The sequence below is a fragment of the Haloarcula mannanilytica genome, from assembly GCF_005406125.1.
Classification (GTDB): domain Archaea; phylum Halobacteriota; class Halobacteria; order Halobacteriales; family Haloarculaceae; genus Haloarcula; species Haloarcula mannanilytica.
The window spans coordinates 173,015-229,503 of sequence record NZ_BIXZ01000006.1; the positions used below are offsets into that span (position 1 = coordinate 173,015).

Annotated in this window: 46 protein-coding genes and 1 pseudogene (1 of these 47 cut by a window edge); 33 read left to right on the top strand and 14 right to left on the bottom strand. The window is 58.0% G+C overall.

Annotated features, from left to right (window positions below):
* Window positions 1-596: the 5' portion of a DUF1616 domain-containing protein gene (locus Harman_RS15735; protein WP_137684728.1), read on the bottom strand. 391 nt of this gene lie to the left of the window's left edge; 596 of the gene's 987 nt are visible here — the first part of the coding sequence; its start codon is at window positions 594-596; the stop codon falls past the left edge of the window.
* Window positions 597-919: 323 nt separating this feature from the next.
* On the opposite strand from Harman_RS15735, the gene Harman_RS15740 reads away from it, so the two are divergent.
* Window positions 920-2,377, top strand: a complete 1,458-nt coding sequence (locus Harman_RS15740) for an oligosaccharide flippase family protein (RefSeq protein ID WP_137684729.1) — start codon at window positions 920-922, stop codon at window positions 2,375-2,377.
* On the opposite strand, the gene Harman_RS22150 is transcribed toward Harman_RS15740, so the two are convergent.
* A complete protein-coding gene (locus tag Harman_RS22150) occupies window positions 2,352-2,960 on the bottom strand; it encodes a metal-dependent hydrolase (protein ID WP_394347825.1) in 609 nt (202 codons plus the stop codon). The genes Harman_RS15740 and Harman_RS22150 overlap by 26 nt on opposite strands.
* Window positions 2,961-3,109: 149 nt before the next feature.
* Here Harman_RS22150 and Harman_RS22155 point away from each other — a divergent pair, with 149 nt between their 5' ends.
* A complete protein-coding gene (locus Harman_RS22155) occupies window positions 3,110-3,652 on the top strand; it encodes an NUDIX hydrolase (protein WP_160140699.1) in 543 nt (180 codons plus the stop codon).
* A gap of 14 nt (window positions 3,653-3,666) precedes the next feature.
* On the opposite strand, the gene Harman_RS15750 is transcribed toward Harman_RS22155, so the two are convergent.
* Complete coding sequence (locus tag Harman_RS15750) at window positions 3,667-4,806, bottom strand: glycosyl hydrolase (protein ID WP_137684730.1); 1,140 nt, start codon at window positions 4,804-4,806, stop codon at window positions 3,667-3,669.
* A 163-nt stretch (window positions 4,807-4,969) separates the two neighbouring features.
* Here Harman_RS15750 and Harman_RS15755 point away from each other — a divergent pair, with 163 nt between their 5' ends.
* The 3 genes from Harman_RS15755 (at window position 4,970) to Harman_RS15765 (ending at window position 8,714) form a co-directional block, all read left to right on the top strand.
* Window positions 4,970-5,941, top strand: coding sequence for a glycosyltransferase family 2 protein (locus tag Harman_RS15755; RefSeq protein ID WP_137684731.1), 972 nt, complete (start codon window positions 4,970-4,972; stop codon window positions 5,939-5,941).
* A 122-nt stretch (window positions 5,942-6,063) separates the two neighbouring features.
* Window positions 6,064-6,645, top strand: coding sequence for an acyltransferase (locus tag Harman_RS15760; protein ID WP_137684732.1), 582 nt, complete (start codon window positions 6,064-6,066; stop codon window positions 6,643-6,645).
* Between the two features lie 92 nt (window positions 6,646-6,737).
* Window positions 6,738-8,714 (top strand): hypothetical protein, encoded by a 1,977-nt coding sequence (locus Harman_RS15765; protein ID WP_137684733.1) that lies wholly within the window; start codon window positions 6,738-6,740, stop codon window positions 8,712-8,714.
* Here Harman_RS15765 and Harman_RS15770 read toward each other — a convergent pair.
* The gene (locus tag Harman_RS15770; RefSeq protein ID WP_160140700.1) at window positions 8,692-9,840 is read right to left on the bottom strand and encodes a glycosyltransferase family 4 protein; all 1,149 of its coding nucleotides are present in this window, start codon (window positions 9,838-9,840) and stop codon (window positions 8,692-8,694) included. The two genes, Harman_RS15765 and Harman_RS15770, sit on opposite strands and share 23 nt — an antisense overlap.
* Window positions 9,841-10,160: 320 nt before the next feature.
* Between Harman_RS15770 and Harman_RS15775 the strand changes: the two genes are divergently transcribed.
* The 11 genes and pseudogenes from Harman_RS15775 (at window position 10,161) to Harman_RS15825 (ending at window position 24,262) form a co-directional block, all read left to right on the top strand.
* Window positions 10,161-11,624, top strand: a complete 1,464-nt coding sequence (locus Harman_RS15775) for a lipopolysaccharide biosynthesis protein (RefSeq protein WP_137684735.1) — start codon at window positions 10,161-10,163, stop codon at window positions 11,622-11,624.
* A 130-nt stretch (window positions 11,625-11,754) separates the two neighbouring features.
* Entirely contained in the window at window positions 11,755-13,008 is a 1,254-nt protein-coding gene (locus Harman_RS15780; protein ID WP_160140701.1) for a protoporphyrinogen/coproporphyrinogen oxidase, read from the top strand.
* A gap of 250 nt (window positions 13,009-13,258) precedes the next feature.
* Entirely contained in the window at window positions 13,259-14,287 is a 1,029-nt protein-coding gene (locus Harman_RS15785; protein ID WP_200830920.1) for an NAD-dependent epimerase/dehydratase family protein, read from the top strand.
* Between the two features lie 668 nt (window positions 14,288-14,955).
* Window positions 14,956-15,423, top strand: a complete 468-nt coding sequence (locus tag Harman_RS15790) for a hypothetical protein (RefSeq protein ID WP_137684737.1) — start codon at window positions 14,956-14,958, stop codon at window positions 15,421-15,423.
* A gap of 272 nt (window positions 15,424-15,695) precedes the next feature.
* Complete coding sequence (locus tag Harman_RS15795; protein WP_137684738.1) at window positions 15,696-16,247, top strand: gluconate 2-dehydrogenase subunit 3 family protein; 552 nt, start codon at window positions 15,696-15,698, stop codon at window positions 16,245-16,247.
* Window positions 16,240-17,898 (top strand): GMC family oxidoreductase, encoded by a 1,659-nt coding sequence (locus tag Harman_RS15800; RefSeq protein WP_137684739.1) that lies wholly within the window; start codon window positions 16,240-16,242, stop codon window positions 17,896-17,898. Before Harman_RS15795 ends, Harman_RS15800 begins: the two co-directional genes overlap by 8 nt.
* Window positions 17,899-18,369: 471 nt before the next feature.
* Window positions 18,370-19,002: pseudogene (locus tag Harman_RS15805) on the top strand (IS6 family transposase).
* A 65-nt stretch (window positions 19,003-19,067) separates the two neighbouring features.
* Window positions 19,068-20,138, top strand: coding sequence for a glycoside hydrolase family 88 protein (locus Harman_RS15810; RefSeq protein WP_137684740.1), 1,071 nt, complete (start codon window positions 19,068-19,070; stop codon window positions 20,136-20,138).
* Window positions 20,139-20,186: 48 nt separating this feature from the next.
* The gene (locus tag Harman_RS15815; protein WP_137684741.1) at window positions 20,187-21,521 is read left to right on the top strand and encodes a glycerate kinase type-2 family protein; all 1,335 of its coding nucleotides are present in this window, start codon (window positions 20,187-20,189) and stop codon (window positions 21,519-21,521) included.
* Window positions 21,522-21,625: 104 nt separating this feature from the next.
* Window positions 21,626-22,975 (top strand): DUF362 domain-containing protein, encoded by a 1,350-nt coding sequence (locus tag Harman_RS15820; protein WP_137684742.1) that lies wholly within the window; start codon window positions 21,626-21,628, stop codon window positions 22,973-22,975.
* Window positions 22,976-23,164: 189 nt separating this feature from the next.
* Entirely contained in the window at window positions 23,165-24,262 is a 1,098-nt protein-coding gene (locus tag Harman_RS15825; RefSeq protein WP_137684743.1) for a Gfo/Idh/MocA family protein, read from the top strand.
* A gap of 220 nt (window positions 24,263-24,482) precedes the next feature.
* Here the strand turns inward: Harman_RS15825 and Harman_RS15830 are convergent, their stop codons facing one another.
* The 6 genes from Harman_RS15830 to Harman_RS15850 all read right to left on the bottom strand — a co-directional run bounded on the left by Harman_RS15830 (window position 24,483) and on the right by Harman_RS15850 (window position 30,228).
* Window positions 24,483-25,292 carry an aldo/keto reductase gene (locus tag Harman_RS15830; RefSeq protein WP_137684744.1) on the bottom strand — a complete coding sequence of 270 codons (810 nt, stop codon included), beginning with the start codon at window positions 25,290-25,292 and terminating at the stop codon, window positions 24,483-24,485.
* A 153-nt stretch (window positions 25,293-25,445) separates the two neighbouring features.
* Window positions 25,446-25,610, bottom strand: a complete 165-nt coding sequence (locus Harman_RS21620) for a hypothetical protein (protein ID WP_200830922.1) — start codon at window positions 25,608-25,610, stop codon at window positions 25,446-25,448.
* A gap of 1 nt (window position 25,611) precedes the next feature.
* Entirely contained in the window at window positions 25,612-26,763 is a 1,152-nt protein-coding gene (locus tag Harman_RS15835; protein WP_137684745.1) for an ABC transporter ATP-binding protein, read from the bottom strand.
* Between the two features lie 4 nt (window positions 26,764-26,767).
* Window positions 26,768-27,679: a carbohydrate ABC transporter permease gene (locus Harman_RS15840; RefSeq protein ID WP_137684746.1), complete on the bottom strand. Its 912-nt coding sequence runs from the start codon at window positions 27,677-27,679 to the stop codon at window positions 26,768-26,770.
* Complete coding sequence (locus Harman_RS15845) at window positions 27,676-28,629, bottom strand: carbohydrate ABC transporter permease (RefSeq protein WP_137684747.1); 954 nt, start codon at window positions 28,627-28,629, stop codon at window positions 27,676-27,678. Before Harman_RS15845 ends, Harman_RS15840 begins: the two co-directional genes overlap by 4 nt.
* Before the next feature lie 75 nt (window positions 28,630-28,704).
* Window positions 28,705-30,228 carry a substrate-binding domain-containing protein gene (locus Harman_RS15850; RefSeq protein ID WP_235007234.1) on the bottom strand — a complete coding sequence of 508 codons (1,524 nt, stop codon included), beginning with the start codon at window positions 30,226-30,228 and terminating at the stop codon, window positions 28,705-28,707.
* 180 nt (window positions 30,229-30,408) lie between these two features.
* Here Harman_RS15850 and Harman_RS15855 point away from each other — a divergent pair, with 180 nt between their 5' ends.
* Both Harman_RS15855 and Harman_RS15860 read left to right on the top strand, forming a co-directional pair.
* On the top strand, window positions 30,409-32,460 hold the full coding sequence (locus tag Harman_RS15855) for a hypothetical protein (protein WP_137684748.1): 2,052 nt from the start codon (window positions 30,409-30,411) through the stop codon (window positions 32,458-32,460).
* A 163-nt stretch (window positions 32,461-32,623) separates the two neighbouring features.
* Window positions 32,624-33,391 carry an IclR family transcriptional regulator gene (locus Harman_RS15860; RefSeq protein ID WP_137684749.1) on the top strand — a complete coding sequence of 256 codons (768 nt, stop codon included), beginning with the start codon at window positions 32,624-32,626 and terminating at the stop codon, window positions 33,389-33,391.
* A gap of 941 nt (window positions 33,392-34,332) precedes the next feature.
* On the opposite strand, the gene Harman_RS15865 is transcribed toward Harman_RS15860, so the two are convergent.
* A complete protein-coding gene (locus Harman_RS15865) occupies window positions 34,333-34,635 on the bottom strand; it encodes an L-rhamnose mutarotase (RefSeq protein WP_137684750.1) in 303 nt (100 codons plus the stop codon).
* 76 nt (window positions 34,636-34,711) lie between these two features.
* On the opposite strand from Harman_RS15865, the gene rhcC reads away from it, so the two are divergent.
* A complete protein-coding gene (gene rhcC / locus Harman_RS15870) occupies window positions 34,712-35,581 on the top strand; it encodes an L-rhamnono-1,4-lactonase (protein WP_137684751.1) in 870 nt (289 codons plus the stop codon).
* 10 nt (window positions 35,582-35,591) lie between these two features.
* On the opposite strand, the gene Harman_RS15875 is transcribed toward rhcC, so the two are convergent.
* Window positions 35,592-37,772, bottom strand: coding sequence for an LUD domain-containing protein (locus tag Harman_RS15875; protein ID WP_137684752.1), 2,181 nt, complete (start codon window positions 37,770-37,772; stop codon window positions 35,592-35,594).
* Window positions 37,773-37,774: 2 nt separating this feature from the next.
* Window positions 37,775-38,293, bottom strand: a complete 519-nt coding sequence (locus Harman_RS15880; RefSeq protein ID WP_137684753.1) for an LUD domain-containing protein — start codon at window positions 38,291-38,293, stop codon at window positions 37,775-37,777.
* Between the two features lie 196 nt (window positions 38,294-38,489).
* Between Harman_RS15880 and Harman_RS15885 the strand changes: the two genes are divergently transcribed.
* The 10 genes from Harman_RS15885 to Harman_RS15930 all read left to right on the top strand — a co-directional run bounded on the left by Harman_RS15885 (window position 38,490) and on the right by Harman_RS15930 (window position 49,567).
* A complete protein-coding gene (locus Harman_RS15885; RefSeq protein WP_235007235.1) occupies window positions 38,490-39,944 on the top strand; it encodes an ABC transporter substrate-binding protein in 1,455 nt (484 codons plus the stop codon).
* 50 nt (window positions 39,945-39,994) lie between these two features.
* Complete coding sequence (locus tag Harman_RS15890; RefSeq protein WP_137684754.1) at window positions 39,995-40,921, top strand: carbohydrate ABC transporter permease; 927 nt, start codon at window positions 39,995-39,997, stop codon at window positions 40,919-40,921.
* Window positions 40,921-41,886, top strand: a complete 966-nt coding sequence (locus Harman_RS15895; RefSeq protein ID WP_137684755.1) for a carbohydrate ABC transporter permease — start codon at window positions 40,921-40,923, stop codon at window positions 41,884-41,886. Before Harman_RS15890 ends, Harman_RS15895 begins: the two co-directional genes overlap by 1 nt.
* Before the next feature lie 59 nt (window positions 41,887-41,945).
* Window positions 41,946-43,112 (top strand): ABC transporter ATP-binding protein, encoded by a 1,167-nt coding sequence (locus Harman_RS15900; RefSeq protein ID WP_137684756.1) that lies wholly within the window; start codon window positions 41,946-41,948, stop codon window positions 43,110-43,112.
* 26 nt (window positions 43,113-43,138) lie between these two features.
* Window positions 43,139-44,170, top strand: coding sequence for a 2-keto-3-deoxy-L-rhamnonate dehydrogenase (rhcE, locus tag Harman_RS15905; protein WP_137684757.1), 1,032 nt, complete (start codon window positions 43,139-43,141; stop codon window positions 44,168-44,170).
* Window positions 44,171-44,304: 134 nt separating this feature from the next.
* Complete coding sequence (rhcD, locus tag Harman_RS15910; RefSeq protein WP_137684758.1) at window positions 44,305-45,510, top strand: L-rhamnonate dehydratase; 1,206 nt, start codon at window positions 44,305-44,307, stop codon at window positions 45,508-45,510.
* 3 nt (window positions 45,511-45,513) lie between these two features.
* On the top strand, window positions 45,514-46,548 hold the full coding sequence (locus Harman_RS15915) for an LLM class flavin-dependent oxidoreductase (protein ID WP_137684759.1): 1,035 nt from the start codon (window positions 45,514-45,516) through the stop codon (window positions 46,546-46,548).
* A gap of 145 nt (window positions 46,549-46,693) precedes the next feature.
* Window positions 46,694-47,452, top strand: a complete 759-nt coding sequence (locus Harman_RS15920; protein ID WP_137684760.1) for an IclR family transcriptional regulator — start codon at window positions 46,694-46,696, stop codon at window positions 47,450-47,452.
* A gap of 46 nt (window positions 47,453-47,498) precedes the next feature.
* Window positions 47,499-48,341, top strand: a complete 843-nt coding sequence (gene rhcF, locus Harman_RS15925; protein WP_137684761.1) for a 2,4-diketo-3-deoxy-L-rhamnonate hydrolase — start codon at window positions 47,499-47,501, stop codon at window positions 48,339-48,341.
* 221 nt (window positions 48,342-48,562) lie between these two features.
* Entirely contained in the window at window positions 48,563-49,567 is a 1,005-nt protein-coding gene (locus Harman_RS15930) for a HEAT repeat domain-containing protein (protein ID WP_137684762.1), read from the top strand.
* Between the two features lie 224 nt (window positions 49,568-49,791).
* On the opposite strand, the gene Harman_RS15935 is transcribed toward Harman_RS15930, so the two are convergent.
* Complete coding sequence (locus Harman_RS15935; protein ID WP_137684763.1) at window positions 49,792-51,117, bottom strand: hypothetical protein; 1,326 nt, start codon at window positions 51,115-51,117, stop codon at window positions 49,792-49,794.
* Window positions 51,118-51,366: 249 nt separating this feature from the next.
* On the opposite strand from Harman_RS15935, the gene Harman_RS15940 reads away from it, so the two are divergent.
* The 4 genes from Harman_RS15940 to Harman_RS15955 all read left to right on the top strand — a co-directional run bounded on the left by Harman_RS15940 (window position 51,367) and on the right by Harman_RS15955 (window position 56,236).
* Window positions 51,367-52,116 carry an ABC transporter ATP-binding protein gene (locus Harman_RS15940; protein WP_137684764.1) on the top strand — a complete coding sequence of 250 codons (750 nt, stop codon included), beginning with the start codon at window positions 51,367-51,369 and terminating at the stop codon, window positions 52,114-52,116.
* Entirely contained in the window at window positions 52,109-53,542 is a 1,434-nt protein-coding gene (locus Harman_RS15945; protein WP_137684782.1) for a hypothetical protein, read from the top strand. The genes Harman_RS15940 and Harman_RS15945 overlap by 8 nt, the downstream gene beginning before the upstream one ends.
* Window positions 53,543-53,708: 166 nt before the next feature.
* Window positions 53,709-54,920, top strand: a complete 1,212-nt coding sequence (locus tag Harman_RS15950; protein ID WP_137684765.1) for an ABC transporter substrate-binding protein — start codon at window positions 53,709-53,711, stop codon at window positions 54,918-54,920.
* Window positions 54,917-56,236 (top strand): ABC transporter substrate-binding protein, encoded by a 1,320-nt coding sequence (locus Harman_RS15955; protein WP_137684766.1) that lies wholly within the window; start codon window positions 54,917-54,919, stop codon window positions 56,234-56,236. Before Harman_RS15950 ends, Harman_RS15955 begins: the two co-directional genes overlap by 4 nt.
* Window positions 56,237-56,489 lie beyond the last annotated feature (253 nt).

Consider the following 56,489-nt stretch of genomic DNA (forward strand, 5'->3'; position numbering starts at 1 on the left):
GTAAGATTGGCTTCGTTGGTCCCGTTGAAGCCAGCGCCAACTGAGACAACAGCGATGATAACTGTAACTACGACTGCAAGATTGATAACCAGCACGTGAGCCGGTTGCTCGGTAGAGAGTTTCGAACGGCTTCGGCGAATCATCGCCAAGAGCGGTGGGTAGAACCGATCTTCGGGCGGAACTGCGATCCGACGGAACGCTGCAATTGGTAGACAGACAACTGTAAGAAGTGCGAGTGTACTGTATAGCCGTGCCGAAGTGATACCTATGGAGGTAAATCCGAGTGCAAGCCCCCCCAGAATCGAAAGTGAAACACTAACCCCGAACGAAAAAACGACGTATTCGAGTAGCGTCTCGCTCAGGTCCGTCGTCTGGTCCCCAGTCCCGCGTCGTCTGCCCCGAGGGAGCAGTGACACAGTGAAGACGTATCCTGGGACAAAGAGGAGAAAGCCCAGCGCGAGTGCTGGGCGTAGTAGAGTCTGGTTCAGCGGCTGAACCAACACGAACACTCCAGTCAGAGCGGTGAGAACGGTGATAACAACGAGGTCAGCGAGGACGACCGATAGCCGGTCTTCCTGTTCGGCTGATTCTAACATGCATTGTCATTTATTCTCCTGTTGAATAATAGTATACTCTCCGTTCGCACCCGCTGATTTATGGGTAACATTCTCTGTGGGACGCCACATCTGTCTAGAGGGTGGCTTATGACTGGGAAACAGGACCTTTCTTAACACGCCGGGGAACATGTCGTTTCACATGCTTTTAGGCCATGTCCCCGGCAAGGTGACCGTGGCAAACACCTACGCCGAAAAATGGGTCTATCTCGCCACTGATCGGCGGGATAGAACTCACGGAGGGGATCGGACACGCCCCGTACATATATATTGAAATCAATTACTTTCGAGTGGATTTGTAATAAATGTACAACCTAGGTGATGTCTCCGAAACGGTCCAACAGTTTGTCCGAGACGTTGGCGCGTATTCGATAGCAGGCATTGCCCCGGCCATTTTTAGCGTTATTGCACTAACGGTTTTCACACGTCTGTTTTCACCGTCGGCGTTCGGCCGCTACTCGATTGCGATCTCGGTTGGCGGAATTGGGAGTACACTCCTGTTCGGCTGGCTCAATAAATCGATAATCAGATTCGGTTCGAAAGTGGACGAGAGAGAACTGATTGGGACTGCTTTCGCTGTTGTCATCGGTATTAGTCTCTGTCTTGTCGCAGTCGCAGGCGGCGTGTATGCACTTATCGGTAACACGCTCGGTCCGTATCAACCGTTTTACGCCGCTGCTCTGGCGTTTCTCCTGATGCAAGGGGCATTCCAGCCAATAATCGCGCTGTTCAGGGCCACGCTGAACTCGAAGCTCGTGACGGTGTTTATGTGTATCAAGGCCGTTTCGATGCTTGCGTTTTCAGTTTTTATCGTTCTATTCGTGTATAATCACATTTCGGGCTGGATTTGGGGAAATGTGATCGCTATTGCCATTAGTATTCTCACTGTCGCCGCGCTGTCGGATCTCCTTCGAACCGTCCCACAGATCAACCGCGACATGCTCGTCCGTATGGCGGGGTACGGACTACCGTTGATCGGGTGGATAATGGGTGACCCACTGTTGAACCAGGCAGATCGCTTTCTGATCGAGTTCCTTCGTGGGAGTGCTACGGTTGGCATCTATACCTCGAACTATAGCCTGGCCGACCGTGGGTTACGACTGGCGATGATCCCGCTACTAGACGCGATTCAACCAATCGTAATTGATCGATGGAACGGAGACAACCAGGAACGGATCGAAGAGCTGCTCAACCAGTTCACCAAGTACTTCCTCGTCCTCGCAGTTCCCGCACTGGTCCTCCTAGGCGCATTCAGCAGACCACTGAGTACACTTTTGCTTGGAAAAGCATATCACGAAGGATACGTCGTCATCCCGATAGTTGGCGCTGGAGTATTCATGTGGTCGCTTGGAAACCTCGGGCAAATCGGCCTGGAAATCAGAGAACGAACGGCGCTGATGTCGCGTGGGCTCATCGCTGCAGTTGTGTTCAATATCCTCGTCAACATCCCACTGATCATGAGCTTCGGATACGTGGGAGCAGCATTCGGAACACTGCTCAGCTATTCGGCGTACGCCGCGTTCGTCTTCTGGTACTCTCGGGATCGGATAGTTTGGCACCTACCAACGGAGACCATCGGCAATGTCTTATTGGCTGGCACTGCTATGGCAGCGCTTCCGGCACTGCTGTACGTGTCTGATTGGTACACACACGGGCTGGTAGTAGTGGCAGGGGTCGTGTCGACCGTCGTTTACGTCGCTATTCTCTATGTGTCGGGAGAAATAACAGACGAGAATATCACACGGATTCGAGAATTGACCTAATACGCTCCAGGCCCGGTGCTCCATCGCGATACCATTTCAACCCAGCTACAACCGCCACGCAGACCTCTAAGATCCGTATCCAGAACCGGAGGTCCTCACCCTTCGGGAGTGTGCGAGCGGTCCATGCAGGCTTTTTTCGTATGACTGGCTCTACATACGCAATATTGGAAACCGCATTGACGATACCATCAGCAGGTAGGGTAACCGGCCACACGAGAAACGATATCTCGAGCAGATCCCGCGCAACTGTCCCCTGTAGAACGAACAGCGAGGCATCAGCGAAGGGTTGTACGGCCCAGCTTAGACCGAAAGCAATAACCGTCCTCCGAATTCCAGCATCGTTTCGACTGACAAACAGTAAACACAAAAAAGCCGGTAGCACAACTAGCATCGAGTGAGCAACGGTCCGACCGCTAACGAACGGTTCCCCAAGCAGTACCAACGGCTTATCGATGAGATCTGCAAACTGGGAACCGATCAGGATGGCACCGAGTTCACGCTGGCCAGGTGCACGACGGAGGGCTCCGGTAGTGTACGCTGATACGGTGAGGTACCCAAGCGCGAGATGTGCGTGCGGGAGCATTTCTCACTGATGGGAATTCGCCAGAGATATCCATCAATGATGGGGATGGTGTCATGCTCATGCAACTGGCTGAGAATCGTATCGTGATACTTTAACCGAGCACACATGAGCCCGACTTATTATTACACTCTAGTAATTCACCTATCATAGTGGCACCCGACCCAGCGTATTGTTCGACTTGTGGGACCGAACTAGACGACCGGGAAATCGAGGGCCGGACGAGACGCTACTGTCACAATTGCGCGAAACCGATTTACAGAAATCCGAAGCCGTGTGCTGGCGTCCTCGTAGTTGACGAGCAGAAGCACGTATTGCTAGTCAAACGGACACAGCCACCTGCGGCTGGTTCTTGGAGTCTCCCCGCAGGGTATCTAGAAGCCGATGAACCCCCGCAGGAAGCAGCGAGTCGAGAATTGCACGAGGAGACCGGACTCTCCGTTTCGACGAGCGACATCACACTTCACGATACAAATTTCGTTCAACACCCTAGCGGTCAGCACATTCTTGTCGTAATCTATCTCACGACACGAGCATCGACGACAGGTTCGCCAACTCCCGGGTCCGATGCCGGCGCAGCACGGTTCTGGGATCTCGAAGAGATAATTTCGAGTGCTCAGCGGATCGAACCGGGGTATGAAGGGATTTTCGAGGCGGCAGTACGCGTTACAAATACCACCACATCGGACCGCTGAAGTAACGCTTCCAGTCAGCTAAACCGCGATTTGAACTCGCTAGAGGCGGTTGGATGGGGCGGATACTGTTCGGAGGCGTGGAGAGATGTCGGACCTACAAAATGGGGGCCGGCGGTGAAACTCCAGACGTTGTGCCACTTCACGATATCGCTGTTCTCTGCGATCCACTGTGCGAAATTTTCAATGAACAGGGGGTTATCACCTCCCCCAGCGTCGTTCCGGTTTCGAGCGACCACTCCATATTCCGGGAATGCAAGTGGTTTCTCGTGTTGTCTCGCGAACTCTGCCCAATCGTTCAGCCCAAATTCCTGGCTAACGAGCCGGTTCCAGGTCCGCTTACGACGCTCACGGACACACGAGTCGCCACACTGGTCCGGGTAGTATAGTTCCCCTTTGTCGTAAACTGTCAATCCGATGATGTCTACCCACTGATCTCCTGGGTATGCAGTTGTTGGGTCCATGTGGACTCGTCCGATATGTGGGGCCCACATGTAGCTGAAATCCGCGTCGTCAACTGAATTTATCGCCGTAACTACCTCTTTCCATGCCTTGATGAATAGTTCGGGCCTATCTACCGCCCCGTCTGAAGACCATCGCCCGTTCAGTTCGTGTCCGAGCCGTAACGTCGCATCTGACATTCCGTTCCGAATCAAACTACGAGCAAATTGCTGATGTTGAGTCGTGTGTTCCCCCTCAGCTACGGCGGACAAAGTCGACTCCCCCGGAGGGAACATTTTCGCTGTGACCGCTATCTCACGCTCTGATGCGATTGGCTCAATGGGGACTTCGAACGGCATATTGTCGATACGATACCTGTCCCAGCCGCTGTGTGGGACGTTGAATGAGTAGTAATCAACAGTCCGTCCGAACCACTCCTCCCAGGGCTCTAACGCGGAGTCGTCGCCCAGATAGACCCCCACGCCAATGCCCGCCTCCTGTTCTGTCGTTTCCTCGGTTGTGGGACGCTCTGTAGAAGGATCCACCGAAGTATCAGCCCACGTGCTACAGCCAGCGAGCAAACTCAAACCCATTGCCGTGCTAGTAGAAAGTGTTTTGATAAAACCACGCCGACTCTTCTCTAATGTTTGTGGAGGGCCATGGTTCCCAGTCTCCGAGTCTTTTTCAGGAGGGATTTCTGACTCAGGCTTGTGCATTCACACCGTTTCTTATCCGAACAAATTTAGTTAGAAGCTCATTATTTATCCGAAATGTCGGTCTGATAATTACGGTCGGTAAGATTAGATCTGTGATACATCGTAGATCTGGAGTTTGGATACACCTTACTATAACACATATCTAGCATACTGCGGACGTAGGATGAATGACGTTCCCACGAGTTATTCACCGGCAGAGAACGCTTCGGGTGTTCGAAACGATACTGTATCGGGCACCGATACCGCCCCATCCGTGGCTATCGTAATTCTCACCTGGGAAAACTACGATGAGATCGTCGAATGTTTAAATTCGATACAATCGATTACGTATCCTAACTATCGCGTTATTATCGTCGACAACGGCTCGGAAGACGGTTCGATAGAACGACTGCAATCGGAGTACGAATGGTGTGAGTTCGTCCTCAACGAGGAGAACGAAGGATTTGCCAGGGGAAACAACGCCGGAATTTCGTATGCTCTTGATAGCGGTGCGGACTACGTACTTCTCCTAAACGACGATACGATCGTATCGGAAGATTTCCTTGAGCCACTGGTTGATGCGATGGAAACGTACGATTCCGTGGCTGCTGTCGGCGGTGTCAACCTCTATGCCGATTCGGGGGAGATTCACAATGCAGGGTATACTTTCCATCCCTGGATTGCAGCGAAAGGGGAACTGTATCGCGAGCCGAAATCGAGTGAACCGTACCCGGTTGATTACGTTCAATCCTGCCTTATTCTCTTGAATCCGGAGTTCCTTGATGAGATCGGTTTGTTGAACGAAAGCTATTTTCTAGGGATGGAAGATGTGGATTTAGCGTGGAAGGCGAGAAAGAAAGGGTGGAAGGTTTTGACTGCTCCTGATTCGCGGATCCGGCATCGTATTGGTGAAACCGCAACACGGTCACCATTCAGTTCGTATCACAAGATAAGAAATAAGTTGCAGTTCGGGGCTGAAAACCTCTCACTACCGTGTCGGATCCCGCTATATCTGTCGCTCATAGCTGAGACACTGTATCTGTTTCTATGGTGGTCTGTAACCGGCGGGTTCAATAAAATACGAACGACAGTACTCGGTGCATATGATCACTTCAGAGACGCCGAGTTCAGAGATTACGATAGACTCACGAACTGACACTCCCGCCTGTTCGAAGAGTTGGGGTTTTACAAACGACGGACAGTAATTTGTCGGTTGGTGTATAGTGCAAATATTTAATTGGAAAACAACCGTATCAACAATCAGTATTGTGAGATAATATGAAACAGAGTCCGTTTAACCTATTGGCCGAGAAGGGGCTGGTCACCTTTGCCGTCATCTGTAAATCGTATCTCGCTAGTGAACTATACAAACGGTATCTCAACAGCCGTCGCAACGTTTCAATCGATAACTCAGCCGAAATCGACCTGGCAACTGACTTCGGAACGTCGGGCAATATCACCATCCGCGAAAACTGTCGGATCCGGAAATATACCGTCATCTCTCCGTCCGGAGGGGAAATCGAAATCGGAGCCAACTCCTTGGTCAACGCCTTTGGGTCCCTCCTTGGTCATGGGTCAATCCACATTGGTCAGGACGTATTAATCGGTCCACATACGACCATTGTCGCTGCGAATCACACGTTTAGCGATCAGACTGTCCCAATAGTTCAACAGGAGGTCACAAAGGAGGGTATTACCATTCACGACGACGTATGGATAGGCGCTAATTGCACGGTGTTAGATGGCGTTACTATCGGCGAGGGTGCTGTTGTCGCAGCCGGAAGTGTCGTCACTGAATCTGTGCCCGAATCTACCGTCGTTGCCGGCACTCCTGCGGAGCAGATCGATACACGAAACTAGTTCAATCAGCATTCATTCGGCGGTTTAGACGGCCTATACTAAGACAGTAATATATAAATACTCATCATCGGAGACTTTGAGTTGTAAAATTGATGTCAACTGCTACGTGGCAAGACGTGACGCGCCTGCTTCTTCCGACATCTCTAATTATCGCATTATTTGCCTCCCTTGTGGCGTTTCAGATCCTGGGCCCAGTGGCCGGTGTCAAAAGCGGGTACGTGTTCCTAGGCTTGCTATTTGCAATCGTAATCTATCGGTACTCACAAACAGAGGGAGAGGAAGTAGGCCACAGTAGCTATACAGTACAGAGCTCGGAGTTAGGAAAAGTCGTTTTCGGCGGCGTACTGCTCGCTATAGCAGCGGTGGCACAGGCAGACGCATTGCTCCCGTTTGGAGCGCCGACCATGCGGACTGTGAGCCTTCTTGTCGTTCTGCCCATCGGGTACATATTACTCGCAGTACAAATCCGACAGCGAGCACCAACAGGGTGGCTCATCAGCCAGCTCGTCGCGTTATTTGCACTCGATCCACTAACGAAATACCAATCAACTAACTTTTATTTCGGGCGGGGCGACATTCCAAAACACGTTTACTACACTGATCTCATCACGTCAAGTGGAACGTGGCGGTCGCTTCCGGAAACCACGATGTATCAGTACTTCCCGGGACACCAAACACTTCTCGGAGCAGTGAGCTTTCTTACCGGGTTCTCGTCGTACGATTCACTCGTTATCACCGGGATACTCACGTATCTCGTCGTCATTTGCGCCGCGTATTTACTTGCCCGCCTCTTTTTTCCGGATCGAATACTCTCAATCTGTATCCTGTTCGGTGTTACAGTACTTGGCCCAATCCATCGATACAGCGTCTACTTTTACCCACAAGCGGTCGCAGTTGCGCTAGGGCTGATCGTTATTCTGGGTGCCTATCGATACAGTACGTTCGAACCGACGAGCTATCTCGTGCACACGGTACTTACCATACCCATCGTCGTTGCGCTTTGGTTCACTCATCATTTCACTGTTGTCCTGTTTGCTCCGATACTGGCCGGACTGCTCACGGTTCCTATTCTCGCTAACCGCGGTTTCGGATTCGAAGGTGTCATCCGCCCCCAACTACTGCCAATCGTTGCGTGGGTCGGCGGCAGTGTGGCGTACTGGTTAGTCGGCAGTGTGTTTATCAGTACGCTGATTTCTGCCCTGACCAGAGTAGTCAGTTTCATGCAAGTGACTGGCGACGCGAGCGGCGGTGATCCAGTTCAAACGCTTGGACGTTCGCTCCCTGAACCATCCATTACTGAGGCCGTAATTAGTCTATTCAGCGTTAGTGGGATCTACAATGTCTTTCTCGTCTGTTTGCTCTCTCTCGGGGTGTTGGTGCTCTTTCGAAACCACAACTTGTACCGCCGCGCCGCTGGAATCGTCACTGTCGGCGTGCTCGGATCAATTTTCATGATCAGAATACCGCTTGAGATACACGGGATCCAGCGGATACAACTCCCACTTAGCCTCTTTGTCGCGTTTATCATTGGATCGAGCCTTTATTGGCTCGTCTCTAACCCGAATACGTCTCTCAAGCGAATCGCTCCGGGGCTTCTCGTGGTCGCGGTACTGGCGACTGCCGGCCCTGCTGTGGCAGCTGATGATCTTTACGGCCTCCACTCGGGGCCAGATCTCTGGGAGAAACAATCACTGCCCGAAACCCAAAAAGAATTCAGTGCCGCTGAAATGGAGAGTTTCCAGCAATCAGCGACGTATCTCAAAGAGCAAGAGACCTCCGTCGCTACCGACTGGAATTCGGCTATCGGTCTCAGTAGATACGGTGCAGGCTCTGGTTCGTTCGTCGTAGCGGATGATCGCATCAGAACAGAGCAAGATCTGCTCCTGTACCGACAGCGGTGGACGACCCACAGTGTGCGGTACGTTCCATCGCGGATTGATTTCAGGACGCTCCTCGTTTCGGATGACTGGATGAGAGGGTCTGTCCGTAGTGAAAACAAGGTGTACACGACCGGTGAAATAGGAATGCTCGCAGACAGGGAGAACGCTACGTATCTTGATCGCCAGTAATCAATTCGAATACTCTGTCGTATTGATCCATTAGCGAGTCCCAGGAGTGATTTGACGCGATCTCTGGCCCTGCAGCCGCGAGTCGGTGACGGAGTTCGTTCGAAGAGCGAAGCTGTTCGATGCCGCGAACAAATCCGTGAGCGTCCTCATAGATAAGCACATCTTTGCCGTCTTCAACAGTGAGTCCCTGGGCACCCACAGGAGTCGTAATTGTGGGTAATCCGGCCGCCAGATAATCTAACATCTTTAATTTAGTCCCGGAACCACTGAACAGCGGACATAGTGCGATGTCCGCTAACTGCAAGGCACCAGGGAGTTCATCAACATAGCCGGGTGTATATACATTGCTTGCCGATGTTGAAGGGGGATTCCGTCCGATGAGGAGAAAGGTTACGTCGTCGAATTCGGGGGCAATCTCTTCGCTAATTACCGTTGCCGCGCGTCTGTTCGGTGCATAGTCGTATGAGCCGAGGAACACACACGTGAACACATTCTCGTCTATACCACACTCTCGTGCCGCTTGTGCCGGATTGCCCCCATCGCGTATCCACTGGAAGTCACACCCGTTCGGGATGACGAATGTTTCGGTTCCGGGTGTCTCCTCGAACCGGGCTTGATCGTCTTTGGATTGGAACACCGTTATGTCGGCTGCACTAATCGCTTGCTTTTCAAAGGAGTAGAAGTTCTCTACTGTTCGGCGTCGAAGGAGATCGGGAACACCTCTCTCCTGAAGGTAGCCGTCCAGTATCGTGTGTTCGGCGTTGTGCTTGTTCAGGAGCATCACTGCATCGTGTTCCGCCGAGAGTTGCACTGCTGCATCCGTTACTTGCGGGAACTCACAGACGATAACGTCGAATGAGATTCCCAACGAATTAACTGTCCTGACAAGACTCCGAGTGAGCAGTTTTCGAAGCGGGTGTCGCTCGCTAAATAAAAACAGTCCAGTCCAAAGTTCGTTCCAGATTGGTTGCCGGGTGAACAGTGGACTGGTCAGATCGATCCATTCGATATCATTCGATGGCTGTTCACTGCTGGGCGGTGCAGCTACCCATAAATCACCAAACTCAGTCATTTTCTGGGCAGTGTTCCATAGACGCACTTCGGCTCCGTTCTGTGGCGGGTACATTGCTGTCCGAGTGAGCTGTAAAATATTCATTTGTCAAGAAGGGCGTTCGATAATTCTCAAGCGTATTATCCAAATATCAGGTATCACACCTGTTAGTTATGCTGTCTTAATTTCTCGGATATCTCTTGGGCTGTGATCTCTATCGCATTACTGAGAGTAGTGACCGCATTATTCTACCATTTTCGGCTCATATATTTAAATGAGAGTCGAGAATAGCAAAGAGAAAGACGACATGTGCTGCACGGATGTCGATCCGACGAGGGCATTAATATTGGACGAATGAATGACTGGCATGTGTAACATGATTACGCTGTAATATAATGGCTAAGTCAGTTGATGCGTTCAGTGACCGAATCCGACAGTTCGTCCACGATCTGAGCTTTTACTCTATTGCACATCTCGTCCCTGCGCTACTCTCTCTTGGTGCGCTGATGTTATTTACTCGAGTGTTTTCTCCGGAGATGTTCGGCCGATATTCGCTCGCGTTAGCGGTTGCGGGAATCACCAGTACCCTTCTGTACGGTTGGCTTGACTACTCGGTTCTTCGGTATGCACCGCAGCTAGACGAAGAAATTGTTCTGAGAAATATCTACTCGCTGTATGTTGGAATCTCTGTGTTGTTGTTATTTCTCGCAACGGTCGGTTACCTGTTAGGGGGTTACTGGCTCGGACCGTATACGATATTTTTCTTCCCTGCGCTGGCGCTGGCTATCGCTCGGGGCGGAATACAAGTATTACTGGCTTTCTTTCGTTCTGTCTTAAATTCCCCAAAAGTCACCCTGTTTCGGGTGATGCGGGCCGTGATTTCCGTGACGGTTTCGGTTGTCTTAGCACTCATCGTGCTAGAACATATTGTCGGCTGGATCTTGGGTGCGACTATCGGCATTGTTGTGACCTGTGTGTATATTTTTGTGTCTTCGGAGACTGTTCGGGGAGTTCCATTATTCGACCGAGAGATGATCAACCGGCTCTTCCGATACGGGGTCCCGATGGTCGGATTTATTATCGGGGATGCGTTTCTCGTTCAAGCTGATCGAGTGTTGCTCGAACTCTTGGGAAGTAGTATCGCGGTCGGTATCTACTCCGCGAACTACATGCTGGTCGACCGGGGTCTCCGACTGGCGTATACGCCCATTATCCAGGCGATTACGCCGATAATTATCGATTCCTGGGACGAGGGGAACGAACAAGAAATCGGGACGATGATACACAACTTTTCCAGGTATTTCATTCTCTTGGGCATCCCTGCGCTGGTTCTCGTTGCTGTCCTCAGTAAAACAGTGAGCACGCTGCTGGTCGGTGAAGAGTTTACGAGCGGATTCGTGATCATCCCTGTCGTCGCCATTGGACTGTTTTTCTGGTCACTCGCGAATCTTATACAGGTCATCTTCGAAATCAAGGAGGAAACTGCCATGCTGTCGTATGGTATTGTTGGTGTTATCGCGGTGAATCTCGTACTTAATGTCCCGCTGATAACGACGCTGGGCTATTTTGGTGCCGCCGTGGCTACAACCGTCAGCTACACGCTGTACCTGCTGTTCGTCATGAGACTGTCATCTCGGTATCTTTCGTGGGAGTTTCCCGTTGTTTGTCTTCGAAACGCAGTCGTTGGGGCGATACTGATGTTGCTCCCGACTGTGATACTCTACGTGTTCGACAGCTACACGCTGGTCAGCTCACTCAGTACTGCGGCCATCGGCACATTGTTCTACCTCGTGAGTATCTATCTGCTTGATGAGATCGGACAGGCTGAAATTGAGCAGATTCGGCAGTTTCTGGAGTGACATGGAAGACGATGCCCTAGCGCTATCGGAACAGTTCACATCGAGTAAACGACCGCATTACTTGCGGATCAGAGCTTCGCTTAACTAGTAGGATAGTTGTTATTAAATGACTTTGCGTCAATCTACGGATATGCCCGAGATAACGGTTATCGGTGCGGGTGTCGCGGGTTGTTCACTGAGCTATCTCCTTGATCAGGAGGGGTTCGATGTCACCATCGTAGAAAAAGACGCTGTTGGTGGTCTGCTCCGAGAGATTGAGTTCGAGACAGGGTACCATTGTGATTCCGCTCCGCATCTGTTGTTCTTCGACGAAGAGGAAGAGGCGATTGTCGGGGACCTCTTCTCAGAATTCACGCAGTTAGAGCCACACGAGTTCTATGCTGCGACGTATCCACGTGGGAAACTCTCCGATCCCCACCACTACCCAGTGAGTAAACAAAACATCGACAAATGGGACGATGCAGACGCCATTCGTGAGGAATTAGCTGAAGCACCCGGAAAAACTGATGCCGAGTATTTCGAGGAGTATATGAAAAATCAGGTCGGGGAGACATTGTATAATAGATATAACAAAGATTACACCGAGAAGCACTGGGGTATCGACCCCAAACGTATCACGGGTGACTGGTTCGATTTCAAGATCAGTTTCCCGGATGAGGAACAGGAGTTCTTCGGTGATGGAGCGTACTATCCCGACGACAAATACACCGATATCCTCCAGTCGATGATCGCTGACTGTGATGTCGTTTTCGATGGGGTCACTGGGTTGGAGACCGACGGTGATCGGATCTCCGCTATCGAAACGGAGAGTGGCGACCGGATCAACAGCGATCTTTTTGTCAGTACGATTGACCCGAGTATTCTGGTCGATACGTCGGAGTCACTCAACTATCGAAGTATGGTAATACTCGGAGCGCATATCGAGGCTTCCGAACGACTGTTTCCCGACCACGTCGACTGGGGGTATTTCCCGAACCATTACGACTTTACCCGTATCACGGACTACAAATTCATCCCACAATCGACACCTGATGGAGAATACATTCTCACGACGGAATTCCCCAGTTTCATTGGGGATGAAGTCTGGTCCAATTCCGAAGAGTGGTACAGTGAGTACCTGATGGATTTCCTTGACGAGCAGGGAATTAATGCGACGTTACTCGATGCGGAGGTCAGGCGTGCACCGCGAGCGTATCCCCTCCCGGTGACGGAAGAAATCGATACGTTCGAACGAATCAATGACCGGCTTAGCGCATACGAGAATATGTTCAATCTCGGACGAGTGAGCACCTACGAGTATATCTGGATCAAGGACATCGTTCAGCAGGCTTACGAAACTCGGGACGATATCCTGGAATACGTTCAACAGTCTACAGCCGACTAAAATCCGCCACACTGTCTCTCCGTCACAACGAAGATGAAATACGATGAAACAGCCACATGGACTCAAATTTCCTCAAATACCACGATGAGCGCAACAATATCCTCTATTCCTGATGTTTTATACAGCAAATAATTCCAGGTTCGGTTCTTTGTGTTTTGTATAAAGAATATGCGGCCTAACGGTAATCGATATGTGATAATTCAATTATAATTAAACGTGTTACCTTACTGATTACCTTGTAGTCCCAAACATGACTGAGATGGACTCCGAAACGACCGAAAAAATATTTGTCACGGGCATAGCTGGCTTCCTTGGAAGCCACCTCGCTGATGAATTCCTTGAACAGGGGTACGAGGTCGCTGGGAACGATAACTTCGTGGGTGGATACGAAACCAATATTCCAGCGGAAGCTGAGTTCCATGAGGTCGACTGCAAAGACGTTTCAGGAATGAAGTCCGCGATGGAAGACGCCGATATCGTCTATCACACTGCAGCACTGGCATACGAGGGGTTGAGTGTTTTCGCTCCGAGTCGCATCAATCAGAGTATCTATCAGGCAACAACCGCGACGCTCGCTGCTGCTGCAGATGTCGGCATCGACCGGTTCGTCTACTGTTCCAGTATGTCCCGGTACGGGGAAAACGAAATGCCGTTTACCGAAGACATGGAGCCGCAACCACAGGATCCGTATGCCGTGAGCAAGGTGGCCGCAGAGGAGATGGTGGAATTGATGGCTGATATCTACGGATTCGAGTACGTTATCGCCGTCCCACACAACATCATTGGGCCCCGACAGCGATACGACGATCCGTTCCGAAACGTCGCTGCGATTTTCATAAACCGGATGCTCCAGGGCAAACAACCGATCATCTACGGAGATGGCGAACAGAAACGCTGCTTCACCTTCATTCAGGACGACGTTCGCCCGCTCCAGAAACTCGCTCATTACGACAACGTTACTGGTGAAGTCATCAATATTGGTCCTGACGACGAGTTCATCACTATCAACCATCTCGCTGAAACGATTGCCGATATTCTCGATTTCGATCTCGATCCGATCTACAAACCGGATCGCCCACAGGAAGTAAAACTGGCGAACTGCTCGGCGGATAAGGCCCGGCGTATGATCGATTACGAGGCTCAGTACACGCTTCGTGATGGCTTGCAAGAGATGGCGGATTGGATCGAAGAGCGCGGCGCAAAGGAATTCGAGTACCACCTTGAATGTGAAATCGTCAACGATCAGACCCCTGATACATGGACGAACGAACTCATCTGACTGGGCACTCTCTCCAACAGTCCGGACAGTAAGATCTACTCAAGGATTGTTTATACCTGGGTGAATTCTCACTGTATCAAGAGACTACCCCAGAAGACGGATCTGATCATCTCTCGATTGGACGGTCGAAAAGAACCATCTTACAGGGTCGTTGACTCATCCATCTCAGCGTTCATCCCCTTTTTGATGTGGTAATCGTTCTATGATTCCCTCGGGCCTGAAGTTTATTAGAACTGCTCGAAAATGTCGTCGTAATGTCAGACGAGGCCGCACACGGTACGTCTGAGCGAACCCCCGTTTCTCAGTGGGTGTTGGGTCTGCCAGCCGCTGGCGCTGCTATTCTCACGGTCGCTGCTTTGGAAGCGTTCAGCCCGGCGTGGGTACTGAAAGGACCAGTACTTCTCTGGCCACTACCCGCAATTGCCGTAATTGCGGCCGTGTTCAGCGGTCCTGTGGCAGTGGTTGGGACGGTCGTCGGCTACGTCGGTTACCAATTATATCACGCCAGCGTTGCTCTCTGGCCGACCGTCGGTTATCTTGTCTTCGGGTTCGCACTGTGTGTGTTCTTGGAAACGTCTGGTCCCAGGCTGCCTGCTCGATCGACGGCTGTTGTCTCGGCCAGATGGCTTAGCCGTTTCGTCGTCGTTGTCGCCGTTGCTTCGCTCTACTTGGGTGTCGTGACTGCGTGGGGATACGAACTAACCGGGCAGTTTCCCTTCTTTCCGACGAGTGTGTTTCTCGCGGTCAACGCGTTCCTCTCGGCTGCGCTCATCGGTGGCCTCGGCACCGTCACACTGACCCGATCGGCTACAGTCATGCAGTACCTCTCGTGGCCCCGGAACTCTCAGTCATCGTTCGAATCGCTCACCGACGTGGATCAATCTTGGCCGCGCGTGCTCGTCTTCGCCCCAGTCGCGTGGTTCCTCCTCGGGAACGGCATCAGCGTCGGCTTCCACATCGTCGAACGGATCTCGTCGATTCACTTCCGGCGACGAGGGTTAGAGCCACTGTTGGTGCTAAAACACTCTCCGCTGATCGGCCAACCAGGGTCAGGGATTCAAGTGGCACTGGGAGCGACGGCGGTGACGGGGCTCGCTCTCGTGGTCTTGCGGTGGCGGCTGTCACGACTGGAATGACCGGTCGTTCCTGGTTGGTGGGACATCCCGCCCGCTCTCGTGTCCGTGTTCAACTCCGGCGGATCGGCGCAGCTGGGTACACCGAGTAGGAACAGACCGCATTGATTTTGTTTCGCATTGAACTGGAAGGGCATCTCCGTACAACCGAGAAGTCTCTCATCGAGATACCCGGTGTCCTTGATCCGCTTGCACTCAACGCGACACCGCAGCACGGGTCATCTGATGGGTGGCTCTTGGACAAAGTGTAAGTTTGATAACTATAATATACTTGTATGGAGCTTACACGACGGGACGCGCTAGCGGCACTCCTAGTCGGCAGCGCGTCCGCGGGAGCTGCCGTATATCTGCCAGAGACAGGTGATGGCACGTCCACGGGCAAGGGGATGGATCTTACAGAAGGAGATATTGAGATCCTGACCGCCGTGGCGACAGTAGTGTATCCGTCCGAACTGAACACTTTCCGCGAGTTCATCGACGAGTACGTGCGGGGATTACATGCGGATCAACGAGCGAAGATTGCGGTCACAGCACGGGCGCTTGACGAGCGTACGCGGCGGATGCACGGAGAAACAATACGGTCACTCTCACTGACCGAACGCGACTCGGTATTGCGCACTATGGGGGTGGATCGAGTCGGTTCTGGTCCGGACGGGAGCCTCCCAGAACAGGTCCGCTACTACATCGTCGATCAGTTGTTATACGGGCTGTACACTTCTCCCAAGGGCAGTCAACTGCTTGGTGTCGAGAACCCGGTGGGTCACCCAGGCGGCTACGAGTCCTACCAGAAACCGCCGGATACTATCGGGCCACAGACCGATGAGTGAGCCTGTATCGAGCCAACGCGACCGAACGCCGTCTCCGAATCCGGATGTCTGCGTCGTCGGCTCGGGCGTCGCCGGAGCGCTCGTCGCCTACTCGCTGTCGAGGCACGGCCACGAGGTGGTGATCCTCGAAGCGGGCCCGTGGTTCGATCCGTCGAATCGCCTCCAGCGGATGGAAAAGGCGCTCAGGCCAGACAGGCATTTCGAGGAGGTGTGGGACATGGGGGGCCCACGCGACCAGTACACGTCGTCTGGCGACGTGTTCTACGGACTCAACAGGACGCGCGTGAAAGGCGTCGGGGGGACGACGCTCCACTGGCTCGGAGCGGCGGAGCGCTACCACGAGAAGGACTTCGAGATGAATACCCGGTACGGGCTCGCGTCGGACTGGCCGATCAGTTACGAGGATCTCCGTCCGTACTACGCGCGGGCAGAGCGGGAGCTCGGAGTGGCCGGCACCGATGACAATCCCTTCGCACCCCCTCGAAAACAGGAGTACCCGATGGAAGCGTTCCCCCCGAGTTACTCCGACTCGCTGTTCGCGGACGCCTGTGACGACCTCGGAATCACGATGCACACCATCCCACAGGCCCGGAACTCCGAACCGTTCGACGGTCGAAGTCAGTGTCTCGGCTTCAGCACGTGCATCCCCGTCTGTCCCTCGGGGGCGAAGTACAGCGCCGATGTCCACGTCAGGAAGGCAAGAGCGGAAGGGGCCCGCATCGTCGACCGCGCCCCAGTCCAGCGGGTCGTCCTCGACGACAGAGGGGAGCACGTCGAGGCAGCGGTGTACGCCACGTCCGACGGTGAGCGACACCGGCAGACTGCCGACCAGTTCGTCCTCGCCTGCGGTGCCGTGGAGATTCCCAGACTGCTCCTATTGTCTGCGACCGACAGGTATCCCGACGGGCTAGCGAACAACAGCGGCACAGTCGGTCAGTACTTCATGGACCATCCGATCGTACGGATTAGAGGGACCCTAGACCAGCCGACGAACCAGAACCCGATCGGGTTCTATACAAGCGGGAGCGAGCAGTTCTACGATCACGAGGAGCCGACGCCGGGGAGTCTTAAGGTCGTCTTCGAAAACGTGAATCCCGTCGGCCCGGGTCGCATGCTCCGGGGCGGTGACACGGGAACTCGGGAGGACCTCTCAGACCCGTTCACCGGCGACGCGTGGGGAGACGAACTGCTCGAACAGATGCGCGCAGAGACGCCGAACCGGCAGGTCGGGATGCTGGCGAACGCGGAGTTACTGCCCCGCAAAGAGAACACAGTCACCCTCGACCACTCCCGGACGGACAACTTTGGAAATCCCGTGCCCGACGTTTCATGGAACCTCGGGTCACACGTTCGCGAAACGATGTCCTACGCTCGGGAGAAACAGCGGGACATCATGGACAAACTGGGCGCGACGATTACCGCAGAGAGCGACCTCGCGAATCCACGACAGGCCTCGCACAAACTGGGGACGACCCGCATGGGGACCGACCCGAGCGAGAGCGTCGTGGGTCCGACACTCCGGACGCATGATCTCAGGAATCTGTACATCGCCTCCGGCAGCGTCTTCGTCACCGGTGGCGCAACACATCCGACGCTAACGATCGCCGCGCTCGCACTGAAGGCCGCCGATCACGTCAATGAGAGGCTGTGATTGCATGGTTTCGCTCTTGCCACAGTGGCTCATACAGGTCAATACGGCTGGCAGTTCGTTCTTGCAGGACTTATCTGACGCGTAGGCGACAAGTAAGTAGACGGGCGCCACGAGGACGGACGCTCTGAGCTACTATCCCACGAAGTGTTGGCCTCCGGCACTGCGGGTCTCCGATACTTTGAACCGCAGTTGCGTGGGTATCCGGTGAATTTCGGACTTTTGCGTTCAATTCGACCAGCAAGCGAAAGCGATGCTTACTTCCGGGCAAGATTGCGAAACGAACGTGAACCAGCAGGTAATGATATTAGATACGATATTTATCTGAGATACTTCCGGAGCGATGGCCATATTCTACTGCCGAACACCGACGAATCCACAGAGTAAGCCATGGAAGTACCTGCGTTGTTGAATAGCGGTGATCGCGCGGACAAGTGGTATTCAACGGCTCCGATAGCGTTTTCTGAGTGCTCTATGCCCGAGGAGGGTAGCCTCAGCGGTAGTCTCGACCAACTCGACTTCGATTTTCTGGAGTGAGAGGTGACACCACGACTACTGATGAAGCTGGGTATTTGACTGTATCTGTCTTAATTACCAATTTTATATAATAATTGAATTTTTTATGTTTAAGGGACGTAGCGAGGTCGTTCGACCGTGCATAATTGGTTCACAAGGGAAAGTTACAGCCCAAGGATGGGTGATCGCTGGATCACATTGCGGTCGACAAACAGTGATCCAACCCAACGACGAGCAGTACTGGCTGTACGCTGCTATCGATTCAAAAACGAGCAAATTACGCTATACAAAGCCCATATCTGCCACAATGAAGGGTTTACCTCATTCGGTTCGTGCTGAACCCAGCCAGAAACGCGACGGTGACCATGCCGTTTTTGTCGTCGACGGGTCACATTCATTGTAAGATGCGTGCCATCGACACGGCCTCGATCCCGGATACGAAAACATGGAAATCGGAATAGCGACGAATATATCTTTAGAGAAGGAAATGGTATAAAGTGTCTGTTTCCAAATTGTTTTAGCAACGCCGAAGCAGAAATAGTCGACGACCGGCTCAATTCGTTCAGTTCCGCTTGGAATCAGCTTGTCTGAACACGATATCTCCGAGGACACATACTTTTTTAAGAGTGCGACTGGCAGCTTGATACAGCGATCAGATGTCGTCAGATAACGCCACACAGCCAGCAACACGTGCAGCGTCGCATCTCAGAACGCTCGAACTCGACGGGAAGTCGTGGATAACCGGCGTCGCCATCAACGGCCTCCTCGCCGAGGGAAGCGAGCAGTCAGTCGAGACTGCCAGAGACCTCGTTGACAGAGCCGTTGCAACGCAGGCCGACAACGGTCAACTGGGATACGGTCCGAGCTATCCCATCGAGGTGTTCAGTCACGGCCGGGAGTACGATGCCAGTTGGGATCTCACAGTGAAAAAGTGCATGAACACCAACAACACGACTGCCATCGGCCACGGTGTACTCGACTTCTACGAGCGGACAGGTGAGAAGCGATACCTCGACGCGGCGAGGGGCGAGTACGAGTGGCTCCAGTCAGTCGACCGCACGGAAACTGGGGGGATCCCACATCACGACCCGGATGTTGCGGGGATCAAATCGCTATGGATCGATTCTGTGTATATGATGTGCCCGTTCTTCAGCCGATACGCCGAAGCCGCCGACGAGCCGGCGGCCCACGACGAAGCCGTCAGACAGTATCTGGTACACGCCGAGCATCTCCGCGACCCCCGAACCGGACTGTTCCGGCATATTTGGGTCGAGACGCCGGACCACTACCCGCAAGGGACGTTCTGGGCGCGGGGGAACGGCTGGGCTGCCGCGGCGGCCGTCGAAATCCTCGACCGGTTGCCGGACGACCACGCCCAGCGAGCGGAACTGGCCGACCACTTCAAGAGCCACTGCGAGAGTTTGCTCCCACTCCAGGACGGGAGCGGTTTCTGGCACAATCTCGTCGACGACACGGATACGCCTCTGGAGTCCTCCGGAACGCTGATGTTCGCCTTCGCATTCAACCGCGGCATCGAACTCGGACTCCTCGATGAGTCCCAGTACCGCGAGCCGGCAGACGACGCGCTTGAAGCGGTGACGCACGTCGTGGATGATGAAGGCGCGGTCGGCCGCGTTGCCGGTCCGCCAGGCGGCCCCGAAGCACCACTAACAGTGACCCCGTACGGGCAGGGTTGGTATCTCATGGCAGCCGATAGCGCACGCTGACGCTGCTACTGAGGCAGATTTTTTACCGACCCGGGTGGAAGCAGTGGTATGATTCGAAACCGAGCCACACTCACAGCCAGCCCCGAACACGAGGTGGCCCTCGACTGTATCGAGGCTGCTGTGGACGCAGCCGCACCAGATGTAGCCACTAGGTCAGCCATCAGCCGTGCCGGCGAGACGCTGACCATCGAGGAAACGACGTACGACCTCGGTAACTACAGCGATGTCGTCGTCGTCGGTGGCGGGAAAGCCGCGGGCGGCGTGACACGCGCGCTCGAATCCATTCTCAGCGACTCCCTCAGCGGTGGTCACATCATCGTTAAGCAGGCTGTCGACACCGAAACTGTCCGGAGTTCGGTCGGAGACCACCCGTTACCGTCCGACCGGAACGTCGAAGCAACAGCGGATATTCTCGAAACGGTCGAGGAAGCCGGTGAAGACACGCTTGTCCTGTTCGTCCTGACTGGCGGAGCCAGTGCGCTCCTGTCAGCCCCGGCCGGGGACCTGACCCTTGATGACCTCCAAACAACGACTGACAGGCTCCTCAGCGGGGGGGTTCCGATTGCGGAGATCAATGCCGTCCGCAAGCACCTCTCGGACCTGAAAGGCGGGCAGATAGCGCGGCGGGCGGCCCCCGCCACTGTCGCCGGACTGCTTCTCAGTGACGTGGTCGGCAACGACCTCTCGACCATCGGCAGTGGACCGTCGGTTCCGGACGAGACCACCTACGCCGATGCACTGGATGTGTTCGATAGATACGATCTCACCCCGCCGCCGGCCGTTCAGGAACACCTCGAAGCCGGGCGAGACGGAGAGATTCCGGAGACGCCGTTTCCCGACGACCCGGCCTTCGACCGGGTCACGAACTATCTCGTCGGAGATAACGCGACCGCACTCGATGCCGCCGCTGCCGTCGCACAGGACGCCGGGTACGAACCGCTCATGCTCACGTCTCGCCTGCGCGGAGAGGCCCGAGAAGTGGCGAAGCCGCTCGTCGCTATCGCCGAGGAGGCTACAGCTACGGGGACGCCGGTCGAGCCACCGGCTGTCCTTCTCGCCGGCGGCGAAACGACAGTGACCGTAACCGGAGACGGAGGACAGGGCGGCCCAAATCAGGAGTTCGTGCTCTCGGGCGCACTGGCCCACGACGGCGACGCGGTCATCGCTGCCGTTGACACTGACGGCGAAGACGGGAGTTCCGACGTGGCCGGTGCTATCGCCGACGGGACCGTCGTCGACGACCGGGAGCGCGCTCGTGAGGCGCTGCTGGCGAACGACGCCGGCTCGTATCTCTCAGACATCGGGGCGACGATTAAGACCGGACCGACCGGGACGAACGTCAACGACGTGGCTGTTATCGTTGTTCCCGACACGGACGAGTGACGAGCGTTTTCGGTATCGAACGGCAATTCTGGAACGGTTATTTTCCGTCGTGTACGGGCGGCCTGTGGGTCACGTTTATGACCAGACGGGCTGATAGAACACGTATGGACGCAAGCGATCAACAAATCGCGGCCAGCGCGCTTTCAGTGCCGGAGGAGACAATCATCGAGGCCTGTGGTGACCCGCAACTCCCCGACCTCGGCGTCATCGAGCAGGTCTGGGAGACGGACCCGATAGCTCCCGAGGATATCGAGTTACACGCGGCTCGTGCGGTCGAGTCCCTCTCGTTTGCCAACGTGCCTGACGGGGGCGAAATCGCCCTGGGTGTCGGAAGCCGCGGTATCGCGAACCTCCCTACCATCGTCGCTAGCGTCGTCGACGCGGTCTCGGACGCCGGTTACAAGCCGTTCGTCTTCCCGGCGATGGGAAGCCACGGTGGAGCCACCGGTGAGGGCCAGCGAACGATGCTGAACGAACTCGGCGTGACCGAATCGGCTATCGGATGTGAGATCAGATCCACCATGGATGTCGTCGAAGTCGGACGGACACCAGACCGGGACGTGCCCGTCGTCGCCGACGATAACGCCGTCGCGGCCGACGCCATCATCCCGATCAACCGCATCAAGCCACACACGGACTTCGACGGTCCGGTCGAAAGCGGGCTCTCGAAGATGCTCGTCATCGGCATGGGCAAGCAACGCGGCGCACAGATTGCCCACAAGTGGGCTGTCGACTGGTCGTTCCGCCGGATGATCCCAGAGATTACCGGCCAGCTACTCGAAGAACTGCCCATCGTCGGGGGCGTCGCAATCGTTGAGGACCAGCACGACGAAACGACGCTGATCGAAGGCGTGCCCCCGAGTGGCTTCCTCGACCGCGAGAAAGAACTATTAGAAACTGCCTACGACCTGATGCCGAAGCTTCCCTTCGAGGAACTCGATCTCGTGGTGTTCGACCAGCAGGGGAAAGAGATCAGCGGCCAGGGACTGGACACGAACGTTATCGGCCGCCGGCCGTTCTCGATTAACGAGCCCGCTCCGGAGACACCGGAGATCAAGCGCATCTACACGCGCGCGTTAACGGAGAAGACCCACGGGAACGCGATGGGCGTCGGCTCAGCGGACGTGATCCACGAGGACATCGTGGCGGAACTGGACGCACAAACGTCGCTCATCAACGCGCTCACGGCCAGCACGATCCGCGGGGTGAAACTACCGCCGGTGGTCGAGACCGACCGCGCCGGCATCGTCGCCGCGCTGTCGACAATCGGCGTCGTCGACACCGATACCGTTCGCGTGCTCCGTGCAGCCGACACGATGCACCTGCACCGGCTTTACGCGTCACCGGCCCTCGTCGAGGCCGCGCGCGAGCGCGACGACCTCCGTGTCGTCGAGGAACCGTCGCCGATCGAGTTTGACAACGGCCAGCTCAGCGCACCGTCACTTCGCGAGTAACCAGTTCCCTGACTTGTGCAGTGCTGCGTCGCTTTCGCCGTCGATCACGGCAGGGACACTCAAAGATTTATAAGGTCCGCTACTGATGTGTTAGCTACGGAGACCGCCAGCTGCTGGTAGCGGGCTGTCTCGTCAGCGCCGTACACGGCGCGCGAGCCACGTCTGTGCCCAGCCACGGCACCACCACACATGACATATAGAGCAGGCATAATCGGAACGGGCGGTATCGCGGGAATGGGTATCCTCGGCATGCACGACGAGGACGAGATCGGTACAGAGAAGATTGAAGCGAGCCACGCCGGCGGGTACGCGAGTACCTCGGAAATCGAACTCGTCGCCGTCGCTGATGTCGACGAAGAGAAACTGGCGACGTTCGGTGACGCGTGGGATATCCCGGCGGATCATCAGTACGTTGGTCACGACGCGATGCTCGAAGCCGAAGACCTCGACGTGGTCTCGGTCTGTACGCCGTCGTTTCTCCACCACGAACATACGGTAGACGCCGCGCAGTCGGCGGCCGACCCGGATATCATCTGGTGTGAGAAGCCCATCGCCTCGCAGGTCAACGCCGCCGAGGAGATGATCGACGTGTGCGAGGCGACGGACACCGAACTCGTCGTCAACCACTCGTTTCGCTTTACCGACAAACTCCAGCGCCTGCACGATCTCATCAACGAGCGAAACCTCCTCGGCGAGGTCAAGTCGGTGAGCACCCAATACCGGATGGAACTGATGCGAAACTCCACGCACGTCCTGGACACGCTCGTCTATCTCCTCGATACCAGAGCCTCGGAGGTCAGCGGGTACATCACGGGTGAAAACGAAGCCGTCGATTCGCTGGATGCGGCCCAGGAGGTCGTCGACGCCGGTGGCGGTGGGCACGTGGTGATGGACGACGAGTCCTTCGTGACTGTCGATTGTACCATCCCGCGGGACATGTCCTCGATGACGCTGAACTTCATCGGCACCGAAGGGAAGCTGTACATGAACAACGACGACGGCGAGTGGCGTTACTGGTCGCTTGAAGACGGCGAGCACACCGAGGAACCGCTGCCCGGAATCGAGGGCGCGTGGACCTGGGAAGACGATTACCAGCGGTCGTTCGCAAATGCGGCGACTCACGTTCAGGACCTGCTCAACGGCGAGTCCGAGAACTACTCGCCCGGCACCGAAGCCGTCAGGTCCCTCGAAATCATCGTCGGGTTCTACCTCTCACACTACACCGGGTCGTCGGTGGACATCCCGCTGGCCCAGCCGCTTCGGGACATCTCCATCACGTCCTGGTAAGCAACTGTTTGCAGCAGTATCCACGTCGCTGATCCGATTCTCCCTTGACCGATGATACAGCTACTTTCTGCTACTCAGTAGCGTTCGAAAACGATCTGCGGGGTTCCTGCTTGCTGACTACACTACTGAAAGTCGTCTCATAGTGATTCTTGTAGCGATTTACCGGTACGCGCCGACCCCCGGGGCAGCGCTATCCGGAAATAATCTACACTAATTACTATCAGTCGTCGAGCCACGGCGCGCCGTCGCGTTCGACGTACCGCTCGGTCCGCTCGATGGTCTCGATTCGCTCGATGTCTTCATCGTCGAGTTCGAGGTCCAGTGCGCCGAGGTTATCCCGAATGTGGGCCTCGCTCGTCGCCTTCGGCACGGCGCGGACGTTCTCACGCGAGAGCAGCCACGCGAGACTGATCTGTGGCGCGCTCACGTCGTGTTTCTCGGCGATGGCCTCCACCTCCGGAATATCGAAGACATCACCGCGGGCCAGCGGCGAGTAAGCGACGTGGTAGTAATCGTGTTCCTGTGCGTGTTCGACGAGTTCGTCCTGCTGTAACAGCGGGTGGGTCTCCACCTGGTGGGCGAACAGCGGCGATTCGAGGGTGTCAATCGCTTCGTCGAGAAGTTCCGTACTGAAGTTACAGACGCCAACGTAATCAATCAGCCCGCGATCGACGAGTTCGTCGAACGCCGGCAGCGTCTCGGCGGCGTCGTAGTTCCCGACCGGCCAGTGGACGTACAGCAGGTCGAGTGAATCGAGACCCAGTCGGTCGAGAGTGACCTCCAGTCCCTCGATGACTTCGTCGTAAGCCAGCCCGAACTTCTCCGCGTGGACCTTCGAGGCGACGAACACGTCTTCCCGCGGGACATCGGCGCTGGCGATCCCCTCGCCGACGGCCTCCTCGTTGCCGTAGTACTGTGCCGTATCGATGTGCTGGTAGCCCATCTCCAGGGCTGTCCGAACGCTCTCTGCGCAGACATCCGGGTCGGTGTTTTGCCACGTTCCGAGACCAAGGGCTGGTAGTTCGCTCATATACGAGAGGATACCAGCAACGCACATATTTCTTGTGATTACCCCTGATACGTCGGCCAGAGACGATGCTGCCGTCGGGCAGTGAAAAACGGATACTGGTTTGAAACGAGCGAGAGCGACACCTGTGACAGCGGTGTCCGATGCTCCCGAAGGCTACACCAGCTGCCGTCGCTCGGACCGCCGCTCTCTGAGCCAGCTGATAAGCTGCGGCAGGAACCGGTGTCGGATATCGAAGTACAGCGACACCGCGCCGTATATCCAGAGGGCGAACAGGAGCGTCATCGCAACGATGTAGGCGATGCCGGCAGTCGTCGGCATCTCAGGCTTCCCCCTCGACAGCCACTTCCTCGACAACTGCGGTGGCGTCGACGAGACTGTGCGTGATCGCGTCACCTGTTCTCCCGTCGAAGACGTGTACGTCGTCACGCGAGAACACGACCTCGATTGCGTCCCCTTCGCTGATGTCCTTGTCGGGATCGACACTCATGAGCAGTTCCGTGGTTTCGCCGTCAGTCTCGGAGAGCAGATAGGCATAAGTCTGGTCGCCGACCGGCTCCAGCACGTCCACGGTCACCGTGACGGGACGGCTCGGATGGGCGATGTCTTCGGCATCGGCCGCGAGATAGATGTCCTCCGGCCGGATTCCGACCGTGACCGGATCATCCTGCTGGAGCGGCGTGTTGGTCGTATCGAACTCGACACTGAAATCGCTGACATCGAGGTCGTCACCGTCGACCTGTCCGTTGAAGAGATTCATCGACGGACTGCCGATGAACTGTGCGACGAAGGTGTTCACCGGCCGGTTGTAACACTCAAGGGGCGGCGAACACTGCTGGAGTTCCCCGTCGTTGATGATCGCGATGCGGTCTGACATCGTCATCGCCTCCTCCTGGTCATGGGTGACATACACCGAGGTGATGCCCAGTTCCTTCTGGAGGCGCTGGATCTCCGTGCGCATCGCCACTCGTAGCTTGGCGTCTAAGTTCGCCAGCGGCTCGTCCATCAGGAACACGTCCGGTTCCCGCACAATCGCGCGGGCGATGCCGACACGCTGTTGCTGGCCACCGGAGAGTTCGTCGGGGCTGCGGTCGAGCATCCCCTCCAGTTGGACGATTTCGACGGCCTCCTCGACCCGCCGGTCGATCTCTTCCTGATCGAAGTCCCGGAGCCGCAGGCCGAAGCTGATGTTTTCATACACCGTCATGTGCGGGAACAGCGCGATGTTCTGGAACACCATCGCGATGTTCCGGTCCTTCGGTGGCTTATTTGTTACGTCCCTGCCGGCGATTTCTATCGTGCCACTCGTCGGTGTCGTCAGGCCGGAAATCGTCTCCAGGGTGGTGGATTTACCACAGCCGGATGGCCCGACCAGCGTGACGAACTCCCCGTCCTCGATGGTCAGGTTCATGCCTTCGACAGCGACGACATCTTCGTACTCTTTGCGAACGTCAGTGAGGTTGACTTCTCCCATTGTATTACTCCTTGAGGCCGCCCGCGGTCAGGCCGCGGACAATGTGTTCTTGTGCGATGATGACGAGCACTGCGATGGGAATAATCCCGATGAGGCTCGCGGCTGCCATCATGTTGTACATCTGTGTGTGTTGCTGCTGGAAGTTCAGAATCCCGTACACCAGGACGGCCCAGTTCTCCGGCGAGCCGTCGGTCATGATGAACGAGAAGAAGAACTCCCGATAGACGCCGATGAACACGATAATCGCGGCGGTCACGACGCCGGGGGCCGACAGCGGCATGATGACCCGGAACAGTGCGCCGAGTCGAGTCGTACCCTCGACCCTAGCGGCGTCTTCCAGCCCGTCGGGAATCTGGCTGTAGAACGTCGTCAGGATGAATATCGTGATCGGTAAGCTAAGCATCGTGAACGGGAACACCATCCCCCAGGGCGTGTTGTAGAGGTCCGGCGTCGGCGTCCCGAGGATGCTCAGCGACCCGGTGAGTAGCTCGAACAGCGGGATCAGGAAGGCGATGCCCGGGAAGTACGAGATGATCAGCAGCAACACTAGGAGCGGCCCCTTCCCGGGGAAATCGACCCGGCCAAACGCATAGCCCGCGAGGCTCCCCAGCGTGATACAGACGATGACCGTGATCGTCGCAATGAGGATGCTGTTGAAGATGTAGTGATGCAGCGGGTACTCCTGAACGACGGTCGCGAACACGCCGATGTTGAAGTTCTCGGGCACGACGCCCATCTGATAGAGCTGATTATCCGGCGTCACCGCCAAGACCAGTAGCCAGTAGAACGGGAACAGCGTGATCATGATGAACGAGACTAACCCGACCCAAAAGCCCAGCCGGTAGACATCGGCCGAGTTCTGGATCGTGTACTGGACGATACGGCCGGTCAGGCCGCTGTATTCCTGTTCACTCATGACGCATCAGCCTCCCGGAATCGAACGATGTATACCATGATTATCACGGCGATGACGACCGCGGTGATGAAGGCGATAGCCGACGCAGTCGCCCAGCGCTGTTGCCGGAAGGTCTGGACGACCAGACAGGTTAGCGTCGGCACCGTACTACAGCCCGCTGACGCCTCCACGATACCGTAGATCTTCATCGAACTGATCGTGTAGAAGATCATGCCGATGAACAGCACCGGCTTGATCTGCGGGAGGGTGATCATGCGGAACTGCTGCCACTTCGTCGCGCCCGCGACCTCGGCCACGTCGTAGAGGTTGCGGTCGATGCTCGCGATCCCGGCCATGATGATGAGCGCGATGAAGGGGATCTTCCGCCAGATATCGATGAGAATGACGATGATGGTGGAGTCCTGGCTGTTTATCAGCGGGTTGTCGCTGAACACGCCCAGATTCGCCAGCGGCTCGACGAACGGGCTCAGCGACGGCTGGAACAGCAGGAAGAACATCATTCCCTGGATGACGATCGGGATCGACCACGGGAGGATGACGATAGTGCGTGCGTACCGTCGCCCTTTGAACTCCTTGTTGAGGATGATCGCCATGCCAAGTCCCATCACAGTCCCGATGGCAACGCTCACGACCGTGATGAGCAGCGTAACGATCAGTGCGCTGGAAAACGGTGCTTGCAGGTCAAAGAACGGCGACGACAGGATCGCGTTGGCGTCGCCGCTGAGTATCTGGACGTAGTTTTCCAGGCCGACGAACTCACCGATCGGGTGCGTTCCGGTCAGGTCGTCGTCCTGTAGCGAGAAGTACAACGTCTTGACCAGCGGATAGAACGCCAGGACTGACAGGACGAGGAAGACGGGCGACACGAGCAGGAACCCGTATTTGGCCTCGTCCAACTGCTCGATCCTGAGAAAGATCGGTGATACTGCTTGCTGGACTTTTTGTTTCATAGTGTTCGTATTAGCACAGCCCGTAGCCCGGGGACTTGTAGATTACTACGCGCGGTGTCGAAGGTCGGGGCACGCTTACGACTCCTGTTCCTCGATCTGTTCAACCTGTTCCTGCGCAGCGGCGACAGCTTCTTCGGGTGATTTCTGCTGATTGAGACAGGCGTGGAACTCCTGTCCGATGGCGGACTTCTGTGGGTCCCAGACAGCGTTGATCGGCGGTGCGAACTGGTTCTCGGACTGGAACTGCAGCGTGTCGAGATAGCGGTTCATCACGTCCACTTCCTGCGCCCGGTCGGAGCTGAACAGGCCGGGTTTGGGCGGCGTCGAACCGGTTGCCTCGAAGATGGTGAGGTAGAACTCGTCTGAGGTCATCGCCTTGATGACCTCGACAGTCGCGGCCAGCTTCTCCGTGTTCGGGTTGATCGAGAGATGCCAGCCGCCGAGTTTGGCGTTCGTCCCGCCGGTGCCCTCGTAGGCCGCCTCCGACTCGGCGACGCCGTAGGGATACGGCATAACCCCGAGGTCTTCGCCGAATTTCTCCTCGCTGCCGTAGTCGGCGATGGCGAACGACCAGTTCCGGTGCATGACCGCTTCACCCGCGTTGAACGACTCCATCGACGGGGATGTGTCCCAGCCAAGCGCATTCGGTGGCGTGATGCCGCCGGTGAGGCCCTCAATCGCGTACTCGTCGTCGCTGCCGTACAGGAACGTCCGGAACTGTCGGAGCGTCTGGATGGTCTGTTCCTCGTCGATTGTCACGGGGCGGTCGCCGATGGGCCCGTTCTGGTTCGACATGTCGCCGAAGTAGTTGCCCCCGTTCGTGACGAGGTGTTCGTAGCCGCTGATGCTCCCGATGTTCCGCTGGTTCATCGCGGACGTGTAGCCGTGGTCGGTGCCGGCCTCCTCCTTGGCCGCCTTCGTGACCTCGGCGAAGTACTCCCACGTGAGCGGTTCAGTCGCCCAGTTCTCGCCCTCTGGGTCGTAGCCGGCGGCTTCGACGAGATCCTTCCGATACTGGATCGTCGGGATGTCGATGAACTGGGGGACACCGTACAGGCCGCCGTCCCAGCGCATCGAGTCGACCATCACCTGTGAGTAATCGTTTTCCAGCTCGGTCATCTTCTCGTCGCTGAGGACTCCCGAGAGGTCGAGCAGCCACTCCCGTGGCGCGAAAAACGGCGTGTACGAGAAGTTCGTCAGCATGAAGTCCGGCGTCGACCGTCCGGCCGAGAGGATCTGGTTGTACCGGTCCTGAAGGTCGTCGGCACCCCAGACGGTTGTCGAGAAGTTGATGTCGATACTCTCGGGCAGTCCCGCGTCGTAGGCGGCCTGCTGGAGCTGGTCGGAGATGTTCCCAAACAGGGGGGCTGTACTGTACTCGACTGTCACGTCCTCCCCGTTGTACTCGATGTCTTCGGCTGTCGGCGTCTCGCCCCCGCTGCTGCCGTCACCACCGTCTCCGCTTCCGTTTCCGGTCCCCGAACAGCCGGCCAGTCCAAGCGCCACGCCGGTCGCGCCCATCGACGCGACGAACTGTCGGCGTGAAAGCGCACTGGCAGCTTTTCGGGTGTTCGTGGTTTTACCGCTATTGCGTACCATACTCGCCATATCATACTCTCCCTATATAAAATTATTGTTAACGTAGATTTCCACACGCCAGGTCGCACCCCGTCAGACGGTCGGCTGAGGTGTTCGTTACGTGCTAACATTTCGTATCCAAAACTATAAGAAATAATAGTTTGACATTTGAGCCGCTGTGGCAACACAGCTCGCGTTACCATGAGTCACGACGATGTCTCTCCGACCGACAGCGAATCGACTTCAGACTATACGCTCCCGCGTCGAGGCGCACTCGCCTTGCTCGGGGCTGGCATTGTTGGCCTCGGGACTGGGTCCGCAAGCGCAACACAGAACGGCGGCAACGGGAACCAGCCGTGGTACGACTGGGGAGCTGACGTGGATGCACACGAGAACGCGTTGCAGAACCTCGGTGCGCTCTCGATGGCTGGCAATGACGCCGCAGTCTCCGATTTCACCGGCGACAATCTCTCTGTTACCGACGGCACACTCAATGCCAGCGGTAGCATCCCGGGATCAGTCCATATCGTCACGGAGTACCCGGGCGAGACACTCGACCAGAAAATCGAGAACGTACTCGCTGCGCTGCCCGAAGGCGACGACATCCCGAACCAGCAGCCCGGCCATCGCATCGTGGTCCCTGCCCCTGATCCCGAGGACCCCGCCGCGGCCGACGGGCTGCCGGCGTGGCGCGTCGAATCACCGATTGTCATCGACAACAACACCGGCAAGCTCGTCTTCGACATGGGCTGGACGCTCATCTATGCGACCGAGTCCATCGAGAGCTTCTTCGTCATCGGGCCGGACGAGAAAACGGAAAACATCACGCTCAACGGCGGGATGTTCTACGCACAGGAGAACCTCGAACGGTCGTTCATCGATATCCAGGGTCTCGGTCACGGACACATCTCGCGGATGTATCTCCAGAACCTGGAAGGGCGCAACACCGTTCCGGCCGGTATCAGACTGGCCGATTACCACGGCTCTAGCGAACTGACGGTCCACGACACCGAGGTCACAGGCTGTACCGACGCCTTCCTCGCCGAACACGGAAGCGACGACGTGCCGTACGGCCCCGCCTTCGATCTGGACATCTACAACTGGCGCGGCGGTGGCGGCGAACACAGCATCCGAATCGATGGCGGCGCGACTATCAACCTGGATTCGATACAGTGTGGCGGCCACCCGCTCCAATCCGTCAGCGAGAGCATCGTCAAACTTGAGAACTCGGTCACGTCAACGCGGAAGGTGTCGATATCGAACGTCCGGGAGCGCCACAACGCGATGGAGTATCACAGCGGCGTCACCGTCGCTGACGCGACCGATGGCGATGGTGACAGACACGACGGCGTCTACATCCAGAACGTCGACTGCTACAACGCCGAAGTCGGCACCGACATCGAATACGTCACCTACTTCGACCAGCAGAATATCCGTCCAGCACCGGAAGTCGGTGGCGACGCCGCCGGGTCGACGCGGTGGTTCGACGACGGGATACAGCGCCACGAAACGTCACAATCCCACGCGTTCCACGCGGGGTCTGGCGACGGGGCATCCTTCGTAGTCGAAGAGTCAGACGTTCAGATCCCAGGTGCCGGTAACGGTGCCATACTCACGACGCCTGACGGATCGAGCGAGTATCGCGTTCGCGTGGACAACGACGGCTCTCTCGTGACCGAACAGGTGGGGAGTGGCGGCGACACGCGCTCTGGTATCGTCGACAGTTTCGAGAGCGGTGACCTCTCCGCGTATGACGGAGCCACCGACGCGTACGTCGTGAACGGTGACCCGCCAGTGGCGGACGGCGACAACAGCCTGAAGAACACGTCCGGCGATCCCGCTATCATCATCTCGACGGAGGGGCTACCCCGCTATCCACAAGCGGGTGATACGTTCGCGGCCACGGCCGCACGGACCGAAACGACCAGCAATCTCGGCATCGCGTTCGGTGTCCAGAGCGAGCAGGACTTCTATTTCGCTCGCGTCTATCCGGAGGGAGACAGCGACAGACTCCAGCTCTACAAGCGCGAAAACGGTGACTACACGCAGTTAGCCGAATCGGGCGTCACAGTTGATACGGGCGTCCTGTACGACTTCGTCATCGACTGGGCGTCACTCGGGACTATCGATGTCTCCCTCCGTGGTCCAGACGGGTCCGAGCTAGCATCCGTGGCGGCGACCAACGAGACGTTCAAAGACGGCGGTATCGGAGTTCGAAGCACCGGCGTCCTCGACAACGTGCGCATCCTCTGAGATGGCCCCACCACACCACAGTTCAGCGTTGCCAGTGCTGTAGGTGCGAACAAGCGGATCAGGCCAACTCTGACAGCCGAGAGTTGCCCTGATCCAGTATTACTGGATCTGAATTTGGCAAAGCTGGAATAGATTTATGTCTGTCGGCGTGTTCCTGTCGTTTATGGTTGACCAGCAGAACGCTAACGCTGTCAAAACAGCACAGACGACGTTCGAGATCCTAGAAGAGTTGAAGGACCGAAACGAAGCGACGTTAGCGGAGTTGACACAGGCGTTTGACCTGTCAAAGAGCAGTATCCACAACTACCTCACGACGCTGGAGGCGGACGGATACGTCGTCAAGGAGGGTGGTCGGTACAAGGTCGGCCTCCGACTACTCGATCTCGGCGGCCACGCACGACATCATGAACGGATATACGACATCGCGAAAGACGAGGTGGCGGCGTTGGCCGAGGAAACGGGCGAGCTGGCGAATCTCATGGTCGAACAGAAGGGGAAAGGGGTGTACCTCTACCGAACGCACGGTGCGGATGCAGTCAAGACGGATTCCTACACCGGACAGCGCGTGTATCTCCACAACACCGGTCTCGGGAACGCCATCCTCGCGCATCTCCCGCGCGAGCGTGTCAATAAAATTATGGACACGCACGGGATGCCCGCAACGACGGAAAACACGATCACCGACCGGGAGGAGTTGTTCTCCCATCTCGAACAGGTTCGAGAAGCCGGGATCGCCTTCGACGATGAAGCCCGTGTCGAGGGACTCCGCTGTGTCGCGGTGCCCATCGTCAACAACAACAACACCGTCGAGGGAGCCATAAGCGTCTCCGGCCCGACCAGCAGATTCCAGGACGAGCGGTTCCGTGAGGAACTGCCTGCGAAGCTCAAAAGCGCAGCCAACGTAATTGAACTGAATATTACATACACGTGAACGGCCCACGTAGCAGTATCAAGCATTCCTGATAGTCGGTTCAGAAATACAATACGTAGGTCCAGCTTGAACGAATAGACTGGTCATCAATCGAGAATTTTCACTAATTATGCGATGGTCTCCGGGATATATTCGCTTGTGTCCCACAATATGGGATAAAATTCAGAATCGCTGCTACCACGTCGGTACATACTGAAGGCATCACAGGAGATACAGACAGCTACGGCCTGGGATAATAGATGTACGCGTGTTATATGAAATCGATATCAGCAGGCCGCAGAGTTCGGGATCCAGGTTTGAGACTGCTCAGGTGACACCCAAAGTAAGAGCATGGGCGGTATGGTGGAACCGAGCATCTCCGATTTATCACAGGCGTACATGCGTTATTCTGTTAGGGTTCTACCGAGCCTTCACCGTCGTTGTCGAATGTATGAGTGGGTATCCGGTGATGTCGGAAAATTTCGGCTGGGTGTTTCAGGAAGTATCCAGAAACCAGCTCGACTTCTGCTATCGTTTTGTGTGGAGTTCGTATGAACCCTCTGGCTATCTCTCCACACGAACCACGATAACCAGTAACGTCTCAGTTTGCACTAACCGGACATTTGGTCGGTGCGCTCCCCCTGATTTATTCAGGTACTCCGGTGTGCCATGCAATTTTTCCGATAATATCGGATACTTTGTCCGAACTCAGGGCCTCCGAAGTAGGTTTGAACGATATATCGAGTGTTTCAACCGACAATTCGATAAAATCAGTACGCGAGCGGCATCGTATGCGGTATCTGGCCGACGGTTCGACATCGATTTCGAGGTATCAAGTGATATTTTTCCGATAACACCGGAAAGAATGAAACTGAGTGACACGCCAGTTCGGGGAAGAAATCGTGCTGGGAGGTTAGGCGCAGTTCATCACTCACGAATACTCGAAACGTGACGCCTAGCGGTCACACCATCCGATACACTTCGTCCATCCACTGGTCCTCCGAATCGACGAGGATCGGGTCCATCACCTCTCCCCATTCTTCTTGAGCCTCGCTGTTTGCCATGACCTCCTTGATCCTCTCGGCGTCTTCGACCGTCATAAACCCGAACACGTGGCCGTCTTTTTCGAACACGCTGTAGGTCTCGATTCCGGCCCCCGAATCGAGATACGCCGATTCGAGCGCGTCCGGCACGTCTTCGTGTTCCTCGCGGTATGCTTCGCGCTGGCCTTCTTTGATCCGAAGGTGAAACGCTATGCGTTCCATGTGTGCGCGTTCGGTAGCTCCTGACATAATTCTTCCGCGGGCAAGACTTAGGTTCGTCACCGACGACACATCGGATATGTTCGATACGCATACGCACGCATGGGGCGCTGCGACCGAAGAACACCCGTGGGTGAACGGGCCGATACTGGACCTCGTCGATTCGTTCGACGTACATACCGTGTATACGGCCGACCGGCTCCTGGCGGATATGGACCGCAACGGCATTGACGACGCCGTCGTCGTCGGCTACCCGATTTGTGATTGGACGGATAACTGGTACACACGGCAGGTCGCAGCCGAACACGACCGACTGCACGGCATCGTGATGCTCGATCCATTCGCCGAGGACGCGACAACTCAACTGCGCGAGTGCATGCAGACAGAGGGTGTTTTCGGGTTCCGCCTCAGTGCGGCCTGTCCGTACGACCGGATGTGGGAGACATTCGACCCCAGCGTCTCCTGGCTCCGCGATGCGATTGCGGAGACCGAGTTCTGGGAGACGGCACTGGAACTGGATGCGACGGTCCAGATACTCTGTGACCACAGTCAACTCGACCAGGCGCTGGAACTGGTCGAGACGTATCCAGAGCTGACGTATCTGTTCGACCATTTCGCCCACGCGGACCCAGAGACGCCGACGGACAACGGGACGTTCGCGCAGTTCGCCGAACTCGCCGAATACGAGACAGTTGCGGTGAAGGTGTCAGAAATCCCGCATATGTCCGACTCCGAGTTCCCCTACGCGGACATGCACGACCACGTCCGCTGGTATCTGGACACGTTCGGCCGGGACCGCGTCATCTGGGGCTCAGACTACCCGAACGTCAGCGACGTGGCGAGTTACGCGGAAGCGCAAAACTGGCTTCGTGAGGTGGATTCAGTTTCGGCACAGGACCGCGAGTGGATAACGGACCGCTCGTTCCGACAGCACGTCGGCATCGAGTGAGATCAACCGCTTACGTCGCCAATAGCTCGATTGGATGACGTGGCTGTCGTTCCAGCAGGGCGTCGATCTGTTCGAGACAGGAGGTCCCGCTGGCGACCACGGCCCGCTCTTGGACGCCATCATCGCGCAGTTGCGTCCGGAGCCTGTCGCCGACATCCATGCTCAGTTCGTAGTAGTCGGACTTGTACCCGAAGCTCCCGGCCATGCCACAACACTCCACGTCGGACGTGACCACGTCGTAGCCGCAGTCTTCGAGGACAGCAACGGTATGGGCTTCGAGCCCGAGCGTCCGCTGCTGGCAGTGGCTGTGGTACGCGATTTCGGCCCCCTCGACAGTCGACAGTGAATCGACGGACGCCCCGTTGTCGAGCAGTCCGAAGACGTACTCGAACACCTCGTAGCTGTTCTCCGCAATGTCGGTGAACGCCGCCTCGTCGAGCAGTCGCTCGTACTCGCGCGTGAACATCGCGTGGTCGCTCGGTTCGATGACGACCACGTCTCGGCCGTCCTCGATATGAGGAGCGAGCGACTCTGTGACTCGTTCCGCGTGGTCGGTCGCCGTTGAAATCATCCCCTGGGACAGCGGTGCGCGCCCGCTGGAGGGCGTCGGTGGAACCACCACGTCGACACCTAGCGATTCGAGGACCTTCACGGCGGCTTTGCCACGGTCGACCTGCACGTGGTTCGTGTACAGGTCCGGGTAGAGTACCGCCCGGCGTTCGGGGTCCTCTACCCGTGAATCACGGGAAGCGGCCCAGTCGACGAGCGTCTCTCGCTCGAACGTCGGGAGGTCCCGACGCGGGTCGATGTCCAAAATGCGGTCCATTGCCCGTCGAGAGAGGGTCGTCTCGGCCAGCCAGTTCGACACCGGGGCGGTGGCGCTGCCCAGTTTCGCAACGGTCTCGAAGTTCCCGAAAAAGCGCTTTTGCAGGGGCGCACCGTCCTCCTCTTCGTCGGGAGTGAGCCCGTCGACGAGCCACTCCCCAGGGGCGTCCTTGTCGCGGTTGATCCGGTCCCGGACGACAGTGTTGATCCACGGGATGTCGATGCCGACCGGACAGGCGTTCACACAGCGCGTACACCCGGTACAGAGGTCGTTGAACTCCTCGGCCACGTCCAGGCCCTCGATGCCGGCTTCCCAGCCGGTCGCAATGCCACCCGAATACGTCTCCCCGCCGAAGGCGTGGCCGCCGACGCTCTGGAAGTTCGCACAGGAGTTCGAGCAGGCGGAACACCGGATGCAGTACAGCGTCTCCCTGAGGTGTTCGTCATCGCGGATCTCAAGCCGACCGTTGTCGATGAGCACGAGATGGAAATCGCGGTCGGAATCGAATTCTGATAGCGGCGTTTGGTCGTCGGTGAAATCGACGACCGGCGTATCGACCGGCGGGGTCAGCAGCGAGACGTACGACGTGATGTCCTGGCCGGTCCCCGACCGACCGATGAGTTCGATAAAGGGATGCAGGTCCGAAACCGTCGGGATGACCTTCTCGACGCCGGCCACGGCGACGTGTGTATCCGTCGCCGCGACTGTTTTGCGGGCGTTACCCTCGCTGGTGACCAGCGCCATCGTCCCGGTATCGGCCGTGATGAAGTTCGCGCCTGTGATACCGACTTCCGCGTCGATGATCTGTTCACCCAGTTTCTCGCGGGCGAAACGGGTCAACTCCTCGGCGGTTTCCAGCGGTTCGTCGGGGTCGAACCGTTCGTTGAACAGTTCTGCGATGCTTTCGCGGGATTTGTGAATCGCTGGAGCGACGATGTGGGAGGGGGCTTCGTCAGCGACCTGCAACACCCACTCGCCCAAGTCCGTCTCGACCACATCCACGCCGTCTTCTTCGAGTGCGTCGTTGACCTCGATCTCCTCGCTCGTCATCGACTTGCTCTTAACGACCCGGTCGGCTGCTCGCTCGTCGACAACGTCGCGGATGTAGTCGTTCGCATCGGCGGCGTCGTCGGCGATATACACCGTCCCGCCGTTCGATTCGATGGTTTCGGTCAACTGGTCGAGAAGATTCGGTAGATCGGCGATAGCGTCCTCTTTGATACTCCGGGCGGCGCGTTTGAGGTCCTCGTAGTCTTCCAGGTCCGCCACAGAGTCATAGCGCCCCGCGTTGAATCCCTGCGTGTTTTCCGCGATTGCCGCTCCTTCCGTCCGCATCAGTTCGCGGAGTTCGTCGGCGGTCGCCATCGTCAGGCCCCCTCCTCGACGACGATAACGTAGACCGATTCTGGGCCGTGGGCTCCTTTGACGAGCGCGCCCATATCAGCCGTCGCGCTCGGCCCGGTAGCGATGATGGCGCTCCCGCCAGTATCGTTGAACCGCTCGTCCAGTTCTGCCACCGCCGCGTCCATATCTGGCTGGATGTCTTCCTCGTGAAGGATGGCGACATGGCGCTCGACGAACAGGCTCACGAGTTCGCTGGCCTCGTCAGTCATCGTCAGAACGAGTGAGCCGTAGTCTCCCACGCCGAGTTCGGCGCCGGTGACGCCGGTGGTCGCCTCGCGGAGCGCCACCGGCGTCGGGTCGACCGTTACCGGCGTCTCCGCGAGCGAAAACCCTTCCGCCCCCATCCCGTCGAGTGCCACGCCAACTGCGGGCTCTGTTATCGCGTCCTCGATTGTATCCCCGAGTCCGGACTCGATTGTGCGTGTGACTGTCACACCCAATTCTTCGAGGGATGTCTCGAACGCCGTGCGTGTGTTTGCCATCGTACCTGATTGGTTAGTCTACACCGTCATTTAGCTTTGGTCTCACCCGAAGGTCCGACCGCTGTCACTCACGATGTTCGATTTATTTTGTCGTCTATGGCTGTCGTGGCGCGTCACAACGGATACTCGAACCATCGGACGTTCAGAGTCCCGGTACATTTATTATATAGGACTCTCCTTTTGGTAATAGTGGATCATGACAGACAAGAACACAGCACACGGACTGGACAGGCGTCAGTATCTGACAGGGGTCAGCGCTGCGATTGCCGCTGGCTTCGCTGGCTGTAGCGGCGGTGGAGACGGCGGCGACGGCGGCAGCGGTAACGGAGATGGAAACGGGGGCAACGGTGGTTCCGGAACACAAGACCTTGATTTCTGGTTGTTCGGTGGCATCCCGGCGGAACGGGAGTACATCAGCGGACACTACGACAGCTACGGCGACCACAACGTGAGCTATCAGCACCAGGAGTGGGGGCAGAAATACCAGATCATCGCCTCCGCCGCGGCCAACAACAACCTGCCGGACGTGATGGCGGGGCAGTGCCAGCAGATTCCCGACTACGTCGGTGCGCAGGCGATTCAGCCCCTCGACCAGGAACCGTTCCAGGACCAGCTCGAAGAGATTAACAGCCACTTCATCCAGGCTAACATCGACACGGTCGTCTACGAGGGGCTGGGCGACACCGACGGCGAGCGCCAGTGGGGGCTTCCCGGGGGCTACGCCGACCTCGGACCGTTTATCGACATCCGAACCGACTACCTCGAACAGACGAGCTTCGACCAGCCGCCGCGCAACTGGCCCGAACTGATACAACTCGGCGAGGAGATGCAGGAAATCGACGATGTCTCGGCGGCCATCACCGCACCCGGAACCGACTTCGGACTGACGACCGGCTACTTCATCGGGTTCGTGTACGCGAACGGCGGCCGCTACTTCGACCCCGAATCCATGGAGGCGACGGTCGACCAACCGGGCTTCGTCGACGCGGTGAAACTCTACCAGGACATCGCGGAGGCCGGCCTGTTCCCGGACTCGATGGCGGAGAACAACCACATCGACGCCGGTCGCCTCCTCCGGGAGGGCGAGTCGGGCATCTTCATTACGTACTCGCACGCGAACGCGGTGTACCAGACGACCGGTGCGCCACAGGAGTGGCTCGACGGCGAGGGCCACACCGTCACCCGCGCACCGCTCCCGGAGAACCCGTCGGGTGACTTCCAGCCACAGGACCTCCTGTTACAGAACGCACAGGGATTCATGCTGGGCAATGGCACCGAGAGCGACGCCGAACGACAGGCCGCCTTCGACTACACGAGCTGGTGGAACCAGCCCGAGCAGCTCGCGCCCTGGACCTACACCGCGGACGCTGACGTGGGTATCCGCGGACGGGTCCCAACGCTTGAAAGCGCCTTCGAGGAGCCAAGCGACCTGTTCATGAGTCAGTTCGGTGACCTCGTTACGCTGTATGAGAACGACGACCTGTTCACCCGGACCTCGCGGTTCCCTTCGTTCTCCGGCATTGCTTCCATCCAGAGCATCATCAACACGCAGGTCATCCAGCCGGTCGTCCTCGGGAATGCGACCGCCGAAGAGGCCTGTAGCAACGCCAACTCCCAGGTGCAGGAAGTCGTCGACGAACAGATCGCCTGAGTGGGCGCGGTGCCCGAAACTACGACATTCGGAGGACGTGTTCACCATCTATGAGTTACGTAGACCAAGCCCAGTCGTCGTACCGCAACGTGACCAGATACATCCCCGAGAGTCTGCGGGTGTATCTCCCGATCCTGCCCGTGATGGCGTTAGTCGGGCTGTTCATCCTCTATCCCATCGCGCAGGCCATCTACTCGAGCTTTTTCACCAAGAGCCTCCTCAGGCCCAGTGAAGCCGAGTTCGTGGGCCTCGCGAACTACGTCGAAATCTGGACAGACCCGGACATCCACCAGGTGCTCTGGAACACGTTCGTCTGGGTGACTGTCGGTAGCCTGGCCGCAATCGTCCTCGGGTTCCTGATGGGATGGCTTCTCAACGAGAAACTCCCCTATACGAGCGTCGCCAGCGCTATCGTCCTGATTCCGTGGGTCCTTCCGCGGGTGGTCGGGGCGTCAATCTGGCAGTTCATGTTCGGCGGGTCCCAGGGTATCGTGAACGAACTCCTCGTCCAGCTGGGCGTCATCGACGAGTACATCGTCATGCTCGGGGCGACTGAGTACTCCCTGTGGCCGCCGATTATCGGGATGATTTGGCGGCTCGCACCCTTATTCGCACTCCTCACGCTGACTTCGTTGCAGGGTATCGACGAGCACCTTTACGAAGCCGCGCGGATGGACGGGGCGACGCCGTGGGAGCAGTTCCGCTACATCACCATCCCGATGATGAAGTACAACCTCGCCATCGGCTTCCTCCTGATGCTCATCTACAACGTCCGGAACTTCTCGATGGTTTGGGTGATGACCAAGGGCGGGCCCGGCGTCTCCAGCAGCACGCTGCCGGTGATGATATACCGCGCCGCGTTCATCGACTTCGAGGTCGGGTTCGCCTCGGCCCTGTCGGTGTTGCTGTTCGTCGTGCTGCTCGTGTTCTCGTACTACTACATCAAGTTCTACGACAAAGTCAGAGGTGAAATGTAATGGCGACAGACAACTCAGATCCGACGGCGGAGTACAGACGGAACCAGTCGTGGCTCTACGACTCGAAAACGGGCGGATACGTCCGGAAAACTGCTATCGGCCTGCTGACGCTCGTTATCGGTGTGTTCGTCCTGTTTCCGCTGTACTGGATGGTCGCCACAGCGTTCAAGACGACGGCCGAGATACAGCAGATTCCGCCAACGGTGTTTCCGGAGAATCCGTCGTTTGAGGGGTTCAGGCTCGTCATTGAGTCGTCGATTCAGGCCGGCGGCTATGCGGGGCTGGTGAACGACCTGCTCGGGATTACCGTCACCTCCGCCATCGACATCAATCTGCTCGCCCTCATCGTCAACAGTCTGAAGGTCGCCGTCGGTGCGGGGCTTATCGCCGTCATCCTCGGCACTGGGGCGTCGTACGTGCTCTCGCGACGGGAGTTCCGCGGGAAGAACCTGCTGATGTCACTCCTGCTCGCCTCGCTGATGTTCCCCGGGACCGCCATCATGGTGCCCGAGTGGGAACTCATTTCGACGCTTGGCCTGTTCAACACGCATCTCGCGCTCATCCTCATCTACGGCGCGATGACTGCGCCGTTCGTCGTCTGGCTGATGAAGGGCTTTTTCGATGACTTCCCGGACTCGATCATCGAGGCCTCACAGATCGACCAGTGCACCCCCTTCGAGACGTTCTGGTACGTGCTGGTCCCGATGGCGCGAAACTCGCTGATTGCGTCGTTCATCTTCGCGTTCCTGCTGGCGTGGAACGAACTGGTGTTCGCGCTCACGCTGCTTGACAACTCGAAATTCACGGTGCCGCCCGGCCTGCTCACGTTCGTCCAGGGGTTCAACACCCAGTGGAACGTCGTCGCAGCGGCGTCGATTATCGTCTCGATTCCAGTGCTGGCCGGACTGGCATACATCCAGCGGTACTTCGTGCAGGGCCTGACCGGCGGTGCAATCAAGGGCTGACTCCCTGGTCTTTTTTATCGGCACTACCTTTATATTGGGTTAGATGGTATCACTTTGCAATGACACACCTCGAGCTTGATAGTGTCAAGAAAGTGTTCGGCGACCCGGAGAAGGAGGGGGTCGTCGCGGTAAACGACTTAGACATCGACGTGCCAGACGGTGACTTCCTCGTGTTGCTTGGCCCCAGCGGGTGCGGGAAGACGACGACGCTCCGGATGATCGGCGGGCTCGAAGACCCGACGGAAGGCGAAGTCCGGTTCGATGGGACCGTCGTCAATGATGTCAAAGCCCGGAATCGCGACGTAGCGATGGTGTTCCAGGACTTCGCACTGTACCCGCACATGACCGTCCGGGAGAACCTCGGGTTCGGACTCCGCCGTGAGAACAACGACATGACTGACGCGGAGATCAACGAGCGCGTGACAGAGGTCGCTGAGATGCTCGAAATCGAGGAGTTGCTGAACAACAAGCCGGCACAGCTCTCGGGCGGCCAGAAGCAACGCGTCGCGCTCGGACGGGCAATTATCCGTGAACCGCGGCTGTTCCTCTTCGACGAGCCGCTGGCGAACCTCGATGCGAAACTGCGAAAGACGATGCGGACCGAAATCGACGAACTCCAGTCGGAAGTCGGCATCACGTCGGCGTACGTCACGCACAACCAGGAGGAGGCGATGACAATCGCAGACAAGATAGCGATTCTCGACGACGGGGAACTCCAGCAGCTCGGGACGCCGGATCAGGTATTCAACGAGCCAGCAAATTTGTTCGTTGCGCAGTTCGTCGGGAGCCCGGACATGAATCTGTTCGAGGGGGCGCTCAGTGAACGGACCGACTCGTACCGTATCGAGATGGATGTCGCCTCCTTCGATATCCCGAAGCGACTCGTCGATACGGAGATAGACACGCAGGACGTTCTCGTCGGGTTCCGTCCGCAGGACCTCTATCAGGCACGTACCCGAGCGACGGACGGTCCCGACTTCGAGACACAGGTCCGTGTGGTCGAACCGGTCGGGACTGAAGCAATCGTCCACGGCACGTCTGCCCTCGGCGACGTGACCGCGAAGGTCGGCCGCTTCCATGATCTCGAACCGGACGACCAGATGGAACTGACAATCGCTCCGGAGCACATTTATCTCTTCGACCCAACTACCGAATCGCTACTGAAAGGTCGCCTCGTCACCGAGCGAGCAGAGGGCGGGGCGTCAGCCGATAGCGTCGAAGCCTAGCGAAACAATCCAACATCATCACAATCATGAAAGCAATCGTTCAAACCGGTCCACGGGAAGTCGAGACACAGGACAGAGAGAAACCGACAGTAGAATCCGACGAGGTACTCGTCAAAGTCCACACGGCAGGCCTCTGTGGGAGTGACGCACACGCCTACAAGTATGACGGCGGCTACGAGTGGATCCCGATTCCGCGGATCATGGGCCACGAGTACTCCGGCAAAGTCGTCGAGGTCGGCGATGCTGTCGAGGGATTCGCCGCGGGCGACAACGTCATCGAGGAGCCGATCCACGACTGCGGGCACTGCTTTCAGTGCAAGAACGGGCAGCCAAACGTCTGCCAGAACTTCTCCATTACGGGGATGCACCGAGATGGCGCATACGCTGAGTACGTCACAGTCGCACCCGAGCACCTCCATGCCGTCCCCGAGGACGTACCGCTACGGCAGGCAGCCGTCACGGAGCCGCTAAGCATCGCAACGCGGGCAGTGCTCGAACAGTCGGTGACGACGCCCGGCGACAACGTGCTGGTCGAAGGCCCGGGTCCTATTGGGGTGCTGGTCGCCGCTGTCGCGGATTCACTCGGTGCGAACGTCCTGGTTTCCGGTCTCGACCAGGACGCGGTGTACCGGCTCCCACTCCTCAATGACCTGGGTATCGACACGATGAACGCCCAGTCAGAGGATCTCGAAGCACAGGCCGAAGCCCGCACGGACGGTATCGGGTTCGATGTCGTGTTCGACTCGACCGGACACCACTCCGGTATCGGCACAGCAATCGAACACGTCCGGAAGGGTGGACAGGTAGTCATGGTCGGGATTCCAAACGACACGAGCGAAGTCACGTTCACGTCCACGGTTCGTGGCGAGGTCGATGTCAACACGTCCTACGGCTCGACGTGGACGAACTTCGAACAGGCGCTTCGACTGATGGAGCGAGGCGAAATCGCCGTTGAAAAGATACTGGACACCTCCTACGGCATGGATGACCCTGCGGCAGCCTTCGAGGCGTTCCTCGCCTCCGAGACCTGCAAACCGGTGTTCCAGTTCGGCGACTGAGCACTCCGGAGCTGTCCGCCCACGCACGGCGGTCGAACACTGGTGAGACTGCGATCCCCGTCAAAATGGGCGTGAGACGGTGACAGAAAAGGTTTTACTGCTGCCGCAAACACGTCTACGTACGCGACTGACCCATGGAAATCACAGACATCTCAGCGACGAAAGTCAGCAACGAGTCGTGGGGGGAGTTCATCGAGTTCCCACTCGTCACGATCATGTCGAAGTACGACGAGTACCGCAACGTCGACGGTGAGAACCCGCAGGCCCGCCGGAAGTGGATGGGGCCGGTCGGCGACGTGGTCGTCGAAGTAGAGACTGACGCGGGCATCACCGGGGTCGGCGTCGGCAACTGGGGCACCGGTGCCATCGCCACCGTCGTCGAAGAAACGCTCTCGAAGATCGTACTCGGTGAGGACCCGATGCGACGCGAACATCTCTGGGAGCAGATGTACCGCGCGACACTGCCCTTCGGGCGGAAAGGCGTCGCCGTCATGGCGATCAGCGCTGTCGACCAAGCGCTGTGGGACATCGCCGGTAAGGAAGCCGGAAAACCTGTCTACGAACTGCTCGGCGGTCCCACCACTGACGAGATCCCCGCCTACGCATCGAACCTCCATCCCGTCGATATGGAGAAGCTAGAACGCGAGGCCCAGGAATACGCCGAGGCGGGCTTCGACGCGATGAAACTGCGCTTCCTCCATGGTCCCGAGGACGGTCGTGCCGGTATGGAGAAAAACGAGGAAATCGTCAAGACCGTTCGGGACGCAGTCGGCCACGAGATCGACATCGCTGGCGACGCATACATGGGCTGGTCGGTCAAGTACGCGAAGAAGATGACCCAGCGCCTGGCGAAATACGACATGGCATGGGTTGAGGAGCCGGTCATCGCCGACGACATCGACGGCTACGCCGAGGTCCGTGAGGCCGCGCCGATGCCCATCTCCGGCGGCGAACACGAATTCACGCGCTGGGGCCACGAGGACCTGCTCGAAGAGGAGGCTGTCGACATCCTCCAGCCCGACGTGGGCCGTGTTGGCGGTATCACGGAACTACAGAAGGTCGCGGACATGGCCGAAGTCCACGACGTGCCGGTGATCCCCCACGCCGGGACGAATCCGACGCTCCACGCCATCGCGGGGCACACGAACATGCCGATGGCGGAGTACTTCCCGACGCCCGAGTGGTTCCAGGAACAGCAAGAAGAGCAGGATTCGACCTACGCCGACGCCATCTTCCAGAACCCGCCCTCGCCGGAAGACGGCTCGATTCCGCTGCCCGACGAACCCGGCCTCAGCACGCAATTGAACCACGACGCGCTTGACCACTTCGCCGTGGAGTAACCCATGAGCAAGGACATCAAATTCGAGTACAACGTGCCTGTCTTCGCCGGTGCCCCCGATGCCGGTGACGACGAGCCTGTGCACCGTGATACGCCCGAATACGAGGCGCTAGACTGGGAGACGACAAAGATGGGTATCGAGACGGCCGAAGAACTGGGCTTCGATGCCGCGTGGGCACCCGACCATCTGATGCTCGGCCGCGACCGCGCCGAGTACGAGTGCTGGACGCTGCTGTCGGCGATGGCCGGGTTCACTGACGACATCAACCTCGGCTCACTCGTCCTCTGCAACGACTACCGGAACCCGGCGCTGGTCGCGAAAATGGCCGCGACCCTCGATGTCATCTCCGAGGGCCGCCTCGAACTCGGTCTGGGGGCCGGCTGGCACGAACCGGAGTACGAGGCCTACAACTGGGAGTACCGCGACGGGTTCGAGCGGTTGATGCGCCTTGATGAGTCCATTCGGCTGATGAAGCGGATGTGGGACGCCGGGGGCGACGGCGCGAGCTTCGACGGCGACCACTACCAGATTTCTGACGCCCCGTGTGCCCCCACGCCCGTGCAGGACCCTCACCCGGAGATTCTCGTCGGCGGTCAGGGCGAGCAGGTGACGCTCAAACTCGTCGCCAAACACGCCGACGTGTGGAACACGGACGTGTTCAACGGCGATGTCGAGACACTCGAACACAAGACCGGGGTCATCGAAGACCACTGTGAGACTGTCGGCCGCGACCCCGACGAGATAGAGTACTCCTGGGACGGTCACGTCATCTGTACGCGGGACGAGGAGAAGTTCGACCGGCTCGTCGACCTGATGACGCCCATCCAGTTCGAGGAGGAGTACCAGGACCAGGCACCGATTGAAACTGAATCGGATGCCCGCGAGTTCTTCATCATGGGAACGCCCGAAGAGTGTGCTGAGGCCATCGAACGCCGGATCGACGCCGGCGTCACCAAGTTCCAGTGTTGGTTCATCGACTTCCCCGACACGAGTGGGATGGAACTGTTCGCTGACGAGGTCATGCCTCAGTTCCAGTAATACTGAACTCGGGGTTCGGATTCTTTTGGAGCCATTCAATTTTTTTGTCCAGCATCCGGTAGTAGATAGTGGTATCCCAGTTGGCTCCGCCCCTGTCCGATAATACCGGAAAGGTTTATCTCAGAGCGCCCACTTTATCCGTCATATGAGCACCACCGTGCCGGTCAAGGCGGCGAAGATCTCTCTCGAAATCGTGGAGATACTGCGGGAGCGAAACGGCGCTGGCGTGTCCGAGATTGCCCGAGCAGTGGACAAGCCGACCAGTACCGTTCACGACCACCTCCAGACGCTTGAGCAGGAGGAGTACCTCGTCAAAGAGGGGACCGAGTATCACGTCAGTACCCGGTTCCTCCAGCTTGGGAATCAGGCGCGGTCGCGCAAGAAAGTGTACGAAATCGCCCGACCGGAAGTCGACGAGCTGGCGGAAAAGACCGGTGAACACGCAAATCTGATGATCGAAGAACACGGCCTCGGGGTGTTTCTGTACAAAGCTCGCGGGCCTGATGCCGTCCAACTGGATACCCACGCTGGGATGCGCGTCCCGCTGCAGACGACCGCGCTCGGGAAGACGATCATGGCGTTCCGCCCGCGCTCGGAAGTCGAGTCGTACCTCGACAGACACGGCATGCCGGAGATAACGGAGCGGAGTATCACGGACAGGGAAGAACTGTTCGAGACACTCGATCAGGTGCGGGAGCGCGGCTACGCCTACGACGACGAGGAGCGGGTCAAAGGCATGCGGTGTCTGGCTGCACCGATTACGGATCAGGACGACCGTGCAATCGCCGCGGTCAGCGTCTCCGGTCCGAAAAGCCGAATGCAAGGAGATCGGTTCTCTGAGGAAATCCCGGAACAGATCCTCCGCAGTGCGAACGTCATCGAGGTGAACCTCACGTACTCGTGACGACCAAGCACAACAGTTAGGTACCCGGCCACTGCAGTCTTCGGTGATGCAGTTCGCCCGCTATACGACTGATGGAACCCCCCAGTGGGGGATCCGTCAAGACGACGAGATCGTACCGCTCAACGGCCTCAGAGAGGATGTCACGTACCAGCAGCTCACTGATCCAGGGTTCCTTCGAGTCGTCGAAGACGCCGTCGACGCGGCGGCGGACCGAGCGATTCCCGTCGAAGACGCCAAACTACTCGCACCTGTTCCCCAGCCCGGGAAAATCGTCTGTGTCGGGCTGAACTACCACGACCACGCCGAGGAACAAAACGAGGAGGTCCCGGAGCGGCCGCTGTTGTTCGGGAAGGCCGGCACCGCGGTCACGAACCCCGGCGACCCGATTGTCCACCCGGCGGCCATCGATGAAGTCGACTACGAAGTCGAACTCGGCGTCGTCATCGGTCGGACCGCGAAGGATGTCCCCGCGGCAGACGCCCGCGACTACGTCGCTGGCTACACCGCAGTCAACGACGTGAGCGGGCGGGACGCGCAGTTCGAGGACGAACAGTTCTTCCGCGGGAAGAGCTACGACACGTTCGCCCCGATGGGGCCGACGCTGGTCCCCGACAACGAACTTGACCCGTCGAGCCTTGACGTGGCCTGCCGCGTGAACGGCGAGACCAAGCAGTCCTCGAACACAGAGGAGTTCATCTTCGATGTCTCGGAAGTCGTCGAGTACATCAGCGGCATCACCACACTCCGCCCCGGCGATGTCATCTCGACGGGGACACCGGGCGGCGTCGGTATCTTCCGTGACCCGCCGGAACTACTCGAACCCGGAGACACTGTCGACGTTGAGATCGAAGGGATCGGGACCCTGACGAACCCAGTTGTCGGCGAATAGGAACGATATATCTATATTCTGATTTTTCTCCCTCTTTGCTGATCTTGCACGTTCATATTTTGCGCATATAATCGTGAATCTGGTCAGGTATCCTTGTATTCTGAACCGCGTCCCAGACCGCGGTCCAACTACGCTCGCCCAGATCGCTCCTGATCTGGTGGTCCAATCCCCGGGAGGCAAGACGTTTTGTGGGGGCTCCGAGTAACGCCACCAACGGACCGATGGACGACCGAACCAGTGCAACTCCTGAGACGGAGATCGCGTCACTGCTTGCACAAGGGCGGACGGCCGACGCGCTGACAGCCCTCGAACAGCTCTCCACGGCAGAGTCCGCCGACCGACAGGCGTGTCTGCGGTCGCTGAAGGCGACCGCCGACGACCGACCGGAGCTATTTGAAGACGTACTGACACCGCTTACCGAGTTTTTGAGCGACACTGATCGGCCGACGAGACTCACGGCGGCGAAGTTGTTCGTTGCGGTCAGCGAGGGCGTCCCGGAGATCGTGGTTCCAGCCGTCCCGACACTCGCCGAGCGACTGGCAGACGAGTCCGAGTTCTACTACGTTCGCGCCCGGTGTGCGGAGGCGCTTGGCTATATCGCCGTCGACCACCCTGATGCGGTCGCCTCGCCCGAGATTATAGCGGACTTGCGTGTCAGCCTGGAGTTCGACGAACCCGAAGTAAAGGAGAAACTGGCCAAGGCGCTGTGCCACGTCGCACTCGGCGATCCTGACAGGCTCCGTCATCAGGTCGCCTCGCTCGCCGACCACCTCCAAGCGGACAACGAACTGGTCCGGTATCACCTGAACACAGCCATCGTCGTGATCGGCTGTGCTCGTCCGGAACGGCTCACGGACGCGACAGAGACACTCCTAGCCTGTCTGGAAGACCAAAACCAATACGTTCGTGGCCGCGCAGCCGAAGCGCTCGGCCTGCTCGCCGGCGCTGATGGCGAAACGTCAGTTCCAACTGACAGACTTGAAGCGCTCTCAGCGGACGAGGAATTCGTTGCGGACCGAGTCCGGTTTGCACTGTCTCAGTGTCGTTCGGATGCAACCGATGCTAGTACAACAGACATAGCCACGATAGACGCAATTCGAACACAGACGACCGACATCGCTGCCGAGATTCGGGCACCGGATACTGATGGCGAGTGCCCACATTGTGGACTGTCGTTTCCCGAATCCGGCCCGCCACTCTGTCCGGGTTGTGGAACACCGCTGTGAGCGGATGGCCGATTCGCTGGTAATTGACCCGACCACGAAGACACATGAAATAAGACCGGCAGAGATTCGAGCGGTCGGTGAGATGATATATTTCCAAATAGTCTATATATACTATTATAAAGTTCAGTTCTAGATGTAAAATCCAACTATAGGACTATATTGTTTGTTTTTGAAATATAGTATGGGTATAGACAGCTATCTGTTCCGCAGATTCTAAAGAAAGATCAGTGTGCCGTGGGGGCACCAAGTGAGACACCAGCCAGGAAAATCGGCATGCCGGCGATAGCAGTTGCGGCAGCATACGCAACGGCGATAGGAACAAAGAGCACACCTAACCCAAACGGCGCTGGCAGGACCGGCAATACAAGCAGCACCGAGACAACGAACCCGACCGCGGCTGTTTTAATCGCAAGTCCACGGCGTCCGGTGCCGACTGCGTATCCGACTGGGAGGAGCGTGAACAATGGGCCTAAAACCAAACCACTAACCACCAGCGGGAGCGGCGACCCGTTTGAGGCAAACAGTGACGCCCCCACGATAGTTGCGCCGATAGCGATACTCGCCCCGATCGCCGCACCACCGAGGAGCGTCCGGTAAGTCAGGCGTTCGCGGACCCGATGGCGCGAGAGAGCGATTCCACAGAGGAGCAACCCACTGCCGCCACCGAACAGCGGCGCAGCGGTCACACCGAACCGAACCACACCGGCGACCGACAGCAGCGACAGCACTGTCGCCACTGTGCCGATACCAGCGACGACACGGCCGGCCGACCCCCGATGTTGTCGCAGGTCCCAGTTGAGCCATCCGACCCCGCCGGCCGCAGCACTGACAGCGAGTGTAAACACCGCTGTCGGCAGTGTCAGATAGGCGAGGGCCTTCACCGCCATCACGGGGCTGAGAAGCGACCCGACAGCGACGAGGCTCAACAGCGGCCCGAGCGAGGTATCGTGGGGGACGAACGTTACGATGCTCCCGGTATCGAGTTCTGTTAGCGTCATCCGGCGGCCGTCGTCTGAGACGGTCGCCCCGTCGATAGCCCACCCGACCCGCATTCCATCGGGTGCGATGACGATCAGCCGGTCGGCCCCGAGACCGTCGAGGTTGCGATAGCCGTACGCTTCCGTGAACTCGCCGGTGCGGACCGCACCACCGACGGACTGCGCGGCAAAATCAGCCTCGCGGTAGCGCAGCGTAACGACACCGTTTGTCGACACGTTCGCGTCCACCAACTCGGTGTCCCACATCGCCCTCTCCGCGATGGCAGTCCGAACAGTCTCGTTTGTCCGGAGACGTGTTGTGCCGTCAGATTCAGCCAGATGGTTGCGAACGACCCATGTGGCGCTGCCGTTTCCGTGGACGGAGAGGGTCGCGTTGCTGTGGGTGACAGTGACCGAAACGCCATGCGCTTTGGCCGTCGATTCGAACGAGTCACCGCAGGCGTCACAGAGCGGCCGCGGCGGCGGCGCTGCGCCAACTGGCGCGATAGCACCCAGAAGCGCCAGACAGACGATACCGAGGAGGGCAAGGGAGTACAGTCGATGCGGGGCCATGTAACATACTCATTCTGTCATGTGTTAAGAACCATCGATAGCTCAAACGACGGTCCCACCAACACAAACCAGGGGTATGTCAGGAGATACTCACCGAGTGTCGTCCCGTTCGATGACCACTCACTATCAACCACATCATTTGGAGGGCGATGAAAGTCGGTACTGTCCGCGGTCGATAGATCTATTTGGTATGTTCTTGCCCAGTAAAACAACTTATATTCGCGGAACGTCGATGGTAGGGAGAATCACGTGCCAGCAATCGAAATCGAGTCGCTCGGAAAGTTGTACGGCGACGTAACCGCGATATCGGACCTCTCGCTGTCCATTGCCGACGGCGAACTGTTCGGATTGCTCGGCCCGAACGGGGCCGGGAAGACCACGACGATGGAGATACTCACCGGTCAGATTGTTCCGGAGAGTGGCCGCGTCGCGGTGTTGGATGTCGACCCCACGACCCGGCCGACGGCGGTCCGGGAAACGGTCGGAATCCTCCCCGAAAAGGAATCGCCGCCGAGTTTCATGACTCCGAGAGAGTATTTCGACTTCGTCGGTGCGGTCAGGGGCATGCCAGACGAGACGGTGACCGAGCGTACCGAGTCATGGGCCGAACGCCTCGGCTTTCGGGCAAAGCTCGACACGCTGTCCTCGGACCTCTCGCGGGGCCAACAGCAGAAGGTAATGATCGCCGCCGCGTTCTTCCACGAACCCGCCGTCGTGTTCATCGACGAACCGCTTGCGAACCTCGATCCTATCGTTCAGGAGCGGGTCAAACGCTTCCTGCTGTCCTACCAGGCGGCCGGCAACACGATTGTCGTCACAACACATGACGTGGACGTGGCTGCCGAGCTCTGTTCGCGGGTCGGCATCATGTACGGCAGCGATCTCGTGGCAGATGTCCGGCCGTCGGAACTCGATGCCGGCGTGTCGCTTCTGGACGTGTTTCTGGACCATGTCGATGCAAGCGTCGACGACGACAAACCGCTGGCAAGCCATGAGTGATGGCCGGACGCGGAGAGTGTTCGTCGAGATGCTCCGCGAGGAGTGGCGACTCCACAGTCGACTCTTTCGCGGCAGTCACTTCTCCATGTTTCCGGTGCTTATCTGTCTCCTCGTCGCGGGCGCGGCCAAGCTGCTCGCTGTCACCGGGACTGCACCGGAGACAGTGTTTGCCGGCCTTCACGCACTCGTGTTTGTCTTCGGGCTCCACACGGGCTCAATCGGCTTCGTCGGGCGGGACGCCCTCCGGAACCTCATCGGTGACGTAACGCTACTGGTCTTTTCGGCCCGGACGCTCCCGCTTTCCCAGCGGAAGCTACTTGGGCTGTTTGTCGTCAAGGACGGGCTGTACTACGCAGTGTTGTTTCTGTTGCCGTTCGCCCTCGGAACGGTACTGGCGGTCACGGGTCTCGGGAATCCGGCCTTTGCGGCGAAGACTGTCTCGCTTCTGTGGATCACCCTGACGCTGACGTTCGTCCTCGGGATGGGGACGACGATCGCGGCTCTCGGACTCGCCGGTCGGGGCGTCCCCGGACTGGCGTTGCTCGCTGTCCCAGTCGTCGCAATCGCCACAGCGGTCGTTGCTGGCCTCAATCTCCCGGCCTACACCCCGTACGGTCTGTTTCTCGAACCGACACTTCCGCGAGTCGGCGCGACGGGAGTGTGTCTGCTGGGCGTGTTTGTGGTCGGCGCGGCCACGTTCGACGCGACTGCGCCCACCCCCGCTCGGACGGTCGAACCGGCCTTCCGCCGCTGGTGGCGGCGGGTCGGCGACCCCGTCGCAGCAAAGAGCCTGCTCGACATCCACCGGAGCGCCGGGGGGTTCGGAAAAGTGCTGTTCTCGGCCGCGGTGCTGTTCGGAGTCACCGCGGCGCTCGTCGATTTCGCCGGACAGATCACGGGCGTGCGACCATCTCCCGGAATCTCGTTCGGTGCGATACTCGGACTGTCGGGGTTTACGACCTACAACTGGCTCACCCAATCCGACGACGTAGATCTGTATTTTGCCCATCCCCTCGCCGTGAAAGCCGTGTTCGCAGGGAAGTTCCGGGCGTTCCTCCTGCTCGGTCCGCTGGTCGGTCTCGTATTCTACGGACTGGCACTCGCCTGGCGCGGCGGACCGCGTATCGAAGCGGCCGTCGGGGCTGTCCTGCTCGTCGGCGTCGCGTGCTACATCTTCGGAACGACGGTGTATCTCACCGGACTCTCCCCGAACGAGTTCCTCTTCGATACGGCCCTGTTCGCTGTTTTCGGCGCAGCGCTGGTCGTCCCGTTGGTTCCGATCCTCATAATCGGGTTCGCTATCTCACCTGTGTCCGGACCTCTCCTCGCCGCACTCGGTGGGTTCGGGGGCGTCCTCGCCATTGTCGGTGTCACTCTCTACCGCCGGTCGCTGCCGAAGTGGTCCAAACGGTATCAACAGGCGTGAACTGACAACGCCGCCGGTCAGGAGTGACTGGCGAGTGAGCGTTCTGGCTTCTCTGACACCACTTTGATAGCTCTCTCTCTCTCTCTCGGGCGGAAATGCCCCTAGCAATACTTTCGGCGCGCCTAAAACCGAAAGCGGTTTATGTTGTTTAGGCCACCCTAAAATTATGTCACGTGATGCCAACGACCGGCGCAGTTCCACCCGGCGTGACTACGTGAAGTACGGCTGTTCAGTGATCGGCAGCGGACTGTTCGCGGGCTGTTCGAACCTCGCTGGCTCGGATTCATCCACCGGATCGGACGGGTCGGCAGGAACGACAGTCGGGACGGCGACGGAAACAGCCGAAGACACGTCGTACTCCGTGACGATGGCTCCCGCGGGCGAGGTGACCTTCCAACGCGTTCCCCAGCGGTGGGTCCCGTACGACCCCGGGTTCGCCGACATGGGCGTCGCGCTCGGACACGGCGACGGAATGACCGGTATCGGGCAGGCACAGGAGTACTACACGTCCTACTACAGCGAGCTTCCCGGCGTCGGTGTTGACCGAGCGGTGCTCGAAAACAACGACCTCGTCGCCGCCGGGATGAGCAAAGAGCTGTTCTACGAACTCGAAAACGACGTGCACGTCATCGACCCGGTGTTCCTCCGGCAGGCGTTCGACTGGACCGACGACGACGTGGCCGAGATTCGGGAAAACGTCGCTCCCTTCCTCGGCAACCGACTGTTCCGCCGGTCTGACGAGTGGCACGACTACCGGTACTACACCATGTACCAGGCCTTCGAGAAGATGGCACAGCTCTTCCAAGAGCAGCGCCGCTACGAGGCCTTCGAGTCGGTCCACGAAGAGTTCATTTCGTCCGTCCAGACGCGGCTCCCGCCGGCGGACCAGCGGCCCGACGTGCTGTTGACGTACGAGCACACGAACGAGCCGAGTTCGTTCTCCCCGTACCGGCTGAACGACCGCGGCACGAACAAAAAGCAGTGGCGCGATCTGGGCGTCAGCGATGCCCTGGCCGGCACCGCCGTCGAGAACCTCAGCACGGACAACCGGAGCGAACTGGACTACGAAAACCTCATCGAGGTCGACCCCGATGTCATCCTGATCCGGGGGCACGAGCGCAAATCCGCCGCGGAGTTCCGCGAGACGGTACTGGGATACATGCGCGACCACCCCGTCGCGAGCGAACTAACGGCCGTTCAAAACGGACGAGTGTACCGCGGCGGCCCTCTCAAACAGGGGCCGATACAGAACTTCTTCCTGACTGAACGCGCCGCGAAGCAACTGTATCCCGACGTGTTCGGCGAGGTAACCGGTGACGCCAAGCTGTTCGACCGACAGCGCATCGCCGATATCGTCACCGGGGAGTACGAGGCATGAGCGACGCCGGCGATGAAACGCCGACCGACAGGCGGACGCGCCGGGACTATTTGCGGTACGGTGCCGTCCTCGGGGGGACCCTCCTCGCAGGCTGTACCGGCAATCAGGCGGAAGTGTCGACTGACGGCGACAGCGTAACCGGCACGGAGCCATCGACCGGTGCGGAAACGGACACTGCGGCACCGACCGAAACCGAGACCCAGACAGCAACCGACGACCAAGCCGACACGGCGGCGATGGAACCGGTGGGCGAACTCACCTTCGAGCAGCCCCCCGAGACGGTCGTCAGCGGGTGGGGGTTCGTCGGCGACGTGTTGATGGCGCTCGGCCACGCCGACAGCGTGGTCGGGATGTCCCGGCCCGGGTTCTGGTATCAGGGGTTCTACGAACTCCTCCCGGACGTATCGATGCGGGACACGACTGCCATTCCCGCGGTCGTCTCGGACAGCTACCGCGTCCAGCGAGAACTCCTCTACGAGCTTGACCCGGACCTCCTGGCGACGGACCCGAACAGGTACCTCGCGTGGTACGGTCTCGAACCGTCGACGGTCCGTACGCTCGAAGAAGAAGTCGCCCCGTTTTTCGGCAACGAGAGCCGTTCGGAGCGCTCCCCGGAGTGGCCGAACTGGCCCGACGACGAGCCATACGACTACTACGGAATCCCCGAGTTCGTCCGTCGGTACGGGCAGGTGTTCCGGGAGCAAGCCCGCGCGGACGCGATGATCGAACTCTATGAGCGGACGATGGACGACATCACATCCCGAGTTCCGCCCGAGGACGAGCGCCCGACCGTCGCTCTGCTCAATGCCTTCGCCAACCCGGAGAGCAGGGGCTTTTTCGGCGTAACCAAGCCGGAACCGACCCTCGATGTGACCCACGAACACAAGCAGTACGGCGACCTCGGCGTCGTCGATGCCTTCGAGGGAAGATATCCAGACAACGGCGGTCACTACGACCTGAAGACCGACTTCGAGGGGCTACTGGAGGTCGACCCTGACGCTCTTGTCTTTGCTGAGGCCGTGAACGCGCTCGGCGGCCAGAACGTCTACGGCAACACGGAGGCGTACGAACAGACGTTAGAACTGCTCCGGACGAACGAGGTCGGCCGGCAACTCACGGCAGTCCAGCACGACCGCCTCTACCCGGGCGGAACGGGGTCACAGGGACCGATCATCAATCTGTTCCAGACCGAGATGCTGGCCAAACAGCTCTATCCCGAGGAGTTCGGCGAGTGGCGTGGGTTCGGCGAGACCCCCGCCGAGGAGCACCTGTTCGACCGCCAGCGGGTCACGGACATCGTCATTGGCGACATCTGACACCTATAGTTAGGGTGTCATAAAATAGTTCACAAGGTAGTTTGTTTCAGCACTTTTGAGGGAGAACTACCCGCTTAGTACGTCTGCGAGCAATACATATTTGTTACCTGACTGGAAATAGAGGGCTGATGGCAAATAGTGTTTCTAAGAACAGAATAAGCCGAGCAGAGACAGCACTACTGCTCGGTATCAGTCTCCTGTTTTTTGTGTACGGCATGGCGCAGTGGACGAACACTATTACTTATACTCCGCC

Coding starts and splice junctions, on each gene's coding strand:
- Harman_RS15740 (WP_137684729.1), top strand. CDS start 920: ATGTACAACCTAGGTGATGTCTCCGAAACGGTCCAACAGTTTGTCCGA.
- Harman_RS22150 (WP_394347825.1), bottom strand. CDS start 2,960: ATGCTCCCGCACGCACATCTCGCGCTTGGGTACCTCACCGTATCAGCG.
- Harman_RS15750 (WP_137684730.1), bottom strand. CDS start 4,806: ATGCACAAGCCTGAGTCAGAAATCCCTCCTGAAAAAGACTCGGAGACT.
- Harman_RS15755 (WP_137684731.1), top strand. CDS start 4,970: ATGAATGACGTTCCCACGAGTTATTCACCGGCAGAGAACGCTTCGGGT.
- Harman_RS15760 (WP_137684732.1), top strand. CDS start 6,064: ATGAAACAGAGTCCGTTTAACCTATTGGCCGAGAAGGGGCTGGTCACC.
- Harman_RS15765 (WP_137684733.1), top strand. CDS start 6,738: ATGTCAACTGCTACGTGGCAAGACGTGACGCGCCTGCTTCTTCCGACA.
- Harman_RS15770 (WP_160140700.1), bottom strand. CDS start 9,840: ATGTACCCGCCACAGAACGGAGCCGAAGTGCGTCTATGGAACACTGCC.
- Harman_RS15775 (WP_137684735.1), top strand. CDS start 10,161: ATGGCTAAGTCAGTTGATGCGTTCAGTGACCGAATCCGACAGTTCGTC.
- Harman_RS15780 (WP_160140701.1), top strand. CDS start 11,755: ATGCCCGAGATAACGGTTATCGGTGCGGGTGTCGCGGGTTGTTCACTG.
- Harman_RS15785 (WP_200830920.1), top strand. CDS start 13,259: ATGACTGAGATGGACTCCGAAACGACCGAAAAAATATTTGTCACGGGC.
- Harman_RS15795 (WP_137684738.1), top strand. CDS start 15,696: ATGGAGCTTACACGACGGGACGCGCTAGCGGCACTCCTAGTCGGCAGC.
- Harman_RS15800 (WP_137684739.1), top strand. CDS start 16,240: ATGAGTGAGCCTGTATCGAGCCAACGCGACCGAACGCCGTCTCCGAAT.
- Harman_RS15810 (WP_137684740.1), top strand. CDS start 19,068: ATGTCGTCAGATAACGCCACACAGCCAGCAACACGTGCAGCGTCGCAT.
- Harman_RS15815 (WP_137684741.1), top strand. CDS start 20,187: ATGATTCGAAACCGAGCCACACTCACAGCCAGCCCCGAACACGAGGTG.
- Harman_RS15820 (WP_137684742.1), top strand. CDS start 21,626: ATGGACGCAAGCGATCAACAAATCGCGGCCAGCGCGCTTTCAGTGCCG.
- Harman_RS15825 (WP_137684743.1), top strand. CDS start 23,165: ATGACATATAGAGCAGGCATAATCGGAACGGGCGGTATCGCGGGAATG.
- Harman_RS15830 (WP_137684744.1), bottom strand. CDS start 25,292: ATGAGCGAACTACCAGCCCTTGGTCTCGGAACGTGGCAAAACACCGAC.
- Harman_RS21620 (WP_200830922.1), bottom strand. CDS start 25,610: ATGCCGACGACTGCCGGCATCGCCTACATCGTTGCGATGACGCTCCTG.
- Harman_RS15835 (WP_137684745.1), bottom strand. CDS start 26,763: ATGGGAGAAGTCAACCTCACTGACGTTCGCAAAGAGTACGAAGATGTC.
- Harman_RS15840 (WP_137684746.1), bottom strand. CDS start 27,679: ATGAGTGAACAGGAATACAGCGGCCTGACCGGCCGTATCGTCCAGTAC.
- Harman_RS15845 (WP_137684747.1), bottom strand. CDS start 28,629: ATGAAACAAAAAGTCCAGCAAGCAGTATCACCGATCTTTCTCAGGATC.
- Harman_RS15850 (WP_235007234.1), bottom strand. CDS start 30,228: ATGGTACGCAATAGCGGTAAAACCACGAACACCCGAAAAGCTGCCAGT.
- Harman_RS15855 (WP_137684748.1), top strand. CDS start 30,409: ATGAGTCACGACGATGTCTCTCCGACCGACAGCGAATCGACTTCAGAC.
- Harman_RS15860 (WP_137684749.1), top strand. CDS start 32,624: ATGGTTGACCAGCAGAACGCTAACGCTGTCAAAACAGCACAGACGACG.
- Harman_RS15865 (WP_137684750.1), bottom strand. CDS start 34,635: ATGGAACGCATAGCGTTTCACCTTCGGATCAAAGAAGGCCAGCGCGAA.
- rhcC (WP_137684751.1), top strand. CDS start 34,712: ATGTTCGATACGCATACGCACGCATGGGGCGCTGCGACCGAAGAACAC.
- Harman_RS15875 (WP_137684752.1), bottom strand. CDS start 37,772: ATGGCGACCGCCGACGAACTCCGCGAACTGATGCGGACGGAAGGAGCG.
- Harman_RS15880 (WP_137684753.1), bottom strand. CDS start 38,293: ATGGCAAACACACGCACGGCGTTCGAGACATCCCTCGAAGAATTGGGT.
- Harman_RS15885 (WP_235007235.1), top strand. CDS start 38,490: ATGACAGACAAGAACACAGCACACGGACTGGACAGGCGTCAGTATCTG.
- Harman_RS15890 (WP_137684754.1), top strand. CDS start 39,995: ATGAGTTACGTAGACCAAGCCCAGTCGTCGTACCGCAACGTGACCAGA.
- Harman_RS15895 (WP_137684755.1), top strand. CDS start 40,921: ATGGCGACAGACAACTCAGATCCGACGGCGGAGTACAGACGGAACCAG.
- Harman_RS15900 (WP_137684756.1), top strand. CDS start 41,946: ATGACACACCTCGAGCTTGATAGTGTCAAGAAAGTGTTCGGCGACCCG.
- rhcE (WP_137684757.1), top strand. CDS start 43,139: ATGAAAGCAATCGTTCAAACCGGTCCACGGGAAGTCGAGACACAGGAC.
- rhcD (WP_137684758.1), top strand. CDS start 44,305: ATGGAAATCACAGACATCTCAGCGACGAAAGTCAGCAACGAGTCGTGG.
- Harman_RS15915 (WP_137684759.1), top strand. CDS start 45,514: ATGAGCAAGGACATCAAATTCGAGTACAACGTGCCTGTCTTCGCCGGT.
- Harman_RS15920 (WP_137684760.1), top strand. CDS start 46,694: ATGAGCACCACCGTGCCGGTCAAGGCGGCGAAGATCTCTCTCGAAATC.
- rhcF (WP_137684761.1), top strand. CDS start 47,499: ATGCAGTTCGCCCGCTATACGACTGATGGAACCCCCCAGTGGGGGATC.
- Harman_RS15930 (WP_137684762.1), top strand. CDS start 48,563: ATGGACGACCGAACCAGTGCAACTCCTGAGACGGAGATCGCGTCACTG.
- Harman_RS15935 (WP_137684763.1), bottom strand. CDS start 51,117: ATGGCCCCGCATCGACTGTACTCCCTTGCCCTCCTCGGTATCGTCTGT.
- Harman_RS15945 (WP_137684782.1), top strand. CDS start 52,109: ATGAGTGATGGCCGGACGCGGAGAGTGTTCGTCGAGATGCTCCGCGAG.
- Harman_RS15950 (WP_137684765.1), top strand. CDS start 53,709: ATGTCACGTGATGCCAACGACCGGCGCAGTTCCACCCGGCGTGACTAC.
- Harman_RS15955 (WP_137684766.1), top strand. CDS start 54,917: ATGAGCGACGCCGGCGATGAAACGCCGACCGACAGGCGGACGCGCCGG.